Source organism: Arcticibacter sp. (genome assembly GCF_045629565.1).
GTDB lineage: Bacteria > Bacteroidota > Bacteroidia > Sphingobacteriales > Sphingobacteriaceae > Arcticibacter.
In genome coordinates, this window is record NZ_JAZQRL010000091.1 from 1 (window position 1) to 57,671 (window position 57,671).

The window sequence follows — 57,671 nt, forward strand, 5'->3', positions numbered from 1 at the left end:
ACTTAGGTATACATTTTATGCCTCTCCATCTCCGTAAAGGCGGATTTTTCAGCCTCGCAAAGCGGACAGCGGAACGTCTCCGGAAGGGCTTCGAAGAGTGTGCCAGGTGCTACCCCTCCCGGTTCGTCACCTGTCTTCTCATCGTAAACGCTTAAACAAAACGTGCACTGAAAAACCGTGTCCAGCGTATCGATGTCCGCCCCACTTACAGGCTCAATGTGGTTGTGGTGAATAGCTGAAACGATCTGATCCTGGTAGTAAAGGCAGAGTTCAGCTAAAACCTCGGCTAATGCAGCTGTAGTTACGTCTTTCCGGTAGCAGACGGTATTTTTGGAATTTGGATTAAAATCGGCCGTATGCAGAATATCAAAGCGTTCTTCTGTTCCATCCAACACGTGTGTCCTCTTTAAGATTACTGAACCGAAAAGACCGGCCTTCGGATTCATCTTAATGGCGAAGCAGAGATCCCCGGTAGACAAGTCTTCCTCATCGAATGCTTTAGCTAAGGCGAGCTTTAAATGCAAACCGGGCTCGCATAGATCTTCAATTTGCCAGTTAAGTTCACTAGTCGCATGTCGTGTGCGTATCCCGTGCTTCAAAATCAGAAATTTCCATTGTTCGTGGTCGGCCGCCGTAATTCCTTTAATCAATAAAGATCTCCATGGGGTAGTATATAGCTGGCCTATTCTGGTTTGGACGCACATAGCGCAGACATCTTTCAGAAAGCCGATAGAAAAATGTTCATTTCTGCGGTAAATGCCCAGCCAATATTTATCTCCATACCGGTTGAACCCTTCGTAGCAGGGAATTTGAAAAGAAGGCAGCTTGAGCGCAGAAGAAGGCAATTGCCTGATGGAACCACTAAGGGGAGACACATTCTCCTCCAGAAAATGATCATCTGCAGCGTTAACACCATGACGAAGGGCGGGGCTCTCCAGAATTGCGCTTTCGATTCGTTTACTCATTTCGGATATGTCTTCCGAATATATAAGGGAAGACCAACAGTATATCTGATTGGTTTTCGGGAAGCGAACATACATATACCAGTAATTACTTACCTCAGATGAGATGAAGTTAATATTGCCTGTAAAAAATGGAATAAACGTTTGACTGCTGTCTACCAGGTTAATTTTCAGAGTCGGTGTGAAAGAAAAAGAATCAAGTATGTCTTTATAGACACCCTCACGGAGCCAGCCAGTGCTGTCAAATATGTCCTCACTAACATAGGAGCTGATCATGTTCGGGTGGTTGTTAGCATTCACCTCGTAAACGGTATCTGAAACAAAAAAATGATGCTCAAGGTCTTCCAGCTGATCTTCGTCAATTTCAAAATAGAGCTGTTGCCTGTTTCCAAAGGAGATCGAAGAGGCACCCGCCGATTCTGCCCCACGAAGGATACTCTGAAGATCTCCAGTGGATACAATCCCACCAGGAAGATTGATCTTGATAGTTATTTTGCTCATATATTCGATTTAAGAAGTCATCGTTTCTTCCGCTCTTACCTGTTCAAACAGGCGTTTGACTTCAGGCCTGCAGGACCCGCAACCCGTTCCCGCGCCGGTAACAGAGCAAAGTTCCGCAAAGTCCAGACAGCCCGAATCCATTTGTTTAGTGATGTTCCCACTGCCGACATTGTTGCAGCTGCATACCAGTTTTCCAAGAACAGGTTCGGCCGTCTTGCCACTCCTCAATAGCGTAAGACGCTTTTCGCTGAGCTCCGTTTGATTAGCGATCAGTTCTCTGAACTCCTGAAATTCGCTTTTATCACCTATCAAAATCGTTCCGACCAGTCGGTCCTGATGCACAATGCATTTTTTATAATAGCGTTTAGCTTTATCGATAAACACGATCTCTTCATATTGCGGGTCGTCAGGACACTCCGGAATACCGATGCTGCAAAGGTCGAAACCATGGATTTTGATAATATTCATGAATATGCTGCCTCTATAATAGCTGCCAATGTCCCCATTGATATATCCCGACACTATTTCTGCCTGCTGTTCTGCTGCGGATGTTATGCCGTAAAGGATTCCCTTGAACTCCGCGATCTCGCCAACCGCAAAAATCGACGGATCGCTCGTCTGCAAGCGCTCATTTACCACTACACCACGTTTGCAGTCTAATCCGCAGCTCTTCGCCAGCTCCATGTTTGGTGTGGTCCCAATGGCAATAATCATCGCATCACAATTGATCTTCCTGCCACTTTTCAGTCCGATACCGCTTAGCTTGGACCGGCCATAATAGACCTGTACCTCGTCATTATAGAAAATATCGCAGCCCTGTTCAGAAATTTCCTCATGCAAAAGCTGGCTGCCCAAAGGATCGAGCTGACGGTTTAAGAAACGGGAGACACGCTGCACAATGGTGATGTTAACACCCGTCCCGCGCAAGGACGCTGCCATCTCCAAACCCAGAAGTCCGCCGCCCACGATAACCACATGAGCCTTTGCCGGGATGTATTTTTTGAAATTATCAGCGTCAGTTCGGTTTCTCATACTGAAAATACCGGATAGCGAAGGTACATGCTTCGGCATAGTCGCACGGCTCCCTGTAGCCATGATCAGCACATCATAGGCCGTCTTATTTCCCCTCGAATCGGTAACGTATTTCTCCTCCCGGTTGATGTTTTCGACGCTGACACCTCTTAACAAACGGATATTATACTCCGGCTCCTCTTCGTCTGTCATTTTTACGAGTTGTTCCCAACGCTGTTCGCCGCTTATATAATCTGGCAGCATTACGCGGTTATAAAAAGGAGAGTCCTCCTTGCTAAACACGGTTATGCAGTCTTCTTTGTTTATTTCACGATGTGATCGGACGAAGCCATAGGCACCCGCGCCAGCGCCGATAATAACGATGTTCTGAGGTGCTTTACTCAGCTTTTCGACACGTACTGCGCAATACTTGAAGTCCGGCTCCTTAGAAACAGGGTCCAGTAGCGTACTTGTAATATTATTCGTTCGGTTCAGGTCATTTCCGAGTATCTTACCCCAATGCATGGGCAGGAACACCACGCCCTGCTTAATCGTTGTTGTTATTCTTGCTTTAACCTGTACCTCTCCGCGGCGGGACCTGACCATGCTTACGTGCCCATCTTGAATGCCAAGCGCCATCGCATCAGCGGGGTGTATTTCCAGGTAAGCGTCTTTCGTATGCTGCTTCAACTTACTCACCTTGCCAGTTTTGGTCATGGTATGCCAGTGGTCACGAACCCTTCCTGTAGTCAGGATCAAGGGATACCCGGAGTCTGGCATTTCGCTGCTTAACTGATCTGAGGGACTATGGATCATCGCTTTCCGGGAAGGCGTATAAAACAGCTTATTGCTGAACAGGCGGGGGGTACCGGTATTGGTCTTTTTGTTGAAAGGCCATTGAACAGTTTTATGGTCATCTATAAGCGAATAGCTGAGCCCGTCGATATTCAGGTTGGTTTGTCTCGTAAGCCTGGTGTGTTCCTTGTAGATGTCCTCCATACACGAATAGCTGAATCCCTTGAAACCCATTTTATTCGCAAAGCGACAAATGATTTCCGCGTCAGGTAAGGCTTCGCCAGGAGGATCCACAATTTTTTGAAGATGACTGATACGTCTTTCTGAGTTCGTCATGGTGCCTTCTTTTTCAGTCCAGGCCGCCGCGGGGAGAATAACGTCCGCAAAAGCCAGGCTTTCCGCCTTGTCGCTGATGTCCTGAACAACGACATATTTCGCCTTCTTCAACGCTTTCTCGACGAAGCGCGAGTTCGGAAGACTGGTCAAGGGGTTGGTGCAGATAATCCAGATGGCTTTAAGTCGGCCGTCGTGCAGCGCTTCAAACATCTCCGTCGCGGTTAGTCCGGCCTTATCCGATATACATGTCCCTCCCCAAAATTTCTGTATTTCAGCACGATGGGCGGCGTTGTTAAGGTCCCGGTGCGCCGGCAGCAAGTTAGCCAGGCCGCCAACCTCCCGGCCGCCCATGGCGTTAGGTTGGCCTGTTAACGAAAATGGACCGGAGCCCGGCTTTCCGATATGTCCGGTGATAAGGTTTAGGTTAATGAGGCTGAGATTCTTGCTTACCCCGATAGAACTCTGGTTCAGGCCCATAGTCCACATGGTCAGGAAACCCTTCGCCGATGCGATATAAGTAGCAGCCAGAAGGATATCACTCTCGGCGACACCGCATATCGCGGCGGACTGAGCCAGTGTTTTTTCGCATACAAGCTCTTTATATTTGTCGAACCCCTCAGTATGCTGACTAATAAAATCTGTATCAATATGGCCGGTTTCAATAAGGACCCGTCCAATAGCATAGTTTAGCGTGATGTCGGTTCCGGGATTGATCTGAAGGTGCAGATCGGCGATGGAACAGCTGTCAGTGGCCCTGGGGTCAACAAGAATGATCCTGACATGAGGATTCGCTGCTTTGTGGGCTTCTACACGCCTCCATAATATCGGGTGGCACCAGGCCGGATTAGCACCGGTAACCAACAGGCAGTCTGAGAGCTCAATGTCATCGTAACATATCGGAACGGAGTCTTCGCCTAGCGCCATTTTGTAGGCCGTTACCGCACTGCTCATACAGAGCCTGGAATTGGTATCTATATTATTGCTGCCAATGAAACCCTTTATCAACTTATTAATAACGTAGTATTCTTCCGTGAGGCATTGTCCAGAAGCGTAAAAAGCTACCGAGTCAGGTCCGTATTTATCAATCAGGGTGCTAAAAACCGCTGCGGTGCGGGTCAAAGCAGTATCCCAGCTCACCCTTTGAACAGGCATATTTCGGTTATACCTCATTTGAGGATAAAGCAAGCGGTCGCTCTTGTCGTTAACCGTGTATTGAAGGTTCAATCCCTTGCTACAGAGCATGCCCCGGTTAACTGGATGTTCTTTGTCTCCTTCTACAGAAACGGTATTATTTCGCTCAACCGTTACTTTCACACCACAGCCCACACCGCAATAACAGCAGGTACTGGTAAAACTTTTGCCTCTTTCACTTTGCATTATTAGTTGTTTTAACGGTTAAACCTGCTGAAGCTCCGCTTGCGGCACATCGACCTCTGCTGTCTGAGGGCTTCTAAACCTGGTGACGAAGACCAGCAGGCCGATAATGGCCACGCCGATGCCGATATAATGAAAAGCATCTGCGTAAGTAAGATTTTCTGATTTAAAAAGAAATCCAACGAGCATCGCACCGAGGTTTCCACCTGCGCCGACAATCCCGCTAACTGTTCCGATAGCGTCCTTATTGATGAAAGGCACGATGCCGTATGTGCTGCCGTTGGCCATTTTGAGAAATAGCGCAAAAAGCAGCATGGCCAGAATGGCCATGCCGAGCGTTTGTGACTGAGCAAAGAGGCTTATTCCAATGCCTTCCAACAGCAGCAGGCCTCCAAGCAGCAAGCCTTTACCTCTCAGCCCGTAGCTCTCACCAACTTTGTCGCTCACATAGCCGCCAAGAGCGCGTGCAAAGATGTTCATGCCGCCGAATATGCTGGCCATGGCCCCAGCCATGATCATTGAGGCGCCAAACTTATCCGTAAAGTATGTCGCTGCTACGTTATCTACGGTTATCTCTATGCCGAAACACGCTGCGTAAGCTAGTGCGAGCACCCATGTACGATAATCTTTCAGTGCTGTTAAGAACGTTCCTTTTTTGCTGGCTCCGGCTGTCCGGCTGATATCCTTAAAGTTTCCGGCTGGCGTATCCTGTGTGTACTTATAGTAGATAATAGCCATGATCAGCAAGATTACCCCTGGAACCACCATTGCCAGGCGCCAGGAGTCGGCCTGACTCACAAAACCTAATCCGGCAAAGCCGGCAGCAACCAAGGGCATCACCAGATTCGTGACGCCGCCCCCGAGATTTCCCCACCCTCCGGTGACAGCATTTGCTGTCCCGACTATTTTAGGCGCAAACATCATGGATGTGTGGAATTGGGTGATGACAAATGATGCCCCGATGATGCCAATCACAAATCTGAAGATCAAGAAGCTTTCGTAACTGTTAGCCAGACCTATACACATTACGGGAATGGATCCAGCCGCGAGTAGTATGGTATAGGATAGACGGGGTCCAAGGGTGTCGCAGAGCTTGCCGATGATAAGTCTCGCCACAATCGTTGCCGAAACAGAGGCGATGATAATATTTCCGATCTGGTCTTTACTCAGATGCAGTTGCTCTCGTATCAAAGGCATTAGGGGCGCAACACCAAACCATCCGAAAAAACAAAAGAAGAAAGTCAGCCAGGTGATATGAAAAGTTCTCATTTGAACGCCCCGGGTCTTAAAGATGTTTAGGTGCTGTAGCGGTTTAAGATTATTTGTCATATCCAAAGTGTTATTTTTTTGATAGATTATTTGATTTTTTCTTCTTGTTAGCCTGGATGTGGTGTAAATATATCATTTATCACTAAAATAGTGGATAAAACTGACTGTTAATAGATATTTATATGATAAATATAATAATTGTCTGGTATTATAGTGTTAATAGAAGGTGTTAAATAAGTATATAGTGGTTGTGTGAGTGATTTTTTTAGATATATATCGTTTTTTTTGTCGGCTATATTGAATTTAGGGTCGACTTTTTATGGAAATATTTGATTTTTACGTGAATTTTTCTGTAATCCATGATTTATTGGAGTAAAATCGACCGGTTTCAACTATTTTGAAAATCCGGTTTAACTCGAATTGTGGACTAACCAAGCTCGTATCATCGTCAATACTGTGAGCAACCAACGCCGTACCAAGGTCGTATCTGCTTCGCTTCTGGTTCGCATTTTCTCGAAGCTGGTACGAAGCTGGTACGACGTTGGTACGACGCAGATCCGGAGTCGGTAGATTCGAAATACAAGGGTGGTATCAACATGATGTATCATCAGACCAGCCTGATGCTAAACCTTGTGCCTATATGGTATTTTTCACAGATTAGGCCGAAAACGACAGGAATCTATCGAAGTAAACAGAAATTTAGGGTATTAAAGGCTCTGAAAAGGATAAAATTCAATTAGATCTCCGTTGAGCAGAGATGGGCTATTATGTGGCTGTAAGGCGAGGCCGTCAGCGAAGACACCTGCGGTTATATCACCCGAACCGTTGAAAGGTAAAATCTGGAGACCCGCCATTTCAGAATGAAGGCGGACGGGGAAAAACTCAGTAAGGGGGTGTTTTTTAAGGCGATTATTGAGTATGGGAAGCTTATAGGAGGGCCTGCTTTCGAAACCAGTGCTTTTAAATAGAAAAGACTCCACAAAGATGGTGAAGGTAGTAAGGCAAGAGAGCGGGTTTCCCGGCAACGCAAAAACTAATTTGCCTTCCGAGGTTTGCCCTATCCATAAGGGCTTGCCGGGCCGGATGGCGACTTTATGAAAGATTTCCCTTACTCCCAGGTTCTTTAGTATGGCTGGGACATAGTCTGCATCTCCTGCGGATACACCGCCATTAATAATGGTAATGTCCGATGTGATGGCCTCGGAAAGAGCTTCTTCCAGGGCCTTCATCTCATCTGCGACGTGACGGGAGAACGTTGGTGTAATCTGCCACTTTTTTAGCAGAGATTTCAGCAGAAACTGATTGCTGTTGCGTATCTGAAATGCCGTGACTTCACCGGGAAGTGGAACCACCTCATCACCTGTGGTGACTATAGAAACTGATGGTAGGGTGTAAACCGGAACCTGGTGATTTCCGGTAGCAGCAAGTATGCTGATTACCTGGGCGTTGCAGCGCAAAGGAGCCTTTACGAGCAATTGGTCTTTTTTGGCATCTTCGCCTTCTCTCGATATGTTTTGATAATTCCTTATATCATCTGCAAGCAATTCAACTCCCTGGTCAAACTCATTTGTGTCTTCCCTCCGGATAATTGCATCGGCTACCGGAGGGGTCGCTGCTCCGGTCATGATCTTGTAACAGTAACCAGAAGTAATCTGGCTTTTGGAAGTCTGCCCGGCCAAAATGGTTTCTGCGATCCTGAATTTCCGAATCCCTTTCTGCCAGTCGCTATACATAATGGCATAACCATCCATTGCCGCCCGATTAAAAGGCGGGTAATTACGGTCGGCGATGATATCTCTGGACAGAATTCTGCCGTCAGCTTCTTCCAGGGCGACAAGTTCGTGGTCGAAGCCTGTTACCAGTGAGGAGATGAGGCTAAGGGCGTGGTCAAGACTTATCATGTTAGTGCCCTCCGCCTTTCATCATCTTTCGGGCATGAAAAATAGCAGGTAAGATTGCCTCCATAGATTCTTTTGCTCCCGAAGTGCTACCGGGTAGGGTAACGATCAGGGTTTGTGCGATGGAACCGGCAACGGCGCGACTCATCATTGCCAGGGGAGTACGCATCTGTCCGTAGTTTCTGATCGCTTCGGTGATACCGTCGGCATCTCGTTCCAGGATCTCACTAACGGCTTCAACAGTGTTATCACGCGGACCGAGTCCCGTTCCGCCCGTCGTGAAAATAAAATGTACGTCGTCGGCCACCCATTTCTTTATTTGTTTTTGAATCTGATCTTTTTGATCGGGGACAATCTGGTAGTCAACAACGCTTGCATTAATATCTTCGAGCATTCGCCGTATTAGCGTGCCGCTTTTATCCTCGCGCTTACCTTCAGAAGTTGAATCGGAACATACCAGCACGGCGCAGGTAGGAGAGCTGGAGAAATATTTTTTCCGGTCGCTTTTGCCACCGGTCTTCTTTAATAGCTTAATATGGCCTATCTCCAGTGCGGTGTCTACGGGCTTGAGCATGTCGTAAATCTCAAGAGCAGCAACGGAAACTGCTGTTAGCATCTCCATTTCGATGCCTGTTCTGCCTATAGACTTCGCTTCGCCAAGGATAACGATGCCACTTTTTTCAAATGTTGTCTTATCAAAGAATTCAGCGTGTTTCTCTTCCGAGAGGAAGCTGAATTGGATATCCATGCCGTCGATACCTACGGGATGGCAATGGGGCAGCAATTGAGGTGTTAGTTTGGCTCCGATAAATCCAGCTGCCCGGGCTACGTCAAAAAGGTTACCCTTGGGTAGCTGTTCATTTTGGATAAGACGGATCGTCCCGGCTGAGCAGAATATGACTGATATTGCCCTCGCGGACCGGAGTGTTATTTGCTTGCTGGTTATATCACGCATATGCAAATATTATGATTTTTATCATACAGTGTTTGATTAATATACGGCAGAAACGGTTTTGGGCGCTTTTTAGTAAAGTAGTTGTTCTTGTCGTCAATGTCTACTACCTCTGCATTTTCTTTTATCGGGTAGTTGCCCTGGATATATCTTATTATGCCTTTTTCGTCAAGAGTTGATGTTCTCATTGGATTACACAAGGTTTTACAACTAAGATAACTTATTCAACAGGCTTTTGAAAACCGGTTCAACATTATTTCCGGGATATGCTGTTAAGGTGTTGAGGCGATGGCTGCGTATCGTTTCGAGCTGGCTTGTGGGGGAAGAATGCACGTTGAATAAAACTTTCTTGCTTTTCCGGACTTTATTAGTTTATGGAAAACAACGAAGAAAAAGCGAAAGCGCAACATAGCACAGGCAAGCATCCGGAGCCATCTGAGAATGTGCAGGATGATATTGAAACGGTGACTCCGGATACGGAGAACGGTGGACTAGAGGATGTTAATAAGCATGAAAGTAAGGATAAAGCCGAGCAGGTACCGGAACAGGACGATAGGCCTTCAGGTGCTTCTGATAATGCGGATGAGCGGGACAGTGAGCAGCAGATTAGCGATGACCAGGATGGTGAAGAACAAGGAACAGAGCAGCACACTGATGTAGAGAATAAACGTGAGCAAGAGGTAACAGACGAACAGGATAGTGCTCAGCAGGGCAATGACCAGGCGGATAGCGATCAATCTGGTGACGGGGATGCGCGCGGCGGTGTGGAGACGGTTAGTCCATAACGCAAAGTTGTCATGATCTGTGTTATCCAAACGTATTAGGATAGATCAAATCAATATATTTGATCAAATAGTTTTACGATGGATGAAACGCCGAAACGTTTTGATCGGATTATTGCGATCCTTATTCAGCTGCAGTCACGCAGAATCATTAAAGCGCAGGACCTGGCAGAGCGCTTCGAGGTTAGCCTGCGCACGATTTATCGAGATATAAGAACGCTGGAAGCGTCGGGAGTGCCTATCTGCAGTGAGGCCGGTGTGGGTTATTCTCTGATGGAAGGTTACCGTCTTCCTCCCGTGATGTTTAGCAGAGAGGAAGCAACCAGCTTCATCGCGGCGGAGAAATTGATGCAGAAGTTTAGCGATAAAGAGATGGGCAAGCACTATGAGTCGGCGGCATTTAAGCTAAAGGCCGTACTCAGAAGTGCCGATAAAGATTGGGTTTCAAACATTGAGTCGAGCGTGATGATGCAGCCTGCTTCGACGCTTTTTAATGAGAACGCCCCTGATGCACTGGCGGTTCTTTTCCGAAGTATCGCCGGGAAAAAGCAGACGAGGCTAACTTACAAGGCATTTGAAGCTGAAGAGGCGACCGAGCGCAACATCGAGCCGGTGGGTATTTTTCATGATCACGACAATTGGTATGTATTAGCCTTCTGTCACCTGCGCAAAGATTACAGGCAGTTCAGAACGGACAGAATACAGCGTATACGCTGCACGGATGAGTGGTTTACGCGCGAGCATCAGCCCTTAGAGACCTACCTGAAGAATGACGCAGAAAAAGTTCCCACCACCAGAGTCAGGATACAGGTGGATGTCAAGATTAAAAGGTTCATGGACTTTGAAAAGAAGTACCACGGCTTTGTGGAAGAGCGAGTATCGGGTAGTCAGGTAGAGATGACCTTTCTCTCCAGGAATCTCGATGAGGGCTTTGCCCGCTGGTACCTGACCTTCGGAGATTATGCCACCATCATTGAGCCGGATTATCTGAGAGAAAAGGTTTTGGTTTTGATAGAGAGAATGCAGTCCAAACTATTGAAAGACCATCAGGGTTAGCTCCTGATGGCCTGTTAATATAATTATCTTTCCCAAAAAAACGGAGGTGCTATACCTAGCGCCCTCAGATACACGTAGCCCTGTCCACGATGATGAACTTCATTGTCGATGAAATAAAGGACGTTTTGAATGACAGGAAACTCATATTCTCCGAACAAATTAAACGTCTTGCTGAAATCTTCCACTTTTAGCTGGCTCCAGTATTCATTAATCTCCGAAGTTGCCTTATCCCATTTCTCCAGATATTCCGCTTTTGTAGTTGCCTTCGTGCTGTCTTCCTGGTAAGGCTGAACCTCCTGTTTAACTATTCCTTTTATGCCCGGTGCTCCAATGGCGAGCAGTTCAGCGGTAAGCTCTGCAAACGTCCTCATCCCGGCGATAGAGAATTCGAAAAACTCCTTTTCCGGAAATGCTTCGATCACACGGCGGGTTAAGTTACGATGTCCCTGCCAATGGTTCAGTAACTCTTCCTGGCTGATTACCTGCTTGTTCTCCTGAGTGATTTCTTGTGCTGTAGTGTTCATGACTTATCGTTTTTAAGTTTATGATGTAAAGGTAGAGCGGGGGTGTGACAACAGTTTGTCAGCAGCAGATACAACCGATTAAAAAAATTATGAATTCCCCAGAATCCGTTCGTTTTAGCGATTTAAACCGCTAAATATTACCTTTGATGAACTATGCCTGTAATCGGATTAGCTGAAGATGACTTAAAAATAGCCGGACTTGTAAAAAAAGGCCTGGAAGAAAGTGGCTACACAGTGGTCGCGGTTTCTAATGGGGAAGATGCATTAGCGATTTTCCGTACCGAGCAAACTGATCTTGTCATACTCGACATTATGATGCCCGGGTTAAATGGCATTGAAGTCTGCAAACGTCTGCGGGATAGTCAGCGCGAACTTCCAATATTGATGTTGACAGCCTTGGGTTCACTGGACGACAAGTTAACCGGGTTTAATAGTGGTGCAGATGATTACCTTTTGAAGCCCTTCCACTTCAAAGAGCTGCTTGTAAGGATCGAAGCGCTTCTAAGAAGGAGTCATGCTCCGGTGTTCGCTGATGAGTCAGCTCTGCAATTTGAGGATCTAACCCTGGATACGATCAGTAAAGAGGTGTACAGAGCCGGGACATTGATCAGCCTCACAGCGAAAGAGCTTTCGCTGTTGGAGCTATTTCTAAAACATCCTAACCGACTACTGTCACGGCAGTTTATTGCCGAGCACGCGTGGGATATTAATTTTGACACCGGAACCAACGTCATCGATGTTTATGTGAACTTTCTTCGAAATAAGATAGAGAAAGGGTTCAGTCGGAAGTTGATTCACACCAGGATTAATATGGGCTATATCCTGAAGTGAAACTATGAAAATCAAAGACCGTCTGGCACTCTATTTTACTCTTACCAGTACTTTGACACTTCTGGTAGTTCTGTTTGCGATTTATTTTACCTTCCTGAAGTTTATGGAGTCTGACTTCTTCGACAGGCTGACTGATCGGACGATGGTGACTGCAAAGCTTTATCTGGAAGCCGATGAGATATCAGCAGCAGCCCTGGCCAAGGCCAGAGGCCAGTACCTGGAGACGCTTAATGGTGAACGAATACGAATTTATAACTCAGAGAACAGACCTGTTTTTATTGACGATGGTGAAAGGTATTGGAGTGCCCAGGTCATCGAAAGAGTACGCAAGGCAAAAAAGCTTAAGTTTAAGGATGGAGAGAATCAGGTGGTGGGGATTTTCTACAAAGATAACCAGGGTGATTTCGTAATTATCGCTTCGGCAACGGACAGTAGCACGTTCTATCGACTTGGAAAGTTGAAGGATGTGATGATGTTCGTTTTTGTGATCATCTTTATCGGATTATTGCTGTCAGCCCGTTGGATGGCAGACCGAATTCTTAAACCTTTAGATCTGTTCATAGATGAGGTTAAACAAATCAAATCGAGCAATCTTCATTTCAGAGTGCAGGAAGGAGACAATAAGGATGAAATTAAACTGCTTGCATCGAATTTCAACAAGTTAATGGAGCACCTCGAACAGGCATTTGTACTACAGAAGACATTTATCGCCAATGCATCACACGAGCTGCGTACACCCGTCACAAGTATGATGATAGGAGCGGAGATTGTCCTTTCGAAGGAAAGGAACAATGAGGAATACAAGCATGCTCTTGCCTCCATTATGGAAGATGCCGAAAAAATGGATAGTATCATCAAAGAGTTGGTTAACCTTGCTCAGGCAGATGTCGAATATGGGTCGTCCAGACTGCAAGATGTCAATTTGAAAGAAATGCTTACCTCCATTGCTGAAGAATGGAAAAATGCTTCTTCAGCATCGGAACTGGAGCTTATATACCGCAATAGTCCAGATTCAGATGTAGTGTTGTCAGCGAATCCGACTTTGCTGAAGATAGCCATCAATAACATTATATCCAATGCGTTTAAGTTTTCTGATCAGGGCAAGGTTTCGTGTTTGTTAACTTCGGACAGCGACACTGTCACCATCGAAGTGGATGATAACGGGCCCGGAATAAGTGAGGTGGATCAAGCACTTATTTTCGAACCCTTCTATACCTCGGCAAAGAAGCCGGAACATACGGGAACCGGAATGGGATTGTTTATGGCTCGAAAAATAGTCCAATTGTTTAAAGGTACTATTACTTTTCGGTCTTCACATGACCACGGAAGCACCTTCATTATCCGGTTTCCTACATTTTAATCCGGTTTTAATTTCGCTTTAATTCCTGTTTAATGCGCTGAAGATAGCTTTGGCGTAAATGAAAATACGATCGTTAATCATCGGTATCCTCCTGATAAACGTTGCGGCCTCTTCTTTCGCACAGGATACATTGAGTTTAAGTTTGGCTCAGGCGGAGCAAATGTTTCTGGCGAAGAACGCCCGGCTCATTGCCCAGAAATATGAAACCGAAGAGGCTAAAGCGGCGATTATCACGGCCAGATTGTTCGACAATCCCGAATTGAGTTACGAAAACCTGTTCTATAATCATGAGACGGGAAGATTTCTGGAGACTTCCATGGCTACGGGACAGTATAATGCTTCCATAACTCAGATAATCAGGCTTGCCGGGAAACGCAATAAAAATATTCAGTTAGCGAAGACAGGTGCAGAGCTTGCTGAAAGTGCCTTTGCCGACCTCATGCGGACACTTCGGTATGAACTAAGAAGCACTTATTACAAAGCTTATTATACTCAATTATCCGTCGTCGTTTATGAACAGCAGGTAAGGTCGCTGCAAAAGCTTCTTAGCGCGTCTGAAAATCAATTGGAACGGGGGAATATAGCTCAAAAGGATATTATCCGGATCAAGTCGCGCCTATATAGCCTGATGGGCGAGTATGCATCTGTTCAGAACGAGCTTCAGCGTTCAAAGAGCGAACTGAAGCTGTTGGTCCGTTTGGAGCCGCGCCTGGAGCTTGTTTTAAATGGCGATAGAATCGATCCAGATGCTTTCAAACCCTGGGAGAAGTCTTATCCAGCTCTTTTGGATTCAGCAAAAGCGAACCGGGCAGACTTGCAACTGGCACGGACGGAGATGAAGCTCGCAGAAAATCTTTTATCCGTTCAAAAGTCAATGGCTGTTCCGGACATCGCGATATCATTAAGTTATGACCTCAAAGGCAATTATCCGGAGAAATATACAGGGCTGGGTATCAGTATGCCCATTCCGCTCTTCGACAGGAACCAGGGAGAGATAAGGAAGGCTAAGATAGGGATTGACGCATCAAAGTCTGGTTTGAACAGACGGGAAGAGATTGTTGCGAATGAACTCTATAACAGTTACCATACAGCACTGAAGACAGCAAAGCTGTACAGCAGTCTCGATACTACGTTCAGTCAAAGCTTCGAAAAACTAATGACCGGGGTAACCAATAGCTTTCAATCGAGAAACATCAGTTTAGTTGAATTTCTAGATTTCTACGATGCGTATAAGGAAACGGCAAGTCAGGTAAACAACCTGAAATACGAGCTGATGAACGCCAAAGAAACAATCAATTTCCACGCAGGCACAACAATTTTCAAATAGATCTCATGAACATACGAATAATAGTACTTAGCTCTTTGTGGTTCGCGGCGGTGGCTGTGACTGGTTGCAAAGAACCAGCTGATGCTCCTGTAGTCGAAAAGTTTGCCATCACAGACTCTTTGATCAGCCGGTTGCTTATAGACACGGTTCAACAGTCCAATAAAGTCAGCGATCTGATTTTCTCAGCGAGAATTACGGCGGAGGAGGAGCGCATGGCCGTGATCTTTCCGACAGTCAGCGGACGGGTAAACAATGTGTCCGTTAAGCTGGGTGATATCGTCTCGAAGGGTCAGGTACTCGCAACCATCACCAGTGCGGAAATGGCGGAATTCGATAAACAAGTTATTACAACTGCTGCCGAACTAAGGACCGCAGAACGAACTCTTCAGCAAGCAGAAGAGTTATTTAATAACGGCCTATCATCAGCAAGGGAATTGGAGGAAGTTAAAAATGATTTCCTGATCAAGCGGGCTGAAAACAAGAGTGCACAGGCAATACTGAAATTGTATGGGGGCGGCAGTACAGGTACATATTCCATTCATTCGCCCCTCAGGGGCTATGTTATTGAAAGGAATGTGAACTCGAATATGCAGCTTCGGGCCGATAATAACAATAGCCTGTTCACTGTCGCTGACTTGTCGCAAGTATCAGCTATCGTTAATATCTACGAATCTGATATTCCGCGGATCGGCGAGGGCGACGAAGTTAAAATTGCTATTCTATCCTATCCGGACAGGGAGTTTTCAGGGAAGATTGATAAGATCTATCATGTTCTCGACGGTGAAAGCAAGGTGATGAATGCCAGGGTTAGTATTGACAATCCGCAACTTCTCCTTAAGCCGGGTATGTTGGCAACGGTAAGTATCGCTGCTAAATCGGGAAATGACCTTCCTTTGGTTAATTCTCGAGGGATCATTTTTGATAACAATAGGAACTACGTTCTGGCTTTGAGCCCGTCCAATACGATCGAGATCAAAGAAGTGAAAGTAAACCGCAAGGCAAGAGGTAAAGCTTACATCAGCGAGGGTCTGATTGCAGGCGATCGGATTATCGCCTCCAAACAGGTGTTTCTCTTTGAGGCACTGAAAGACTAAGCTTTTTTCAATATCCAGATACGATGAATAAATTCATAAAAGCCATTATCGGCTTCGCGTTGAAAAACAAGTATTTTATATTTTTTGCCACATTCATGATGATACTGGCAGGTTACCTGAGTTTTAAACAAACCCCTATTGAAGCGTTCCCGGATGTGACTAATACCAACATCACCATTATTACGCAATGGCCCGGTAGAAGCGCTGAGGAGGTTGAGAAATTTGTCAGCAGACCCCTGGAAATAGCCATGAACCCCACTGAGAAGCGGACTAGTATCAGGTCGTCTTCCTTGTTTGGCTTGTCTATTGTGAAAGTGACGTTTGACGATGACGTAGATTATGCTTTTGCGCGGGTTCAGGTCAATAATCATCTGGATGAAGCGGATTTGCCTGAAAATATTCAGCCCGAGGTGCAGCCCCCGTACGGACCGACGGGAGAAATATTTCGTTATACGTTAAGTAGTGATCAGAAATCGGTAAGGGAGCTTAAGACATTACAGGACTGGGTTATCCAGAGGGAACTTTTATCCGTTCCGGGCATAGCGGATGTTGTCAGTTTTGGAGGTGAAGTGAAGACCTACCAAATAACGGTGGACCCGCAGAAAGCTATTCAGTATGGTGTAAGTGCGACAGAGCTCTTCGACGCTGTGTCGAAAAGCAATATTAACGTAGGAGGGGATGTCATTGTTCAGAGCGGACAGGCCTATGTAGTGAGAGGTATCGGCATCTTGAATGATATCGATGAGATCAGAAATGTTGTCGTAAATAACTTTAATGGAACACCTGTATATGTTAAGACAGTCGCTGATGTGGCGGAATCAGCTTTGCCCCGGCTTGGACAAGTGGGTCGCGATCATGATCCCGATGTTGTTGAGGGAATCGTGGTCATGCGTAAGGGCGGCAATCCCAGTGAGGTTATTGAACGTCTGAAGGATAAAATATCAGAAATCAATACAACGATACTACCCGGAGATGTACAGATAAATCCATTCTACGATCGGGAGGATCTGGTGAACTACGCGACCCATACGGTTATGGGCAATATGCTCGAGGGGATCGTCTTTGTGACACTCATTGTGTTTCTTTTTATGGCAGACTGGCGCACCACGCTAATCGTATCGATCATCATTCCGCTTGCCTTGCTATTCGCCTTTATTTGTTTGAAAATGAAGGGAATGTCGGCCAACCTCTTGTCCATGGGTGCCATCGATTTCGGGATTATTATTGATGGTGCGGTTGTCATGGTCGAAGGCATTTTCGTTGCGCTCGACCACAGGGCCAGGCAGGTTGGTATGCCCAAGTTCAATGCCATGAGCAAGCTGGGCATTATCAAGAAAGCATGTTTAGAGAATGGTAAAGGTATCTTCTTTGCCAAGCTTATCATCATAACCGGTTTGCTTCCTATTTTTACTTTTGAGAAGGTGGAAGGCAAGATGTTCTCACCACTTGCATGGACGTTAAGTTTCGCTTTGCTAGGTGCGTTATTGCTGACGTTTACGCTGGTTCCGGCCATGGCGAGTGTGCTCTTAAGGAAAAATGTCCGCGAAAAGCATAATGTATTTCTCGAATTCGTCATCCGGCATACCTTGAAAATCTATGATCGTTGTTTCAAACTGAGAAAGCTTGTTTTTGGGTTCTCAATTTTTTGCCTGCTGGCGGGAATTTTGAGCTTCAAGCTCCTTGGAACGGAGTTCCTGCCCACACTCGATGAAGGATCTATATATGTACGTGCTACAGGCCCACTGAGCATTTCACTGGATGAAACAAAGAAGCTCTCCAATGAAATGAGAAAAGTGTTTTTAGGCTTTGACGAGGTTAAGCAGGTGTTATCACAGACCGGACGGCCAAATGATGGTACAGACGCTACAGGCTTTTATAATATGGAATTTCATGTCGATATCCACCCAAGAAAGGAGTGGAAGCTTAAACAGACAAAGGAACAGCTGATCGGGCGTATGCAGGAAAGTTTAAAAGGATTTCCGGGGATAAGCCTTAATTTCTCCCAACCCATATCGGATAATGTTGAGGAAGCCGTTTCGGGAGTCAAGGGGTCGATAGTTGTTAAGCTGTTTGGGAATGATTTCCATGTAATTGAGCGCGAAGAGGAGAAGATTTACGATATCCTTAAAGATATTACGGGTATCGAAGATCTGGGTATATTGAGGAACCTTGGCCAGCCGGAGCTGCAGATCAACCTGAATCAAAAGAAGATGGCTCTTTATGGAATTACGACGGCGGATGCGAACGCAGTAATTGAAATGGCGATTGGGGGAAAAGCCGCTACGGAAATATTTGAGGGCGAGAGGAAATTCGATCTTATCATCCGTTATCCTGAAGAGTTCAGAAACGATGAAAATGCTATAGGCAAGCTCATGATTCCCACTATATCAGGTGGGAAAGTACCGCTGGGCGAGGTCTCAGAGATCATAAAGATAACCGGTCCCAGCATGATCTATAGAGATAAGCATGAGCGTTACGGTGCCATAAAATTCTCCATCCGAGGACGCGATATGGGAAGTGTTATTAGCGAAGCGCAGGCAAAAGTGAAAGAGCATATAAAATTGGATGATGGTTATAAGCTGGAGTGGGCCGGGGATTTCGAAAACCAGCAAAGGGCTTCAGCCAGATTGGTTCAGGCTGTCCCGGTAAGCCTCCTGCTGATCTTTCTCATCCTATTTGTTTTGTTTGGGAATATACGAGATTCATTGCTTGTACTTAACAACGTTCCGTTTGCAATGGTAGGCGGGATCCTCGCTCTGCTGGCAACGGGTATTAACTTTAATATCTCGGCGGGAATCGGTTTTATAGCGCTGTTTGGTATCTGCGTGCAGAATGGTGTGATACTGATCACCCGGTTCAAGACAAATATTGCAAACTTGAAATACCAGCCCGAATGGACTTTTATTGATGCCATCAGAGATGGATTGGAAACGAGGATACGCCCGGTAATTATGACTGCTCTTATGGCAGCTATAGGGTTGTTGCCTGCAGCACTGTCTACAGGGATCGGTTCTGAAGCATCTAAGCCTCTTGCGGTTGTTGTGATCGGGGGATTGATTACCAATACACTCTTTAATCTCTTCGTATATCCAACGATTGTATATTGGGTATACCGCCCGGGAAAACTGGAGGAGGCTAATTAACAAAAACAGCTTTCATCACGAGGTGAAAGCTGTTTTTTATTTGCATAGGGAAAGATCCAATTTGTCACTAGCTCTTTACAGAAACGCTTCACCGGTTTGTTCCAACGCGCAGATTTTTTCCTAAGTTAGTAATACACTTAATACACACTTAGATGAAAGTTTTATTAACCATCATTGCCGCGTACGCGGTGGGCAGCAGCTTTGCCTATGCCCAGCCGGACGAATCGAGAGAGTTTATCTACCTGTACTCCGATTCGATTATTTATGCGAAACGGATAGATCTCGAAAGGAACTATACAGGCTCTGTCTACCTGTGGGCGGACGCTAAACGCATCCACCCGGAACAGGTGAAGTTCTTTAACAACAATCGTGGCTTCTTTGCAAACGTGAAAGATTTGGACGTGATTGGGCGGACTCATTTCTCGGAACGTATCAGACAGGGGAAGATAAATTTGTTTGAGGCGGAAACGGTTAATTGGGATGCTTATGATGATAGGAGAGGTTATCACCGGCCTGCTGTAGTGGAAAGTAAAAACTATTATAACAAAGGATATGGATCTCTCAGAAAGGCTAATTACGTTAATCTGAGCATTGACCTGGCAGATAATCCCCGAAGTATGGCCTTTCTTAAAAAATACAGGTCTACACAGAGAACCCAGGTTGCTATGTACGTGGCCGCGGGGCTTTCTTTCCTATCAGGGGTTGCTATGACGATATCAAAAGGTGGCGAAGAACCCTGGGGGCCGAATAATCATGCGGATTTCCCATCGGGAAATTCCTCTTTTTCCCGTTTAGTTCCCGGATTGGCGCTGACAGGCGTCGGCCTTGGTCTTGCTACCGGCGGATATTTCATAGGCCCCTCGCGGACAAAGCAATTGAAACAAGCGGTGGATGCTTACAACGATTAACTGAAGCGTGAAATTCGCTTTTTAAAGATACCTGGCGACACTTGTATGATAATGGGAGTGACTAAAACAGTATAGGCTATTAAGTGTTCTTAGTGTAGAAACATCTGCAAAACAAACCGTTAATCTGAAAAACATGGATAGCATTAACAAGCAGCAACAGGAGAAAAATCATGAAGATCTCCATGGAGCCGAAGCGAAAGCCCGGATAAAGGACATGGCAAAAGACAGCTCATGTTTCTTTTGTACTGATTTAAAAAAAGGAGATGCTTTTGCTACCAGACCCATGTCCGTGCAGGACATAGATGAGGAGGGGAATTTATGGTTCCTTAGCGCGAGTGATAGTAATAAGAACCAGAAAATTTCTGTTGACCCCTCTGTTCAGTTGTTATTTCAGGGTTCGTCGTATTCTGAATTTCTGACGCTTTTCGGTTCTGCCCAAATCGTGCTGGATAAACAAAAGATAAAGGAACTCTGGAACCCCATATTGAAAACGTGGTTTACAGAGGGCGTTGATGACCCAAGAATCACTGCTCTCAAGATTGAGCCCCATAAAGGTTATTATTGGGACACCAAGCATGGTGCAGCTGTTTCGATGATTAAACAGGCTGCCGGAGCCATCATGGGGAAGACCCTTGATGATTCTATAGAAGGCAACATTAGGATTTAATAGTTCTCAGAATCTTATCCATCTTACGGCCTTTTGCTAATTCGTCTACTAACTTATCCAGGTATCTTACCTTTTGCGTTAGCGAATTTTCGATATCTTCGACACGATAACCGCAGATCAGGCCTGTTATCAGGTGGACATTGGGATTTAAGTTAGCTCGGTTGAAGAAGTCCTCGAAAGTGACATTTTTATCAATTAGATCGTTAACTGTCTGTTGGTCAAAGCCTGTTAGCCACTGTATGACTTGGAGCAGTTCATCCTTTGATCTTCCTTTTTTTTCCACTTTTGCCAGATACATAGGAAATACGGAAGAGAATTTCATTTTAGTCATCCTTTCATCATGATTGCTTGTGGTGTTCATACTAGGCGGTTTTATTGTTTTTCTACCTTTTACTATTGTACTAAGATCGATTCCATTAAATATAATCATAATAGGAAACTCTCCAGTGACTTAATGAAAGATTGCTGGGGAAGGCCTTCATATGTTTCCCAGCTGACCCATCGGGCCAGTGCATTCCTTCAGGAGGAGCCTTTGGTGCAGTGCAGTAGCTGGTGTTAAAATACCCGCTGAAATATAAGGCACCGGATGGTTCGGAAGCTATTTCAGGACCACATCGCTTGTATCCGTTACTGGTGCCGCTTATCCGCGTCCTTCTTTCTGACAATACGATGGATGGCATCATCGAGCTGCTCAGCGCTTTCAATGAGCATTTCGCAGATGTTTTTCAAGTTTTGGTCAATATCCATTTTGTTGAGAATGTTGACGAGTCCGATAACATTTGCGAGCGGACGACGAAGAACATGTGATTGTTCCCATACTATCTCATCCAACAGGTTGTTTTTCTCTTCAATCTCGGTCTTCGCAACTTCCAGCTCTTGGTTGGCAACTACAACCTCGGTAATGTCATGACCTATACAGAAAACGCCAGAAGGAGATCCGTCTTCGGTAATCATGGCGGTGTATTCCCACTGGGTTACGATATAGCCGCCTTTTCCGTCGTGCTTGCGGATGGTTGCGGGAAAGGATTGGTCAGGGTACCGGAAGCACATAGCAGATACCTCCTCACAAACTTTGCTGTCGTCCGGATGCATCGTTAGGAAATAGGGCTTGCCAACGATCTCCCCACTTATATGATCGAACGCACTTGCATAATTCTTGTTGACGTAATGGTATTTTCCATCTATTCCGGCTATAATGATGTAGAAGAAATGTGAGTTTTCCAGAAGTCGGATCGTGTCTTTGAAGTTATGCATATATAGGCATGGAGGTGTTTAATTGATTGAGGAGGCCGGCAAGCTGTTCAATATAACTAGGACAACAGCTTACAGCATTCTTTAATTTCTGCTGTTAATTTCAGCAGTGGAAGGACCCCGTCGCAGGTGTCAGCATGTTTTACTATAACAGGCGAAGATTCAAAGTGTTCCGCGGAAGCGTATTTGCTGCTCATATTGTATAAGCTTTTCTTGAGCGTGTCAAGGGCTGCCTGAATCTGTAATACATCTTTATTGGTGTTGTGAAACATGGCATCTTTCACTCTGACCGCTGAAAAAAGTGAGGTAATCATGGAGCTAAGCTTTAAACTGAGTACCTGGAAATGGTACACATCTTTTTCTTTTTCAATACTACGTTTTGGTTCGTTCTGCATGCCGGCAAAGGCACTTGAAAGACCTGCGAGGCTCGTGTAGACGCTTTTCCGGGAGAGCTTATAGTCAGTTACGTCCGTTGGTGCCCCTATGGCTTCGTCATAGAGTTTTTCCAGATATCTGATATTAGAATGAAGTACTTGTCTGATGTGTAGGCCCAGCTTTCCCCCTTCCCAAACGGGGAAAAGATAGGCGGCTCCAAATGCAATCATACAGCCTAACAGCGTGTCGTATATTCGCTCTAAGATGATAGAGCTGTCCTGACCAGAATAGACATTAAAAGACAGAACAACCATTGCGGTGATAAATGCTGCAGCCACCAGGTAGTTTATGCGTAAGAAAGCCAGAAACCCAACCAGGAATAGGACAGCGAACGAAATCTGAATTTCTGTCTGCTGAAAAAGTAAGAGAATTCCAAAGCCGGCCACAATACCTGTAAGACTTCCGATGAGGCGTTGCTTGTTCCGCTTTTGCGTAATATTGAATGACGGACGGATAACCATCAGGATAGTCAGCACTATCCAATAGTTGTAAGTACCCAGGTTAAGGACATAAGCCAAACCAAAACCGACCATACAGGCAATGGTAAGCCTCAGTGCAAACCTGAAGATGGGAGATTTGAGACTAAGATTGCTTTTAACAGGGGCAAAGCTGAAGTCCTGCACAGATACGAAATGTGCATATTGCACCTGGGCATCACCGTCCCCGATTCCTGTCCTTATGGCTTTGATATACTCATCTATTTGCCTGATGTTATGTTTAAGTCTGGTCAGCATACTGGCGTTGCTTTCGCTTTCTCTATCGATGATGTACTGAAGTCTGTCTTCAAGCAATCGTGTTTCCGCGAGATACTTATTGATGCGTGGACTCCTTCTCGTTTGCAAAGCATCACTGATCATTTGCAGTTCCTTTACCTGTAACTTAATGATTTTGTTGACGAGCTCTAAAACGCCGCTGACTTGAAAATGCTTACGCACGAAGGCATAGTCATAATGTATGGCGGTTATCTGATCGTAGAGATCTATAGCCCAGGAGGCGATTCTGATAAGTTTTTGGCCTTCGATGTTCTCAGGGCTCATAGCCTGCCTGTCACGTATCAGCAAACTACGAACAAGTTCCTGTTTTTCGTTAATGCGAATATGCAAGGATAACAACTTCTTATAGGAGAGTTCCAGCGGAGCATTAGTATCATAGAAAAGCGCTTTAGCACTCAGAAACTCGGACGTAGATGCAAGACATTCCGCAATGGCATGCTTTAATGACCGAAGAGGCCAGAGCCGGATATAGAGGTAGCTGACCAGGTAGTACCATACGCTTCCCCCAAGAACAAAAAGGCTGAATGCTAACGCATCAGCAGGCTTTAAGCCCCAACTGAAAATGGCTTGTCCGATCAGCGATATTCCCAGTATACTATACCTCGGCCCGTAAGATGTGAGCATAGAACAGCAGAAGACGACAGCAGAAAAGACTATTGCCAGCAGTAAGGGATAGGGCCAGGCTGTGGCTGCCATCAGTGAAATGGAGAACAAAAGTGGAACACTGATCAACAGACTTATTTTCTTGTCGGTAGCTGTACCGGCACTTTCCGTAACACCTATATTTAACGCACCTAAACCAGCTGTTATCGCCGCCTCAGGGTAGCCAAGGCTAAACAATACAAAAACCGGAGACAGTACACTCAGAGCTATCCTGAAGGCGTCGGTAAAATACTCGGAAAGGAAAAAGCGCTTCAAACGCAGAAAGAAGTAAGATGTAGTCATTTAAGCAGTTATCGGGGGCAAAGTTACGATTCCTGGTTCTTAATCATGCATGTGAGATTAAATAGCTGTAATACCCGTAATGGCAGTACTGAATGACATAACTGAAGAGATTCGGTCTAGGAGCCGAGCTTAAAAATAACTTAAGCCTTTTCAAGTTAGTAGTAAGTTTTTATATTTATGGATATTCAATAAGTGATACTTAAAGTTAAATAAATATCCATTGACGTTTCTTATACGAACAACTAACCCAAAATAACCAGATGAGGATGCTACGTAAGCTTTTGCTTTTAATGGTCATGACGATTGCCGTACCCGGTATGGTAGAGGCTCAAAAGAAGAGTTCGGCCACTGCCAAAAATAAGCGGCCAATGAATGTTTTGTTTCTCGTTTCAGACGATATGAGGGCTGAGTTAAATGTGTACGGTAGCCAGATAGCTAAGACCCCTAATCTCGACCGGTTGGCGAACGATGGGGTAAGATTTGAAAGGGCATACTGTCAATATCCTTTATGTGGACCATCACGCGCATCCATATTATCAGGTCGCCGTCCAACAACCAGTGGTTTGTATGGTAACCGCGAATGGTTGGGGGCTTCTTACCCTGACTGGGTAAGTTTACCGAAATATTTTCAGCAGCAAGGCTATGTTACCTTGCGCAGCGGCAAAATTTTCCATGGCGGGATTGATGACACCGAAGCCTGGGATCAGGGCGGCGAAGAGCGTTTATGGAGTAATCCGATCGATACGACTCCTCCTTCCGCGGTGTCAGCATCCGAATTTTGGGCAAAGTATATAGAAGGTCCACCCAAGGTTACTCCTGGGACGGAGGGGTATTCTCAATCTGACCGCTGGGCTGCTGTAGAGGGGGACTCCGCGATGAACCTGGGAGACACGAAAGTGGCCGATCGTGCCATAGAATATATTCAGGAGAGCAAGAAAGGCGGGAAGCCGTTTTTTATTGCTTGCGGGTTTTCCAAACCCCACTCACCCTTGGTTGCTCCCAAGGAGTTTTTTGATCTTTATCCGGCTGATAAGATTGTTCTTCCTCCCGACTTTGCGTCGCTTCCTTCTGTTCCTGTCGGCTTCCCCGAAGGAGCTATAAGAAAAAGGAATGCGGATTTGTTCGTCGGCCGTTCCGCATCGCCCGAGGAGGCTAAGGATATGACCCGGGCCTATCTGGCTTGCGTAAGCTATGCGGATTGGAATATAGGACGTGTTCTGGCCGAGTTGGATCGACAGGGGCTTCGTGAAAATACGATAATTGTTTTCTGGTCTGACCATGGATATCAGCTGGGAGAGAAGGGCAAGTGGTCGAAGGCAGGGTCGCTGTGGGAACAGGGGGCCAGGGTCCCTTTTATTATCCTGGATCCAAGGGCTAAGGGAAATGGAAAATCCTCACCACGTATTGTCGAACTCCTTGATATTTATCCCACTCTGGCCGACCTGTGCGGACTGCCTGAACCGGAAGGTATGGAAGGTGTCAGCCTTTCGCCATTGTTGAACGATCCTGTCAAGCCCAGCGACCGGCCCGCTTATACCGTATGGAACGAACATGGAAAAGGGATAACCGGCGTATGTGTACGCACGGAACGGTGGCGTTATGCTGAATTTTTTGGTATTGGAGCAGGCGCCTATCTCACCGATCCAATTAACGACCCTCACGAGTTGGTGAACCTGATCCATGATCCACAATATAAGGAAGTAGTGGAAAAAATGCATTCGTTGGCCACATCTCACGTGGCAGGGAAGACTGAACTGACCAGGCCTGTCTCGGGCAAGTAAGATCAAATGCAACAGGTTTAAAGTTGGAACGCTTATCCCTTGTCTGTAACCCAGGCGGGATAATGTCGTTCCAATAACTCGGCGGCCCATTTTCCAAACCAGGCATAGCCCACGCGACGCTCATATCCGATCTCTGCGATGGAGTACTTCTTAATGCCGTCTCTGTCGCAAAAGAAAGGCTTGTTGGTACCAATCTCGTAATACCTGGCCCACATACCCGGCGCGGATGGGTCGGCAACCACTTTCCTGTCGATACCTCCTGGAGTGCCGGGTGCGGAAACAGTGACGACCTTGTAGTCGGTAATTTTAACCTTCTTCAGCCAGTTCACTGCACCATGTATGGCATCTTTCATTTCTCTGGTAGGAGAGGGCTGGCTCATCAGAATTTTAACGATAGACACGCTTTCAGACCCGCTGATAGAAGGTAGCTCATAAGCCCGCGCCTTCGTCGGCTGCAACGTGACCCGGTCATATTGCTGACACCAGCCAGTCAGTTGTCCCTCTACCCGGATTTGAGTTTTTAGAATACAGTCAAGGCCACGTTGGACTGCGTCAGCAGTCGGCGCCACCAAAGCGGAATTTACAGCTTCCATTCCATTTCTGCGCAGAGCGACATCTTGCAACAGAACAAGTACGTTTACCATTGCATTATCGTTGAACGTAATCTGGCCCCTGTAGCCGCTATGATCAGGGTAATACTGGGGCCATCCTCCGTTTTTGTACTGCGCCTTCAGCAGGAAGCGAATACCGTTTTCTGCGGCTGCAAGATATTTGGGGTTATTAAATTTATGGTATGACTTTACCAGATAAGCGATTTCTTTCGTTGTGGAATTGTTATCAATGTTCGCATCGTCATGGCTAGCTTCGACCGCTATATCCGCTTTTAACGAATCAGAAAACTGAACGTTGTAACTAAAAGCCTTACCATGATATTGCTTGGACCAACCGCCGGATTTCCGCTGGAAGAGTAACATATTGTCTGCCTGGAGATCTTGTGCATTTGCCTGGAAGATGAACAGGCAAAGAACTCCCGAGAAGGTGATACCTGATACATGTTTAAAAAGTTTCATATAATTGATTTAGCTATCTAATACTATTTTTTGAGCCAGCTCCAGCGTTCAGCCCAATCTGACAATATATTTTGCGTCCACATGGATACGGTTTTTCCGCCCTGGATTTTCCCGTCGTAAAGATCTGGTGCTCCTTTATCTGTATACCAGTTTTTACCCAACTTATAATCTGTGGAATTTGCTTTTCCAGGCCAAACGTTAATGACAACTATTTTTCCTTCCCCAAAGTTAAAATCCGGATAACTGGAAGTAAACCGATAACTCAATATTTCCGCTTGCTTAGGAACATATTTAATACCATACAGGCCATTACCCAGGTAATATCCCGGCCACTTCTGCACTGCATTCCCGTAAGCAGTCTCCATCCAGAAACAAATACTGTCTTTGGGTATATTTAACTCAGGCCCTTTCAAGTTAAATTCGATCAGCGTGCAAAAAGAAACGGTGTCTGTCATAGTAGTTACTCTACTAAGCAATACCCGGGAGCTTCGACTGAAATTTTCAAAGCTGCCGCCCCAGCTTTCACGGCCGGGATTTTCGGGATTTCCATCCATCAGGTATAAGAGTGATGGTGTATCTCCCATCTTCACCTCTCCGTTGTAATAATTTTTAAAGTCCTTGCCTAAATGGCCGGCACCCAGAATGTGTTTGTTATAATAATCAGTCGGTTTAATACTATCCAGTGCTTCATTTTTCGAAAAGAATCCATAATAGGAAGAATTTACTTCTATAAACCAGAGGTCCGGAAAATTTTCGGCTATATATGCGTAACTATTGGCACTCCACTTCTTATTGGGCCCTCCAATCCAGTAAACGCGGATTTTGTCTTGAATTTCCGGCGCATCATGTAGTGCCTGTGCCACATCTTCAAGGCCACCCCAGCCTAATATCCAAAGGGGCTGGTCAGTTGATTCCTTCGCGCATTTGATGATCCAGTTTGATCCTTCCGTTGCCGTGCGGTAACCCCTGTAAGGGGCATTGCCGCGAACGCCTTGTTTGGTCACCGACCTTAAAAAGTCAGGCGACAGCAAATCTTTTTGACGCTTTTTCAATTTAGGTAGGTCTTTCTCGTAAAGATCAATCATGCGGAAGATTTCTTCCTTACTTCCGTTTCCGTAAGAAGGCGACGATACAAGACCTTCTATGTCAAATTTGTCGCTGTACATCAGCAGATGTGTCATTGACTGATTATCATCAGGATCGGTTCCCCCGATATCTGTGCTGATCAAAACCCGGGGTTTAACTGGTACTCTTTGCTGTGCCACGAGTTCGGTAATAGGCATGCACAAAAGCAGAATCAGGATATGTTTATACATGGTTAGTTTAAAAGTAAAGGGAGGTTTGTTATTGGCGCTTCAGGATCGAAACGTAAAAAGCACCTAAAGAAAAGAGGTGCTTTTACGTATGAACCCTGTAGTTAAAGTGATTGCGTATTGGCGAACCAGCAATTATTTAACTGCTTTTTTGACCTTTGTCGCGGTTGGGCCTTTGGGACCTTGCTCCACCTCAAAGGTAACTTTATCGTTTTCCTGGATATGTTCAGTAACAGCACTCATATGAACGAAAATACTTTCCTGCGTCTGAGAGTCCTTTATGAAACCAAATCCCTTTGATTCATTAAAAAAAGCGACGGTACCGGTTCTGACGATATCCATTTCAATCTCTTCCTGTTTAGGAATATTGATTTGTATGTTTTCTGCCAGCACCTCTTTTCTCATGCGCGGATCCTGTGGCGTGGATGTGATATTGCCGTTAGCGTCAACATAGGCCATCATGTCATCTAAACTCTGGCCTTTAACAGCGTTCGACTTCCGGTCATCGGACTTTTCTCTCTTTTCCTGCTGCTTCTTGAGTTTTTTCTTCTCTCGTTCTTTTTTACTAAATGTTTCTGTTGATCTACCCATATTCTAATTAAAGTGTGACATCGAGCTTTATATATTAATAAAGTTCAGATGGTAAAAATGTTTTGCAAAAAATGTTTTTAGGTCTGAACGGTGAAAAAGGTCGTCGGACATTATTCTGCAAAAGTATCACTATATTATTTAATAAATCTGTTACAACCGTATTTAATAGAAACAGACTGCCGTTTTGAGATATTAAAAGCGAAAAGACAATAATCAAAATGTTGATTTCTGAAGCGTTATGCCTGGCTCGAATGGCCTGATTAAGCGTTAGCCTGAGGATTCTCCCTAAAGTCTTAACCGCGTGATTGACTGAATTTTACAGTGCCATGGCAATGGTGTCAGGCACTGTAAAGTTTGTTACTGTGCACGGGTCAGTTTGAGGTGTGTTTTCTGACCGTTAAACTCGGAAGTAATAATCGTTGAATCACCATAGAATTTGCCTGTTTGAGGCATTACATTTCCGCCGATGTCTAATGAAAAGGTGAAATCGCTCCCTTTTATTTTTCCGTCGGAGATGGGTAGATCACCCTGGTCGCTAGTCACGACACCGGTTAGACTTTCACCGTCAACCTGAAATGTGTAAGTTAAGGGAAGTTCCATGTCGCCGAATTTCAGAATACCTTTCCACTTTCCGTTAAGGTCAGCAGATGCAGCGAGACAAATGGTTAAGCAGCTTACGAGCAGCGTAATGATCGAGATTTTTCTTTTCATATATCGGTTTATTTGGGTTAACTAAATGTAAATATTTTTTTACAGAATCAAATCATCCGTTATCACATCTTGTTGTAGAGAACCCATGTTCCCCGGAAAGCAGTCATCCTTTGGACATTACGATCGACTGGCTTAGTCGGCCTCCGCTAATGTAAATGGTGTCCCCACGCCTGTATTTATGAATTTGTTGAAGCTGTATAGAAAGCTTTTCCATCCGCTCGAACATAATTCGTAACACTCAGCCTCTGGAGTCAGGCCAATATGCGTCACTCTCAATGCAGTGCCATTTGAGTGGGTAGATAACTCCCAGATGATCCTGGTGTTTACCCATTCCTTTTTATTACCCAGCTCAGGAAGGTCTATGAGTGCATCCACAACCCGCCACGCCACTTTTTTGTTCTTGATCAGTTCCTCAACCCGTATGGTTTTGAAAACCTGAGGTCCGAAACGAATAGTGAAAGTTTGACCTTCCATATTCGCAGAGCCCTCGAACATATCGGTCCACCACGCACTGATATAAGTAGTTAGCCCATCATAAATTTTGTCCTCTTTCTCTTGAAAGATAAGACTTGTTGAAAAGTTATCCATAGGTGTAAATTGATTTCAACTCTTGGCGCCATCTGTATGACATACCAAAGATCATTAAAACCTATCGCTTGGAGCTTGCCCTATGGCAAGTTATCACGATAGAATCAGGCGGTGCCACCGATTACGAGCTTGCGATGGCAGTTCTTTTGGACTTACCTATAACTGATTTTGGGGAAACCCCATATTTCTTTTTGAAGGTGAAAGAGAAATGTGAAAGGTCTTCGAATCCAGCTTCCAGGTATATTTCTGTGGGTTTTTTTCCGTTTTCGGACAAATGGTAATAAGCGAGTTCAAGTCTTTTATCCGTTAACCATTTTTGAGGTGTTGTATGGAACAGCTTTTTAAAGTCCCGGTTGAACGTGGACAAGCTTCGTCCGGTTAAGTAGCCTAGTTTCTCCAATGACATGTTAAACATGAAATTTCGTTGCATAAAACTGACCAGGTCAATTTTGCCTGGCCTATCGAAATTTGCCAGCACACGATCGACCGCCGGATCGATCATACGCAGGATACTTATTGCTTCTGTTATTTTCAAAGATGCCAGTTGATCAGGAAAATGACCTTCCACGTCGAAGTAGGGTATCAACGAAGCCATGCAACTTTCTAATAACGGGTGATTGCTGAAGCTGAATATCTTTTGATCGTGTCCCGGAGATTTCTCCATATTTATCTTTTCGTAGAACTCTCTCAGGCGCTCAACGGATAGATGCATGACCACTGATTTATGTGGAAGCCCATCTTTGGGATAGTTGATCACCGTTGCCAGCTGGTTTCTTGGAATAAGAAAAATATCTCCTGCCTTGAAATGGAAGGATTTGTTCCATTGATTGATTTTCGTCTCGCCTGAGATAAACCAAACGAGCATGTGGTCTTGGAACATCAGGTCTGATTTAAAAAGCTTATCCTCATAGGAGGAGAGCTTGATTTCTTTTGTCAAGTACCTGCTTATATGCTTCATAGGTATAAAAATATTGATTTTAAACGGTATCTGTTGAAGTCTGCTGAAAAGCGGGATTCAGCGTTGTCGGCTTTGATTCCATCGCTTCAGGAGCGGAAAATGAGACGATTATTTAAACAACGTCGAAGGCAATGCCGGTCAACTCTTCGCTGAAATCCCAAAGTCTTCGGGCGTCGCTTTCGTTTAACGAGTATGCCTGCACACCTCTTGTTTCCAGACCATTACTCTGACCGGTATTTCCGCAGGCCAGTTTTGATACCTCAGCATCCTCACAATATACTCCTCCAATATGATTAAGCAGCGGGCTGGTTGCACACCAAACCGTGGTTGCGGCACCCTGTGGGATGGTCTTTAAGTTTGCCAGGATTTCCGGGCGAATATTTCCGCGCTCATCCACGAATCCTAACTGTTTAAAGAATTCAATATCAGCATATCTTGCCAACTCCGTACCGGCTATTTCACCAGGATGCAAGGAGTACGCCCTTACATTGAAGTCTTTGGCGCGATTATCAAGTTCAACAGTGAATAGATTACTGGCAGTTTTTGAACGGCCATAGCCAACTAAAGTCTGGTATTCCGTATGTTCGAAATGAGGGTCATCAAAGCTGAAAGCCGCCATATGATGACCTGCAGAAGACACATTAACAACCCTTGCGCCATCAGCTTTTTTAAGCGCTGGCCACAGCCTGGCTACCAGCTGATATTGACCCAGATAATTGGTTGCCAGTTGCGATTCGATCCCGCGGCTATCTCTTTTTAGCGGGACCCACATAATACCTGCGTTGTTGACCAGCAGATGCAGAGGCCTGTCTGAACTAAGGAATTTTATAGCAAACGCATCAATGCTACCCGGGCTGGCCAAATCCATTGCCTCTATTTCCACCCGTGGAGTACCTTCGAGATTTTTTCTCGCTTTTTCAATATCCCTTGCCGGTACAATAACAGTTGCTCCTGCAGCTGCCAGTACCCGGGAAGTTTCCAGACCGATCCCTGTATTGCCCCCTGTTACGATGGCAATTTTTCCGCTTAAGTCTATTCCACTGATGACTTCGGTTGCTGTTGATTTGGCGTTAAATGTCGATCCTACCGGATGTTGCAGTGCGCCCTGATAATTGTTCTTTTTCATTTGTGACGTAATTTAAATGATATAGAACAAATCTAGGTCGATCTGAAAGGGTGCGTTTTGTTTGGAATGTCAATTTATTTTGTTCAGCATGTCAATGGCGGTAATGGGTTTGCTTATCAGTTAGTCCAAAGCTTTCGCGGGGGGAAGAGTGTATTAACCACCGGAATCAGATGCTGTAGATAGGAATAAAACAAACGATTGATCATCAGATGGAATTGAATGCCCCGGCCGGAAAAATAAATATCTTCCATTATTTAGGAAATTCCTTTCCTTACAGGATCGGGGATACAGCTGTGGCGTTGAAGGACAACAGATTGGTTATGCCCGATCCTGTTTTTCTTCCAGGTGAAGCGGCTTAAAAATAATGAGGTCTGATCTAAAAGGCTCTAAACCTTTTTTGGAGGAAGATCAAATGCTATGGCTTCATGTTCGAAATGACCATTGTGAGCACCGTCGCAAAATGGTTTGTTTTTAGACATGCCGCATCTGCAAATACTTAAAACGGTACGTCCCTGAAGACCATACTCATTGCCATTTCTATCGACAATTTCAAAATCGCCTTCTATTTTCACTGATCCGTTATTGTTGATGGTAAGTCTTGTTTTTGCCATTTGAGGTTTTTTTAAGCCCAAAAGTAGGACATTGATGGTATCCTGTGCAATCTGATTCTTATTTAGAACCGTTCTGTAGGCCTTTTAAGCCGCGGCTCATGTTTCGATCTTTATGGTATGTCGAAATCTCTGTAAATGCTCCGGGTATAGTAGCCAGAGACGACGAGGTAAATCAAAGAAACCCTGGTACAAAAAGAGCACAGGCGACTAGGTGTGAGACGCATCTGTCACGATTTACCGTAACTGCACTGCTTCGAGGTATCATTATAAAGTCGTGAACAAGTAAGAAAGCTGTTGAAATACAGTATAGGCGAAACATGGAACAAGTTGAGCAAGACTGCCGGAAAAGGGAGCAGACGTAACGTCACCAGATGCATTAAGGATGGTTGTAAGTTTAATTAAATTGGTATATATTGCTGACTGCAAGACTAGCCAAATCATATGAAGCATTTTTACATCAATCTTATTTTCTTTTTTGTAATCGTTATCAGTGGCTGCAAGGCGACGAAACCGGAGGCAATAAGGAAAGAACCATGGATATCGTTGTTTAACGGTAAAGATCTGAACGATTGGTTCGTCAAAATTCACCATCATGAACCGGGTGAGAATTTCGGCAATACTTTCCGCGCCGAAGACGGGGTAATTAAAGTCCGGTATGATCAATACGGAGATTTCAATAATCAGTTTGGGCATTTGTACTACAAGGTGCCATTTTCATATTATCATTTGGTACTGGAGTATCGGTTTACTGGGGAACTGCATAAAGGCGCTCCGGATTATACGCTCCGCAACAGCGGTGTTATGTTCCATTCACAAGATCCCCGTACCATGCCCAAAGAGCAGGACTGGCCGATTTCAATAGAAATGCAATTTCTTGGTGGTTTAGGTGACGGAAAGCCCCGCCCCACCGGTAATATGTGTTCACCCGGCACGAAGGTCGTGTATAAGGGTGAACTGGCCGAAGATCATTGTATCAATTCGACATCTGATACCTATGATGGTGATCAATGGGTAAAGGCGGAACTTATCGTACTGGGCGACTCTTTGGTTACTCATCTCATCAACGGAGATACAGTCCTGCAGTATTCAAAGCCGCAAATAGGAGGGGGAGTTGTCAACAGGTTCGATCCCTTAGTGAAGCAGGACGGGAAGTTACTTAAAGAGGGCTTTATTGCCTTGCAAAGTGAAGGGCAGCCAGTAGAATTCCGTAACATCAAGCTGATGGACCTCAGAGGAAAAATTAAATAGACTAACCATTTAGGGATTTGCCTTTATTTCGCTTTTTCTTTCCAATTACCCATTTACGGATAACCGCCCGGCGAAGGTTGCGGGCTTAAAACTGGCCAACCAAGGTTAAGAACGTATGCCAGGAAAAAACAGTTTTTCTACCTTTTTTACCAAATATTAGACCTTACTCACGATTACTGTACCTAGTTTTATAAACCATTATTAACCTTTTAACTAAACATTTATGACTAAAACTTTACGAGAATCCTTATCAATTCATCACCCGGCCTTCATCATGGTGCTTCCGACGATTAGCAGATCTTAATCGTTCTCCGCCGCTTTTTTCCGGAACAATACGTTTGCCTATATCAAAAATGGGTTGAACGGGTCATGCCTAACCTTAGGGGTCTATAGTTAGGGGCCAGTTCCGTCTTGCCGGTATTAAGCTGCCATGTTATCAAGCGTAACAACCAGGCTAAGAGTTAAGAAACAACTAACAATTACAAACTTTAATTACTTAAATTATGAAAAGACTGCTACTTCTCCCAATCTTGCTGTGGGCTTCTCTCAGCTTGCTTGCTCAGGAACGGCACATTACCGGGACGGTAATCGAAAAAAGCACGCAAGAGGCATTGCCAGGTGCGTCCGTCCTGGTCCGGGGATCCAGTGGGGGAACCAAAACAGACAACAATGGAAAGTTCTCCATCCGCACCACATCGACTGGAAACGTCGAGCTGGAGATCAGAATGATAGGATTTATTCATCAGATCGTTTCGGTAAAAGGAAACGGGCCGGTAACTATCTCGCTGGCAGAAGACGCTAAGGCGCTGGATGAAGTTACCGTTGTGGCTGCTGGTTATGGCTCACCTATTAAAAGGAGTGAACTTACCGGCTCTGTCTCCACCGTATCCGGAGCTACCCTGGCACGTGTTCCGGTTTCTTCAGCAGCCGAAGCCCTGCAGGGTAAAGCAGCTGGTGTACAGGTGACCAGCTCCGATGGTGCGCCTGGTTCGGAGGTGAACATCCGTATCCGCGGAGGTACTTCAGTAACACAAAGTAACGCTCCTTTATTTATCGTTGACGGGTTTCCGGTTGATAACATCAATGATATTCCGCCAACAGATATTCTGAGCATTGATATTCTTAAAGATGCATCCATGACTGCGATTTATGGTGCGCGCGGTGGAAATGGCGTTGTAGTGGTAACTACTAAACGCGCCAGCTCCGGTAAGTTAAGCCTTAATTTTAACCACAATAGCCAGGTTAGAACCCTTGCCCGAAAAATCGATTTGATGAGCCCCTATGAATTTGTGAAAATTCAATATGAGTCGGCTGTAAGCGATAATACGAGACGTCAGAGGTTCCGGGGAAACTTTGGTAATCCCCTGGATTTCGACTTGTATAAGCGTTTTGAAGGTAATGACTGGCAGGATGAGATTTTAGGAGGATCGCCCATGAGTCATATGTATAACCTAACCCTGAACGGAGGATCGCAGACCCTGCGGTTTAATACCAGTATTACTCACCACGACGAGCAGGGGGTACTGATCGGGTCGGGGGTTAAGCGAACCAACGTGAATACGAAGTTCAGTGCGGACCTCTCCAAGAATGTGAAGTTGCTGATTAATCCCCGTTTTACATACCGTCAGAACAGCGGTGCGGGTGCCGGCAACGTCGGAAGCGGCGGGATTATCGGGGTGCTGCGTTACCGCCCCACGAATGGCATCCGTGAATTTTCACATGTGCCGGCGGAGGATATTGATCCCGATGAAGAACGTTTGTTTGAATACAATAATCCCAAAGGAGATATTGATCAGAATTACCTGAAAGCAAATAACTATGAGTTCACCAATCAGGCTTCGATCGACTGGAACATTCTGAAGGGCCTTACTTTCCGTACGCTGGGCTCACAGTATATGGCCTTTCATTATAGAGATCGTTTTTGGGGCGATTTAACTTCAGATGCCATTAATAATAACCGTTTACCTATAGCCGAACTGCAAAGTCAAAGGCGAAACAGGTACGGATGGACCAATACCCTGGAGTACAGCACATCAAAGGATGACCACAATTACAGGTTCCTGTTAGGGCAGGAGATTCAAAGTTCAGCGCAGTTTACCAACACAAACAGCTCGCGTTATTTTCCGAAGGCAGTAGAGCCTGAAAGAGCTATACGGAATCTGAACCTGGGAACACCCTGGAAAGCTTCGTCGTTTATAACCTCGCCTGAAAGATTATCCTCGGTCTTTGCTCAGGTCAACTACAATTATGGCCTGAAGTATCTTCTTTCGCTTACTTACCGCGCCGACGGATCTACCAAATTTGCTCCGGGCAAGCAGTGGGGACATTTCCCTGCGATCGCAGGCGCCTGGGTGCTATCGAAGGAAGAATTTATGGCTGATCAGGAGCTGTTTTCAGAACTAAAGGTGCGCGCTTCGATAGGCAAATCTGGAAATAACCGGATTGAGGACGATATGTGGCGGTACCAGTACCAAATTAATGGAACAGGAGGACCAGGATGGGGAGAAAGCAGTGAAACCGGATACGAATATTACGGCAATACCGGTGGTGGAACGATGCCTAATCCTGATATCAGATGGGAAACGACACTTACCCGCAACCTGGCTTTCGATATTGGGATGTTTAATGAGCGCGTGACCATTACACCTGAGGCATATTGGAACACCACCACTGACTTACTCTATTTGAGCAACATCCCTACTACGACAGGATATACGCAGCAAATGCAGAATATCGGTCAGGTGACTAACGGGGGATTCGACCTGACTGTTAATACGCAGCTGATCAGAAAGCAGGGCGCCTACTTAAATGCAACACTCACCTTTGGAGCAGGCAAGACCCGTATCGACAGGCTTAATGGCAGGGAAGATGTTCTTTGGATGACGCCTTCCAGTGGATGGAAGTCATCTGAAGCTGACTATATGTTGAAAGTGGGCGATCAGCTCGGCCTGATTTATGGCTTTGTGTATGATGGGATTTACGGATTTGATGAGTTCGATCAGCAAGGCTTCAACTTCGTAGCTAAACCGGGAACAGTGAATAACGATGCGCTTTTTGGCACGCAGCCAGGAAGGCCAAAGTTTAAAAATTTCGTGGATGGTGAAGGGGAGACCAATGTGGTAAACGACCTGGACAAAGTAGTTATCGGAAATACCAATCCTAAGTTCAGCGGTGGGTTTAACCTGGCAGGCGGATGGCGTAATTTCGATATCTCCGCGAACTTCTTCGGGATGTACGGATTCGATGTAAACAACGCTACGCGTTATACACTGTCCTCTTTCGAGAATAATGCCAATAATTATTTTAATATACTTCCGGAATTTAACGCAAGCAACCGTTGGCGTTACGCAGATGATGTCTACGGTGACCGGATGCTGAGCAACGCGCTCTACGTGGATCAATATCGCGAAGTCAATGGGAAAGCTACCATTTTTAATCCGGTAGATATCAGTAAGAAAGTAACGCACTCGTATTTTATTGAAGATGGTTCGTTCCTGCGGTTACAAGACCTGACTGTGGGTTATACCTTACCTCAGAGTGCTTTAAAACGCCTCAAGGTAGGAAGTCTGCGCGTATTTGTCAGCGGTTACAACCTGTTTATATGGACAAAATACTCGGGATACGATCCGGAGGTTGATGTTCAGACCGGACTCACGCCAGGCATCGACTATAATCGTTATCCACGAAGCCGCAATTTTCTGGCAGGTTTAAATATTACTTTATAATCTAACTATTACAGTATAGAAAAATTTATAGATATGAGAAAATACATAATGATTCTCAGTACCATACTGATAGGCCTTGCCTCCTGTAAAAAAGATTTTCTGCAGGTAAACTCTGATTCCAAATATGAGGGGGATTATGTTTTCGGAAACAAGGAGGAGATTAACAGGGTATTAACAGCCGTCTATGCTTCCTTAATGAGTAATGACAGTTACGGTAATGCCTACTTCAATACTTTCGCTTTAAATAACGATGTGGAATTTACGCCTTTCGCAGGTGAATTACCGAATGTAAGCGGGGAAGACTTCAAGGCTTTTGACGGCGCTCCACATGCTCCCACCATCTTAAGATTCTGGAATAAGCAATATGAAGGCATTGAACGTGCAAATATTTTCATCAATGGAATTCAGGGTAGCCCGGTGTTCAGCGAGAGCGATAGGGACCTTACGCAGCAGCTTGGTGAAGCAAAAGTCTTAAGAGCTATGTTCTATCATGATCTGGTAGTGATGTTTGGTGATGTCCCTTTCAACACCGAGCCTAGTATGAATCTTAAATCGGCGTTTGTGATTCCTGTAACGGACCGGAATGAAATTCTCAGCTTCCTCATTAATGACTTGAAAGAGGCAGCTTCCGGAATGAAATTCGCTGCTGAATTAACAGAAGGCGTGGAGCGGGCTTCTAAAGAGTTTTGTTACGGTATGATCGCGCGGATGGCTTTAACCCGCGGCGGCTACGCCTTGTATCCGGATGGTGCTAAAGGATCCATGAAACGCATGCCTGACTACAAAGATTACTATCGTATCGCGATGCAGTATGCCGATTCGGCTATATCATCCGAGAAACATACTCTCAATAAGTCATTCCGGGACGTATTTATTGATCAAACCAACAACATTGTGACCAATAATGACGATCCGATATTTGAAATTCCTTTTTTAAGAAACTCAAGCGGCAATGTGGGCTTTGTTACCGGAGCTGCTGTTGGTTCGCTTAATGATCTGACAAACCACGTATGGGGAGCGGCAAATGGTGGTATGAGGCTAAACGCTTTTTACCATTACTCTTTCGATCGCAGTGATGTCAGACAAAAATATACCGTTGGTAAGTGGAATTACGATGCTTCCGCTCAACCACAGGTACTTGTTGACTATACCATGTACAATAACAAATGGTCTAAACTATGGGCCGACCAATCAAAAGCTTTAGGAAATCAAAGTACCGGTAGCACAGGGATTAATTTGCCTTATATGCGGTATGCCGATATTCTACTCATGTATGCGGAGGCCGTGAATGAGGTGGAGGAAGGTGTAAGCGGGGCAAATGGAGCAAAGGCAATCGAGGCGTTTAAGCAGGTACGAAAACGGGCATTTACTGCTGCAGACCAAGCGGATAAGGTTACAGCCTACACCAACACCGTTGCCGCCACTAAAGAGTCTTTTTTTAAAGCCATAACGGAAGAAAGGAAATGGGAATTCGGCGGCGAAAACATCCGCTGGAAGGATTTAGTTCGCTGGAACCTTTATTCGAAAGTAGTATACGATAGCTTTAAGGAATACCTGATTGTGGCTTTGATGGCCGGAGGGGACTTTATTGAAGGTGCTGAAAAATATCAGAACCTGCCTGTTAATAAGTTTTATATGCGTATTCCAAATCCAGGTGATAAAAATATCTATCCGAATACAACCCTTCCCATTATCGAATTTTATAACGAATGGGAAGCAGTACTAAATCCGGGTTCCGGCTGGCTGACCGCAACTTATTATGATTGGTACGATGTTAATACTTCAATGCCGAAAAGCCAAATATCTTATTCGTTCCGAGGCTTTGTTAAGGGTGGACCTTCGGCAAACTGGGAAAGCTTAGATCCTAATAATCTGCCGCCCGTGCGTTATATCCTGCCTTTCCCTAACCAAGCCATTCAGATGAGCAATGGAACTTATAAGAACCACTATGGCTACAATTAATGTCGTATTAAAGAAAATTGATATGAAACTTAAGATATTAATACAGAATATTCTCCTGGCAAGCATGCTGGTTTTTGTTCTCAATGGTTGCAAGAAACCGGAACTTCAACTCACCGACGAGGAAGAAAACAGATCGTTTATGGCTGTATTCCGCATACAGGCGAATACCGGTAAAAGCGGCGATCCGCTAGCCAGCCAGGTTGTCAATACAAACGATATTTTCCTGACATGGAACGGCATTGATGGGGCTGCGGGCTACCACATCAAGATGAAAACTCAAGCCGGCTCCTGGGATATTCCCGGTGATATTCTTTGGGATACCATCGTAGGACCTGAAGTCCTCAAAATCACGAAGGAAGATTTGCAGTATTCAACCAGGCATAATTTTATCATCCAAACCCTGTCTCCGCTGGGAGAGGCTTATCATTCGAAATGGTACGGGATGGGAGACGGCGCTCATAATGACGATCGCGCTGAATTTGATACAGGGGAACGACTCGGTATTCCCGATGTGGTATCCGTTGCCGGGGTGACTGAAAATAGCATGCGTGTTTATTTTGATCTGAAAGTGTACAGTTCTGAGCCTGCCGTGCTAAACCCTAGCTTTCAACATGAAAATATGCAATTTCTCATGGACGAAATACTGGTGCAGCCCGCATCAGTAAATCGGGATTTGCCTACTCAGAGGATCAAGCTGAGCGCCACCGATATAACAAATGGCTATGTTGATGTTACAGGTTTAGTTTCAAATGCCTTATATGTTGTCAATGGGCTTAACAATAAGGTAGTTCGCTACTGGGACCGGCTTTATAACACCAGTATGGTTCGTATGAAAGGCCAGGTAGGCGAGCCGATTCTGATCCCCCATATCGTAGACCAGGCCAATACCTGGGCTCAGCAGAATAACGCCTCACGCCTCGATACGATATTAAACAACTATTTATTTGATAATACGCTTGCCGAGGGCACGATATTCATGCTGGAAGCCGGCAAGAAATATTATCTAGGCAATAATGTCGTTTTAGCCAAAGGCCTGATTTTAAAATCAAATGCTCCGGGTACAAAGGCTACTCTTTATATGGGACTTGGGTATAATGATCTTAATAATGCGTCACTTGCTTTTAACTTCCAACTTGGACGTAATGCGCAAGCTGGTGAAATTGGAAGTATCACCGTGGGGGATGTCATATTTGATGATCTTAGCGTTGAGTTGCCACTTGCGGTTAATTTCTTCAACCAATCTCTATATCCGGGTAAATCCATTAACGGAAACTATTTTATTAATCAGAGCTCCGCATCTATGCCGTTCACCTGCTCGAGGCTGGAAGCCCGTAACTGTAATTTCCAGGGAATGGTGCGCTCCTGGTTCAGAACACAGGGTACAAATCGTCAGGTCATCGAAAACATCACGGTGGAAAATTGTCTGTTCCATGATGCGGGTATGTATGATACTAATGGACGTGGATATCCATTGATCACCGGAGCAGCAGTTTCTGAAAAAACCAATATTTTCAATAACGTTGTTATTAAAAACAACTCATTCGTCGGCGTGTCGTATGACCAGCTCATTCGTGAAACCGCGAATCTTGCCTGGGCCCCAAGTGTGGTCTGGAATGTAACGATTGAAAATAATACCTTCCTAAACGCGTTTTCTGTCTCGAATGGTCGCTTCCTGATACAACATCAGAATCCGCCGGCTAACAGTAAATACGTTGTCAGGAAAAACCTATTCATTTCTGTCAAAGCAGCTGGTGACGACCGGGCATTCTCCCAGAGCGGAATGGATTTCAGAACCTACCGTTCAGGAGTAAGTTTCGACGTCGCTGATAACTACTCCACTTCAGCAAAATCGGCAAACAATGCGGTTACCTACTTTACGTCCGCAGAGATATTTAACAATCAGCCGTTTAGCCATACTGGCAGGGGAGCCGGATTTAACGGAGGTGCCCTCAATAAGGGAGGTTTAGAGGCCACTAAAGTGATAACGGGCCCAACGCCAATTGCTCCGGAGAACCTGATGGTCGATCCTTATCCGAAAGGTAAAAAGGTTGAAGCCAACTGGGCAACGGACGCGCACATTTATAACCTGGACGGTTTGCGTTACAAGAATACCCCAGAGGTGCTAAATCATCCTATTTATACAAAAGGAATTGGAGACCCTCGCTGGAGGTAAGTTCCCAGAGATATCTCCCTGTGAAAGATGAATGGGGGAATTAACTTTTAAACATTTCCAACCTGAAGTCAGCTCCCCAAGCGGAGAGGGCTTCGGGTTTTTTTATACCATCATAAGCTTGCCTTATGGTGGTTACTCCATAACCGGGTTTCCCTTGATCTCCAACTTGGCAAATCTCATCACCTCCAGTCCCGCATACCCAAAATCTTCCACAATTTTACCTTCAATCAAGTAGCAACCAGCTCCACGAAACGGATAGGATGGCGTTGAACCGGGGAAATGTACGGTATCAAAGAAATCACCCTTCACATCCAAAAAGGTGCCGAACCACATTTTTTTGTTGGTCTTCGTATACACCGTCTTTTCGCAAACATACAGGCCCACCATCCGCACAACAGTGCCGACAAGTGCAATCATCTGTCTGGCCATTACATTTCCCCGGAAAGACGTTTTGAGCAAGTCGAACATCGACAGAGATAGGGGATAACCGAGAAGTTCAAGTTCGTGATAGGCATCTTCGAGCTGAGTAGTGGAAAGTCCAGGAAGCTGATAATGCTTCACGTCCACTTGAAAAAGCTCAGTGCCATTTATAGGTTTAACCTTCGTGGAGAGCAAGGCATGAACGTCCCAAAGCAGTTCCTTCTTGTTTTTTCTTGTGAAACGAAACGCACCAACCCTTATCAGAATAATGGCCTGATCTAGTTTAATACCTGTGCGCTTTAGAAAGTCTTCCAAGCCAAGAAAAGGGCCGTTGCGCTTTCTTTCTTCGGGAATAAGATCGACAAGCCCATTCTCCAGACCCTGTATGCCGAAAAGTCCCAGCCAGCACTCAGAACCTTTCACGTTCACGACATCGTCGCTTTCGTTCACGCAGGGCAAATGCACCTTTGCACCCGTCTTTTGAAGCTCATGGACATACAGCCAGCGGGTGTAAAACCCTCCATAATTGTTTAGCACCGCCACCATAAACTCCAAAGGATAATAAGTTTTGAGAAAGAGGCTTTGGTAGCTCTCCACAGCGAAGCTTGCCGAATGTGCCTTGCTGAAGCTGTAACCGGCAAAACTGCTCACCTGTCGCCACACCTCTTTGATGGTCTCCTCCGCTCTTCCCAGTTTTCGCGAACCCTCGAAAAAGCGGTCTATCAACCGATCAAACTCCACCCGCGAGCGGTATTTCCCGCTCATGCCACGACGGAGAACATCCGCATCGGAACCATCCATTCCTGCGAAGTGGATGCAAACCTTAATTACATCTTCCTGATACACCATCACCCCATAAGTTTCCCCAAGCTTCTCCGCCAGGACCGGATGAAGGTAAGTGACTTCTTCCGGACGGCTATGATACCGGATATACGTCGACATCATGCCCGATGATGCTACTCCCGGACGGATAATGGAGCTGGCGGCGACCAGTACGGGGTAGCTGTCACAACGAAGCTTGTTCAGTAGCTGCCTCATGGCTGGTGACTCGATATAAAAACAGCCTATTGTATCTCCTCGTTTCAGCCTTTCGTTCAGCAGGGGATCACTCATGAAATCTTTAACCTTATGGATGTCGATCTTCCGCTTTTGGTTCTCCTCGATCAGGTTCACCGCCTGCTTGATATGGCCGATACCGCGCTGACTAAGGATATCATATTTATCATAACCGATCTCCTCTGCCTCGTACATGTCCCATTGTACCACGGGCATTCCCTTCGGCGGAAGATCCAGAGCGGTATAGTAGGAGATGGGCTCTTCCGAAATCAAAACACCTCCTGCGTGAATACTCCGCTGATTGGGCATATCGCTCATCAGGCTATGGATCGCTACAATTTTCCGGAACGTTTCGTTGTCACGGTTCAGAGATTCTTTTGAACGGTCGGTGAAGCCGTCAATCTCCGTCTTCGGCAGACCCATCACCTTTCCGATCTCACGAATGACTGAGCGGTCGCGGAATGTCGTCATGGTTCCCAGCAGAGCGGTATGCGCACTGCCGTACCGCTTGAAGATATAATCCTGCACATCCTCCCGCTCATCCCATGAAAAATCAAGATCGAAGTCGGGAGCCGAAGAGCACTGTTCGTTTAGAAAACGCTCGAAGTAAAGGTCCAGTTCAATAGGGTCGACATCCGTAATACGCAGGCAATAGGCAACGACACTATTAGCGCCCGAGCCCCGGCCTACATGATAGTATCCTCTCGACATCGAATAGCGAATGATGTCCCAGGTAATCAAAAAGTAAGAACAAAAATTCATGTCATTGATTACCTTCAGTTCATGCTTCAGTCTCCGCTGAGCTTCCTTGTTGTTTTTTCCATAGCGGTAGAGCATTCCTTCCATGGCAAGCTTTTGCAGCAAAGCCCGGTCGTCACTTTGGTTGCCTGTAAAAGTCTTTCTGTTGCGCTTTATTTTTCCTTCCGGATAATCCATATGACACTGGTCCAGAAGCCTTCGCGTATTATCCAGGATGAACGGGTATTTAGAAAACTTAGCCTCCAGTTCACCGGGCATTAGGAACATGTCCGTGTCTCTGCATTTATCTTCCGGCCGCACTTTACTGAGAACCGTATTCAGATCAATGGCCCTCAGATATTCGTGCAGACGGAATTCAATGCGGTCTGATACAAAGACTGGTTGCAGAACCAGTAGGCTGTCTTTGATATCATTAATGTCTCTATTGTAAAGAAGATGCAGTTCGTCTGCACGGATTCCCAAAAACTCATTTGTTCTTAACGTATGTTCATAACCCAAAGGATATACGACAAATGCATGTCTGAAGAGAGGAGGATGGTCTGGCAATACTTTCTTTTCCAGGTTATGTTCCGTCAGAAAATCATTCAGCTCCCTCATTCCTTCTCTGTTACGTGCGATGCCGATATAGAGCAGCTTCTTGTCCCTCCTGAACTCAATGCCACAAACAGGCGTGATCGTTTCAAACTTTCTGCACTTCCGGATGAATTCCATCACACCCGTTGAGTTATTAATGTCAGTCAATACCATACGCGTGACCCCGCGAGAAGAGGCCTCTGCGATGAGTTTATCCATTGACATAGTGCCATAGCGGAGGCTATACCAGGAGTGAACGTTTAAATACACCGGATTAAAGTTTGATGTCTATGGTAGATGCAAGGGCAATAGACTTTTCTCCGAACCGCCGGCGGATCTTATCCATGGCCTGGCACAGGCTGTACTGTTCCTGAGAATCCGTGTAAAGACCAATCTGTTCATAGCCGCTCACGAGGTTGGAGAGTCTGACTCCTACCAGACGGATCAGCATCCGCTTCTGGTAGACTTGCCTGAAGAGCTCCCTGGCCTTGCGGATCAGTACGCTGTCGAGTGATGTATAAGGAATAGAAGCCTGCTTAGTTACGTCCTCGAAGTTCGAATAACGTACAGTCACCGTAATACAGGCAGCCAGCTTTTTTTTCTGCCTCAATTCATAGGCGATGCCCATCACCATCGCAGTCAGGAGATTGTTGATTGATTCAATATCAATGGAGTCAGCTTTAAATGTACTTTGCGTTCCGATGCTCTTTTGCTCATGAAAAGGGATTACCGGCGATAAATCAATTCCCCTCGCTTTTTGAAGCAGGACAAGTCCGCTTTTGCCCAGCACGGTATTCATTTGATCCGGATGCATCTGAGCAAGCGTATATATTTTTTTCACCCCCATGTCGCTAAGCTTCAGGAAAGTCTTCTCGCCGAGTCCCGGAATTTTCCTGATAGACAGCGGGTCTAGGAAATTTCGTACCTCCGGCTGCTGAATATTGAGCTCACCATTCGGCTTGCACTCGTTGGTACACATCTTAGAGACGGTCTTATTGACCGACAGGCCGAAGGAAATAGGCAGTCCCGTTTCTTTGATCACCTTTTGTCGAAGCTCATGCGCGTAGACCAGGGTATTGTGAAAGCGGTCCATCCCGGTCATGTCGATATAATGCTCGTCAATGGAAGCCTTTTCTATGAGAGGAACCCGTTCTTTGAGAAGCTCCGTTATCTCATGCGACGCTTTAGAATACTCATCCATATTCCCACGAATGAATTCCGCATGAGGGCAAAGCATCTTCGCCATTCTGGATGACATAGCAGAGTGAACACCAAACTTGCGGGCTTCGTAGCTGCAGGAAGATACGACACCTCGGTCCGAGGTTCCCCCGATAATCACAGGTTTTCCTGCCAGCCGTGGATCCTTCCTTACCTCCACAGATACAAAGAATGCATCCTGGTCCATATGAATGATTTGTCGTTCCGCTTGCATAATATCAGGATTTTAAGATGCAAAGATATGCTAATAATTTTAGCATATTGGGTAACTTATTTTAAAATTAAGGCGAATGGATTTAATGATCCTTGCGGGGATACCGCAACAATCATATTATGATAATGATTGGTTCTTTCCTGGCGTTTTCAGATACTGAATATGATCTCAATAGGGCTACGATGTAGCTGGCTTTAGTGCATCGTCTTTTATATCAGGAGTTACAGATCTTCGCCTGCTTATCATATTGCTCACCCGATACATCAGCGCTATACTGACCACCGACACGGCCACAATGACGTAGCCTACAACGTTATAGTGCTGCAGTGGGCTGGCTGGGGTTTCCTGATATACGATCATCCCCGCAATTACTGCTGCAACCCCGCCCGCTATTTGCTGTAATGATGCATTGATACTCATAAACGCACCCCTGTCTGCCGTGTCCGGTATTGCACTCGTTAACGCTATTGAGGGAACCATCCGGCCCATGATACCCATCATCATAACAACGTTGAACAGTATAACCAAGCCAAACGGAATCATCGATTGATTGGTGTACAACACGCATACGATCATCATCCACCCGGAGGCGAAGGCAAACAGTTTAAACTTGCTCATGCGATCACTTAGCTTACCAATTATCGGCATGATGATTAATGAACAAATCCCTGATACCATGAAGAGCACCGGCAACTGTGTGTGTGACACGCCCAGGTTATTAACGGCAAATGCACTACTAAAAGGCATCATCATAAAGCCGCCAATAGACAATAGAGCAGTTGCAGTGAAGCCGATTCTATAGTCACGCTTAGCGACAGTGGCAACAAGATGAGCCAGCACAGAACGTTCGTGCTGCAAAGCCAGATGATCTGCCACGGGCATCATTTTAAGTTTGATAATTATCGCGATAAAGGCAGCCAGCGCAGCCGTCGACAAGAATGGTGCTTCCCAACCCCAATGGTTGGCTAACCAAATACTAATGGGTATACCTAAAACCTGACTGGCTCCAAAACCCATTTGCAAAAATCCCATTACCCGGCCACGTTGCTGTAAGGAAAAAAGATCTGTAACTATGGCCATAGATATAGAGCCGATGACGCCGCCAAACAAGCCTGTAACAATACGCGCAGCCAGCAAAAAAGTGTAGCTATTCGCTAATCCGCAGGCAACGGTACCTACGATAAATCCGGTGTAAAAGAAAAGCAACAATTTTTTGCGATCATACTTATCAGCAAAGCCGGCTGTCAGAAGTCCCGATATGCCTGCGCTAAAGGCATAAGCTGATACCGACACGCCGAACTTCGTGGGAGTTAAGCTTAGTGATTTCATCAGCATATCACCTAGTGGCGACATAATCATAAAGTCAAGTATGACTGTGAACTGCGTCATAGCCAATAAGAAAATCACGAGTTTCTGATAATTGGTAAAGGGTGTGGGGGTAATGTGTTTCATAGATAGGTGTTTAAATTCCAAGTGGTTTTAACCTGATCGCCAACAGACCTGATGTTATACGATCTGTTTGCGTTTCCTGTAGTACCGTTTTGCTTTTTCACTGGATCCGCAGATCTGCATATTACACCACTTACGCCGGTGGTTTTTAGTTTCATCCAGAAACAACCATGCACAACCGTTGCACTGTTTTATAAACATGTGTTTGGATGCCGTAATTACTTCATAGGCAGACAGGATGTAAAAACGCAGGATCTGGCGTAAATCCCCTTCTTGATTTTTCCAATCACGCACCGGGATGTGTTCCTTAACTGAAAGTTTTCTGTAAGAGAGAGCGTCTGACAAAAAGTTGTTGAACGTATCGAGTGCATCCTGATTCATGCTTCCTGCTTCGCCCTTTGCCAATGTAGAGAAGATAATATACAATGCTGCTCGTGCCGCTTTTACTTCCCCCAAGGCATTCTCTGCGGCTGTCGGGTTCTTACGGGCTTTCTCGGTCAGCGTTGTCCATGTTTCCTGGGCTACGATGCCGTGCCGACCAGCCAGCGTCACCAGATCCAGATAGCTGTGAAGCCGCTCGACAGGTTCTCCGGGCACAGCCCCATAACCCGAATTAACTAGGTCAATGGATGGATTGCCCACGTCTAACGTCATTGTTCCGACGCTTGAGATTTTTGTCATTGAGCAAATATATGATAATCATACCCATGTAGGTTGTTTAGATGGTATAAATGGGTATATTTATACACATGTTGCTAGCCGAAGAGTGGAATTGAATAGTTCATAAAAAATGAATACAAAAGAATTTGCACAACATTGGTTGAAGTCATGGAACGATCATAATATTGAGGCGGTTTTGTCACACTTTTCGGACGACGTTCAGGTCACCACACCAATGATCAAGATTGCAACGGGAAGACGGGAAAATACCTTACATGGAAAGGAGTCGTTAAGGGAATATTGGAGTACAGCACTCAATAAGTTTCCCGATTTGCATTTTGAGTTAATTTGTATTACCGAAGGAGTGAACTCGGTAGCTCTGTTTTATAAATCCGTTTTAGGTAAAAAGGCGATTGAAGTGTTGTATTTTAATCAGGCTGGTTTGGTTGACGAATTGAGCGCTTTCTATAGTATCGAAAGCGACTGATCATTTCAGCTGCATCAGAAATCATTCCACACTTCGGTAGCTTTGTCAAGCTAAAAACTATTAAAAGGCTTGATCCTTCTATTAGTAGTTCAAGACAAAAGATTTAAGCGTCAGTGCTATGAAAAAACAAACCATTAACAAAAGTATTGAAATTCAGGCGTCTGCTGAAAAAGTTTGGCAGATACTATGGAACAACGACAGTTATAAGAAGTGGGCAACGGCTTTTATGCCAGGCTCACATTATGCCGGAGATCTCAAGCCAGGTGGTAGAATACAATTCCTGGATCCCGAAAATAACGGGATGGAAAGTGATGTTGAATCGGTGACGAAGAACCGCGAAATAATTTTCCGCCATCTATTTGAATTGGAGGGTGGGAAAGAGGGGCGCAGCCTCGGGAACATGCGTGAGCAATATTTACTGAATGAGGAAGATGGCGTTACTACCTTATCAGTTAGCTCAGAAATGCCGGAAGAATACTTCGGAGAAATGGATGCCGCGACTGCCTCTGCCTTGCAGTTGATTAAAGAGCTGGCGGAGGAGTGATGCTCCTGTTCCTAGAAATAGGGGCGTGCCTGTTCATCCGCCTGGGCAAGGTTGGCAGCCCGCTCACTGAGCTCTGCTTTCTGCAAAGCTGAGGCCAATGCTTCCTTGCCAAGGTCCTGACAATATGCAGGGGTACCCGGTTGTTGTCTCCATGACTCAGATAGTGGTCCGCCGTCGATGGCGTCAAAGCCTATCTGATCAATGAGCTCCATGACCATCTGTTTGTCGTGATCGTCGTCACCGGCGACAGATAAAGCGATACGGTTAGGGCTATCAGCAGGAGCAGCCTTAGATGCCAGACTAGCTGCATAAATGTTGTTAAAAGCTTTGACTACAGGGTGACCAATTACCTGAGCTACCCATTCGCTATCCCTTACTCCATCATCAATGTCAGCGATTCTACCGTCGCGTGAAGGATAATAATTACCCGTATCGACAATGACCGCCTTAGATGAAGAAAACAAACCTTTTGGAAGGTCCATAATTGCCTTCTCCGGAATAGAGATGATGACAAGATCTTTGGCACCTGCGGCTTCTTCAGCTGTTGCCGGGGTAGCGCCCGTTTCTGACGCAATTGCGCCCAAGGTTTCAGGTCCCCTTGAGTTTGCAATCATCACCTCATGACCCAGATTGACGAGATATCGCGCCAATGCTTTTCCAATGTTCCCTGATCCAATTATTCCTATCCTCATGTTGTTGACTTTTAGTTGATAAGGAATTAATCATGACTTTGTTTTCCATATTCCGTTCCCCCTGACAACAATCAGTCAACCATCTGATTTCTATCAGCGTGATCTGAGCAGAAAAGACTGGAAATTTGTGGTACAATAAAAAATTAAGGTTATGGAAAAATTAATCAAATCAACACGAATTCCTTCTTTGAGAAGACTATTCGAAAATTTTGGAGCTAGTGACAGCTTTTTTGACGGACCTTTGTTTAACCGAGAAATACAAGTTCCGGCTGTTAATATCAAAGAAAATAAAAAAAGCTTTGAGATTGAAGTAGCGGCACCTGGTTTTGAAAAGGAAGACTTTAAATTGTATGTTGCCAACAACATCATAACCATTACCGCTGAACACAAAAAAGAAGAGCAGGATGAAAAGGACGGTTACATCCGCAAAGAATTTTCATCAGAAGCCTTCACCCGTTCGTTCAGTCTGCCCGACAATGTTAGTGAAGAAAAAATAAAGGCCAAATACGATAAGGGCATGCTTCGTCTGAAGCTAGAAAAATCATATACGACAGAGCCCGAAAGAAAATCTATTGCTGTCCACTAATATGATGATATAGGAGTCGCTTCGGCACCTTGGTGTTTAAAGTTACATGCCCTCACAAGTGTATTCCGAATTTCCCCCGGATGGCCGGGCGATTCCTTTTTAAAAAAATTGATTGACTTTGACAATAAAGAACATGGAAAGTAAAAATGGTGCAAGAAGCATAGAAGAAGCAGTCAAGTTATTTGAAGAAGGGCTTCCTGATCCTGGCAGAACAAATATACCAGCGGTATTCAACCACTTCACAGTAGACGAGAAAGATGTGGTTTTAGTTGCTCAAAGAGCCAAAAGTAGCGCAGGATACACCTGGAGAATCGAATATCCAAACTGATCCCGCTTCTTTAATAACTGTCTACTTCTGATTTAAGCGACTCAACCCACAAGTGGTGGGCAAAGAGCCGCTTTTTTTATCTTAAACCCAGCATTCCCGATCCAACTATCTATTATCAAATCGTTGCCCCGGAAAACCCTATTGGCTCGTATTTGTTATGAGTAAGGTTGAAGCAAATGTTTGAGTTACCGTTAAGATCTGCTCTAACCCATTTGCAAATCTAGTAGCTCATGAGAAAAATCCTGTTGATCGAAGATGATGATGAATTAAGTGAGAATCTCTCGGAGATTCTGCAGCTTTCAGGTTATCAGGTAATCAGAGCCTCAAATGGTAAGGAAGGTGTAGAGAAGGCCCTTAAGGAAAGGCCTGACCTTATTTTGTGCGATGTGGTGATGCCCAACCTTGACGGTTATAGTGTTTTACATATTCTTAGTCGCCATCCCGAAACTTTTTCCACCCCCTTCATTTTTCTTACAGGCAGGCTTGATGAAGCGGATGTACGCAAAGGTATGGGTATGGGAGCTGACGATTATCTTTTAAAACCATTTGATGAAAAGGATCTCCTAAATACCATCGAAGTAAGGCTGAGGAAGTCTGATTTTCTGAAAGGACGGACGGCTTCAGACCAAACGCCGTTTGTGGACTTCCTTGAGAACATTAATCAGGCCGAAAATATTGACCTGATTACCAGCCGGGATGTTCATCACTTCAAGAAGCGTCATATACTTTATAACGAGGGGGAGACTCCCATGTTTGTCTATTTTGTAGTTGAGGGAAAACTAAAAAAGTTCCTGATCAATGAGGATGGAAAGGAGCTGATTACGAACATGTATACCAGCGGCGATATCTTTGGCTATAAGGCCATCTTTGATGACGTTCCTTATGTAGAAAGTGTCGAGGTGCTTGAGGACGCCGACCTGATACTTATTCCTAAGGCAGACTTTATCCGATTAATCAATACCGACAGGCAAATAGCCCGCCGCTTTATAAAACTCCTTGCTCATAATGTAATAGAGAAAGAAGAGCAGCTTCTAAATCTTGCTTATAGCTCGCTCAGGAAGAAAGTGGCAAAGGGGATAATCGATATTATAGACAAATTTCAAGACGAAAAGAATGGAAAACCTGCTGTGCACCTATCCCGTGAAGATCTCTCCAATATGATAGGATCTGCACCTGAATCTACCATACGAACATTAAAAGAATTCCGTATGGAAAACCTGATAGATATTGCAGAAGACGGTAGCATCCGCGTTTTGAACGAGAAAAAGCTGCGTCATCTGCAATATTAAAACAGATCAGGAAACCAAGGGAACAGGACGCTTTATTTCGCCGCCTGTAACTAAAGTTGGTGTACTGGCATGCCTTCTTATAGCTGAAGGCGGAACAAAAAGTACAGGACAAGAGGTCTTGCCCATTCTGGAACTTCCGTGTAAATTAAAAGATAAGCTGTTGATCAATTCTTCGCAATCGGAACTGATTAGAATCATCAGGATGTCTTCCTCTCGAATCAATTCTCGTACATTCTGCGCAAAGTCGTTTTGATCCTCCCGGCAGGTAACCGTTATAGGAGGTTTGAATTCAGTGTCACGAGTGTGTTCTCTAAGTTGCTCTGCTAATGCCATCAATTTTGATTTTCTATCTTTTTCTACATCCAAGTATTCTTCTAGTTTCCACGGGTACTTTAACGATTTCTCTCGTTTTAAAGTAAAGGGATGATAGAGGTGTAATTTGGCTTCTACTTTGGTAGCGATGTTCATCGCATAATGGGCGGCGTACCCTGCTTCTTTCGATAGATCGGTTAATACTAATATTGTTTTCATGGCTGTTGTTTTGTTGTGAAAAGCAGCTAATCAGGCCTCCTCAAGCAGATTTTGCATCTTCTCGGTCTGAAGAAGATGTTCCATGATTGCAAAAAAGGCCTTTTTAAACCTTTTAAATGAGTTCATGAGTTCATTTTTCTTTTCGAGTAGATGCAGGTAGATCTTTTCATCCTGCCTGTCGAGCTGCGGTTGAGATTCAAGAGCTTTATCTTTGACCTTCAGAAGAAAAGCCACTGTTTCTTCGGAAAACAGGTTTTTTTCTTCTTCAAACTTGCTCAGTTGTCTGGCGATCTCCTGAACTTTACCTATACTTTCTTTATCGATGAGCGGAAGTAGGTATCTGTCAAGCAAAGTTCTGAAAAATCTGATCTCATCGTTGTAAAATCCTATTTCTGATCTCAGTTGTTCAACATCGGAATAGACGTAGGATAAGATAGGGGACAGATTATTTTTAGCTGATGTTTCCATAGTTCTATTATTTAGTTTGTTTAGCGATTCCTCTGATACAAATATGGAAAGGTGTCATAAATTAGCGGCTGATTTTCGTCAGCCGTGGAGGCGATTTTAATCAGTAAAAATCGGCTAGTGACCATCTGACTGTTTCGCTCGCCTTCGCAGCCATGTAGCTGTCATTTTCTACCCGGCGATTGCTTCAAATATAACGCGGAGCAATATCGTGGTGTATAAGGTGTTGGAGGACCAAGCACCGTGCAGCACCAATTTTGAAGTTCAGCAAGTATGTGCCACCTGTTATATTCACGGACTTGAAGGTTTCAGACATGCCGGTAACGACTGGTGAGAGTGCTCTTATCAGACGGGCTAATATCTTTCTGTAAAGAGACGAGCCTAAAAGCGTTTTACCAGAACATCAGGCCTCCAACAGAAAGGAGAGCCGCGCCGCATATTTGCTTAAAGCAGAAAAAAGGCTTATGTTGGGCTGCATGGGAACTAAAACACTTGCTATTGTAGGCTGTGGTAAACTCGCCGCAATTATTACCGATGCGTTGATTGAAGGTTTTCTGCCCGACTATAGGCTCATTGGAGCCTATTCTCGTACGGCAGAAAAAGCCAGAAATATCTCCGACAAAGTTCAAAGCGCAGAACCGGGCTATACCTGTACCACCTGTTATACCATTGATGAACTGCTGGCACTTAAACCAGACTATATTATCGAAACCGCTTCGCCGGATTCAATGAAAGCGCTCGCCCTGCCCGCTCTGAAAAACGGCTCATCAATAATAGCCTTGTCTATCGGAGCGTTCGCCGATACGGTATTTTACGAGGAGGTAAAGAAGACAGCGAGCGAAAATAATACACGGGTGCATCTTGTATCTGGTGCAATCGGAGGGTTCGACATATTGCGCACCGTCTCTCTGATGGGCGACTGTAAAGCGACGTTTCACACAGAAAAAGGCCCGAATTCACTTAAGAATACCGCCATATACGATGATTCCCTGCAGACTGAGAAGCGAAAAGTTTTTGAGGGAAATGCGCGGGAAGCAATCGCCCTGTTTCCAACCCGGGTAAATGTTGCGGTAGCGGCTTCACTCGCATCTGTAGGGCCGGAAAATATGAAAGTCTCCATGACCTCTACACCCGGTTTTACGGGTGATGAACACCGCATAGAAGTTAAAAGTGACCAGATCCATGCGGTGATCGATGTTTACAGTGCTACGGCGCAGATAGCAGCTTGGAGCGTGGTGAACGCACTCCGCAATATTACATCGCCTATTGTGTTTTGATGTATGACGTAATATTGGCCAGAACCTTTTCGCTCAGGCGGTTAAATGCCTGGCGGGTACGGCCTACAGAAACGTCCATACAGCGTACGTTAGGATGATGCAGAAAACGGTCGGAGCCTAGTGCAAGTGTAGTGTCACAGAAACATACATTATCGCCTTCTATCCATTTTGCAAAAGGGGCTTCGTCCCATGCCGGAGAAAGCCCGGTATTGAATAGTATTTTCCGATTTCCCAAATGCTCGAATTCTTTCTCGTGCAGGAGTACGGTATTTCTGTTGAGACAAGTGATGACCACCTCACTTTGTGAAAGTAGCTCTTCCAAAGGTAAAAAGCGATATCCTTTTTCTTTGGCTTCCAGCTTTTCGCTTCGTGAAAAATAAGCAATGTCGGCGCCAAAAAACTTAAGCGCGTCGGCTACCATGCCTCCTGATTTTCCAAGCCCTACAATTCCTGCTTTAATTCCGGTAATTTCCCGAACCTCGCCGTCCCATGGTTGCGCCTTAGTACCATCCGCATTTTCGCCGAAACCGTGCAGGCAACGAACCAGTTCGCTAATAACATATTCTACCACCCCTTCGTCGCCATAATCTCGCACTCCGGTAACAGTAATCCCCCGGGAGTTGGCATAGAGGATATCGACATTCGCGCTTTCGGCCGAATACAATGAACAGCACATGCCGATATATTTGATATCAGGGCATTTTTCAAGTGCGTCTTTACGCAGTTGCGATGTGTAGCTGAGCAACACGGCATCTGCGTCGCCAATTCTCAAAGCCATCTCTTCCGAATCAGAAGGGATATCCTGATACATGATTACTTCTTTTGCAAAAGTGTGCAGCTTTTCCTCCGCTGACGGAATTAAATTCAATGGTTCTATGGCCACTAATTTTTTAAACATTCTTCTTTCTTAAATATGAGCCTTTATTATAATAAAATTTAAGCACATCTGCAACGGAACAGGGGAAAGTTAGCGGGATGTCTGTGCGATGTCAGTCATCTACCTGGTATTTGTGTTATGAAATTCTTTATACAGATATTGCTCGTCGGTTACATGCTCCAACCAGTTTACAACTTTACCATCCAGATTTTCCTGAATGGCAATATGACTCATGGCATTTGTTGCTGAGGCACCGTGCCAATGTTTTTCATCCGGCTCAAACCAAACTACATCGCCAGGACGAACTTCTTCCACCAGACCACCTTCGCGCTGTACCCAACCAATCCCGAAGGTGATAACGATGGTCTGTCCAAGAGGATGGGTATGCCATGCAGTTCTTGCGCCTGGCTCGAAGGTAACGGTGGCTGAAGCGCCGCGACGCGTGTCGTTTGCATCGAACAGCGGATCGATGCGTACATCTCCTGTAAACCAGTCTAATGACCCTTTGCTTGATGGCCTGCTGCCTGCTTTTGTAATTTCCATAATGGTTTGTTTAACGTTAAGAATTCGCCTCAGTCGTGCGGAATCATAATAATCATCGCTTCATCATTTAATAAACTGGTGCTGCACCTGTTTGTTTAGTCGCGGTTTGCTTAAACGTATCGCGCCCTTGGAATATATCCTGTTAATGACACGTACTATTAAAATAAATTTTCCTGATAAACTAAGTTCGTTAGAACGACAGAAAAAGTTAAGGTAATTTTCGATTACATTCAGGACAACCATTCAACAGTAATGCATCAGGCGGCTTATAACGCATTCCAAAAGCTATATCTTACAATAACCGCCTATTTCTCTTTACTAAAGTTAAAATGAAATTCTTGCCATATGATAATTTTAAATAAGATATTCTTTAATAAACTTGAATACTTTGATTTTTTGCGTAGAGCTGGTTTAGGAGAAGGTTTTCTATTTTGATACAGGTCTTAGAATAAACATGGTTTAATATATGGTATGAGAAAAGTAATCGGGGCTATTAACACGACACTTGACGGGATTTGCGACCACACAGCAGGAGTTCCCGACGAAGAATTACATCAACACTACACGAATCTGCTAATTAGCACAGACGCCATTCTATACGGAAGGATAACCTATCAACTTATGGAATATTGGCGGACACTGCTGGAAAATCCTTCCAATACAAAATCAATGAATGATTTTGCTATCGCTATAGACAAAATCCCCAAAGTTGTTTTTTCGCAGACGCTGGAAAATGTCGATTGGAATACTGCAACTTTGGCTAAGCGAAGCCTTAAGGATGAGGTAATAGCACTTAAGAGGCAACCGGGGAAAGATATTTTAGTTGGAAGTCGTAGCTTAATCATACAGCTAATGAAAATGAGATTAATTGACGAATTGCAGCTTTGTGTTCACCCTGTTATCGCAGGTAGCGGTTCGCTGTTATTTGACAATATCAACGACCGGACTGTTTTCAAGCTCACAAACCATAAGGTATTTGATAGCGGTGCGGTGACGCTTTGGTATGAGCCGATAACCGAGGACATGTGAACCGCTGATAAGCCGTCTATGTCGAAATAATCACTTCATAGATCATAGTAGAAAGCAAGACGCATGAACAGTATCAACAACACCATCCGGGAACTGGAACTTGCCCAAATTGGTTGGGTAGTGCCTGATATTGACGCCGCGGTGATTTTGATGAAAGATGCCTTGTGATACATATCAAACTATAGGCGTCGCTACCGAGATAATGGGCATTACACCCGAGGGATGGCAAGCGATCGAACGGATGCAGAAAATGAAGTGATTGCGGTTATCCGCAGGTTTTCTGAGCTGGGAGAACGATACCTAAACTTTAGTGATCTTTTCCGTGATCAAATTAACCGTTCTTCCCATCTTTTTTTGGATGATTTCAAAGTGATGTAACTCACTTATGCTCACTAACGAAATGGCGTCGCCAACTGCTTCTGCACGGCCGGTTCTTCCAATTCGATGGATGTAATCTTTCGGAGATCTGGGTAAATCATAGTTAATTACGAAAGGAAGAAAGTGAATATCAATTCCCCTTGCCATTAGATCTGTGGACACTAATACTCTCAACTTCCCCGATTTGAAGTGCGCTAAAGTATCAGTTCTCGCTCCCTGACTTTTCTTACTGTGGATCGCTTTTG

The 57,671-nt window shown here is 45.1% G+C and carries 48 protein-coding genes (1 of these 48 running past the window's edge); 21 read left to right on the forward strand and 27 right to left on the reverse strand.

The features are described 5' to 3' along the window. Positions 1–2: 2 nt before the first annotated feature. The 5 genes from ACKI5J_RS10860 to moaCB form a co-directional block, all read right to left on the reverse strand. A complete protein-coding gene (locus ACKI5J_RS10860) occupies positions 3–1,463 on the reverse strand; it encodes a rubredoxin (protein WP_407429376.1) in 1,461 nt (486 codons plus the stop codon). 9 nt (positions 1,464–1,472) lie between these two features. Next, the gene (locus ACKI5J_RS10865; protein ID WP_407429378.1) at positions 1,473–4,982 is read right to left on the reverse strand and encodes a molybdopterin-dependent oxidoreductase; all 3,510 of its coding nucleotides are present in this window, start codon (positions 4,980–4,982) and stop codon (positions 1,473–1,475) included. Positions 4,983–5,000: 18 nt separating this feature from the next. After that, positions 5,001–6,308: a NarK family nitrate/nitrite MFS transporter gene (locus ACKI5J_RS10870; protein WP_407429380.1), complete on the reverse strand. Its 1,308-nt coding sequence runs from the start codon at positions 6,306–6,308 to the stop codon at positions 5,001–5,003. 647 nt (positions 6,309–6,955) lie between these two features. Further along, positions 6,956–8,149: a molybdopterin molybdotransferase MoeA gene (locus ACKI5J_RS10875; RefSeq protein WP_407429382.1), complete on the reverse strand. Its 1,194-nt coding sequence runs from the start codon at positions 8,147–8,149 to the stop codon at positions 6,956–6,958. 1 nt (position 8,150) lies between these two features. Then, positions 8,151–9,101: a bifunctional molybdenum cofactor biosynthesis protein MoaC/MoaB gene (gene moaCB, locus ACKI5J_RS10880; RefSeq protein WP_407429384.1), complete on the reverse strand. Its 951-nt coding sequence runs from the start codon at positions 9,099–9,101 to the stop codon at positions 8,151–8,153. Positions 9,102–9,472: 371 nt separating this feature from the next. On the opposite strand from moaCB, the gene ACKI5J_RS10885 reads away from it, so the two are divergent. Both ACKI5J_RS10885 and ACKI5J_RS10890 read left to right on the forward strand, forming a co-directional pair. Next, positions 9,473–9,883 (forward strand): hypothetical protein, encoded by a 411-nt coding sequence (locus ACKI5J_RS10885; protein WP_407429386.1) that lies wholly within the window; start codon positions 9,473–9,475, stop codon positions 9,881–9,883. A 78-nt stretch (positions 9,884–9,961) separates the two neighbouring features. Next, the gene (locus tag ACKI5J_RS10890; protein WP_407429388.1) at positions 9,962–10,936 is read left to right on the forward strand and encodes a helix-turn-helix transcriptional regulator; all 975 of its coding nucleotides are present in this window, start codon (positions 9,962–9,964) and stop codon (positions 10,934–10,936) included. A gap of 23 nt (positions 10,937–10,959) precedes the next feature. Here ACKI5J_RS10890 and ACKI5J_RS10895 read toward each other — a convergent pair whose 3' ends face one another. After that, positions 10,960–11,460 (reverse strand): DinB family protein, encoded by a 501-nt coding sequence (locus ACKI5J_RS10895; protein ID WP_407429390.1) that lies wholly within the window; start codon positions 11,458–11,460, stop codon positions 10,960–10,962. 153 nt (positions 11,461–11,613) lie between these two features. Between ACKI5J_RS10895 and ACKI5J_RS10900 the strand changes: the two genes are divergently transcribed. The 7 genes from ACKI5J_RS10900 to ACKI5J_RS10930 all read left to right on the forward strand — a co-directional run bounded on the left by ACKI5J_RS10900 (position 11,614) and on the right by ACKI5J_RS10930 (position 20,790). Then, complete coding sequence (locus ACKI5J_RS10900) at positions 11,614–12,291, forward strand: response regulator transcription factor (RefSeq protein WP_407429392.1); 678 nt, start codon at positions 11,614–11,616, stop codon at positions 12,289–12,291. 4 nt (positions 12,292–12,295) lie between these two features. After that, positions 12,296–13,651: a sensor histidine kinase gene (locus tag ACKI5J_RS10905; protein ID WP_407429394.1), complete on the forward strand. Its 1,356-nt coding sequence runs from the start codon at positions 12,296–12,298 to the stop codon at positions 13,649–13,651. A 58-nt stretch (positions 13,652–13,709) separates the two neighbouring features. Then, on the forward strand, positions 13,710–14,978 hold the full coding sequence (locus ACKI5J_RS10910) for a TolC family protein (RefSeq protein ID WP_407429396.1): 1,269 nt from the start codon (positions 13,710–13,712) through the stop codon (positions 14,976–14,978). A 5-nt stretch (positions 14,979–14,983) separates the two neighbouring features. Then, positions 14,984–16,072 (forward strand): efflux RND transporter periplasmic adaptor subunit, encoded by a 1,089-nt coding sequence (locus ACKI5J_RS10915; RefSeq protein ID WP_407429398.1) that lies wholly within the window; start codon positions 14,984–14,986, stop codon positions 16,070–16,072. 23 nt (positions 16,073–16,095) lie between these two features. Further along, positions 16,096–19,215: an efflux RND transporter permease subunit gene (locus tag ACKI5J_RS10920; protein ID WP_407429400.1), complete on the forward strand. Its 3,120-nt coding sequence runs from the start codon at positions 16,096–16,098 to the stop codon at positions 19,213–19,215. Positions 19,216–19,367: 152 nt separating this feature from the next. Then, positions 19,368–20,123, forward strand: a complete 756-nt coding sequence (locus ACKI5J_RS10925) for a hypothetical protein (RefSeq protein WP_407429402.1) — start codon at positions 19,368–19,370, stop codon at positions 20,121–20,123. Positions 20,124–20,256: 133 nt separating this feature from the next. After that, on the forward strand, positions 20,257–20,790 hold the full coding sequence (locus ACKI5J_RS10930) for a pyridoxamine 5'-phosphate oxidase family protein (RefSeq protein WP_407429404.1): 534 nt from the start codon (positions 20,257–20,259) through the stop codon (positions 20,788–20,790). Here the strand turns inward: ACKI5J_RS10930 and ACKI5J_RS10935 are convergent. The 3 genes from ACKI5J_RS10935 to ACKI5J_RS10945 all read right to left on the reverse strand — a co-directional run bounded on the left by ACKI5J_RS10935 (position 20,780) and on the right by ACKI5J_RS10945 (position 24,194). Further along, positions 20,780–21,151 carry a DUF2200 domain-containing protein gene (locus ACKI5J_RS10935; protein ID WP_407429406.1) on the reverse strand — a complete coding sequence of 124 codons (372 nt, stop codon included), beginning with the start codon at positions 21,149–21,151 and terminating at the stop codon, positions 20,780–20,782. The genes ACKI5J_RS10930 and ACKI5J_RS10935 overlap by 11 nt on opposite strands. Positions 21,152–21,417: 266 nt before the next feature. Next, entirely contained in the window at positions 21,418–22,044 is a 627-nt protein-coding gene (locus ACKI5J_RS10940; protein WP_407429408.1) for a PAS domain-containing protein, read from the reverse strand. Between the two features lie 56 nt (positions 22,045–22,100). Continuing rightward, positions 22,101–24,194, reverse strand: coding sequence for an FUSC family membrane protein (locus tag ACKI5J_RS10945; RefSeq protein ID WP_407429410.1), 2,094 nt, complete (start codon positions 24,192–24,194; stop codon positions 22,101–22,103). Between the two features lie 266 nt (positions 24,195–24,460). Here ACKI5J_RS10945 and ACKI5J_RS10950 point away from each other — a divergent pair, with 266 nt between their 5' ends. Further along, positions 24,461–25,975: a sulfatase gene (locus tag ACKI5J_RS10950; protein WP_407429412.1), complete on the forward strand. Its 1,515-nt coding sequence runs from the start codon at positions 24,461–24,463 to the stop codon at positions 25,973–25,975. A 32-nt stretch (positions 25,976–26,007) separates the two neighbouring features. On the opposite strand, the gene pelA is transcribed toward ACKI5J_RS10950, so the two are convergent. The 8 genes from pelA to ACKI5J_RS10990 form a co-directional block, all read right to left on the reverse strand. Next, entirely contained in the window at positions 26,008–27,045 is a 1,038-nt protein-coding gene (gene pelA / locus ACKI5J_RS10955) for a pectate lyase (protein WP_407429414.1), read from the reverse strand. A 23-nt stretch (positions 27,046–27,068) separates the two neighbouring features. After that, a complete protein-coding gene (locus tag ACKI5J_RS10960) occupies positions 27,069–28,361 on the reverse strand; it encodes a nucleoside hydrolase-like domain-containing protein (RefSeq protein ID WP_407429416.1) in 1,293 nt (430 codons plus the stop codon). A 132-nt stretch (positions 28,362–28,493) separates the two neighbouring features. Further along, positions 28,494–28,949 carry a cold-shock protein gene (locus ACKI5J_RS10965; RefSeq protein ID WP_407429418.1) on the reverse strand — a complete coding sequence of 152 codons (456 nt, stop codon included), beginning with the start codon at positions 28,947–28,949 and terminating at the stop codon, positions 28,494–28,496. A gap of 357 nt (positions 28,950–29,306) precedes the next feature. Next, entirely contained in the window at positions 29,307–29,660 is a 354-nt protein-coding gene (locus ACKI5J_RS10970; RefSeq protein ID WP_407429420.1) for a hypothetical protein, read from the reverse strand. A 132-nt stretch (positions 29,661–29,792) separates the two neighbouring features. Continuing rightward, positions 29,793–30,248, reverse strand: a complete 456-nt coding sequence (locus ACKI5J_RS10975) for an SRPBCC family protein (RefSeq protein WP_407429422.1) — start codon at positions 30,246–30,248, stop codon at positions 29,793–29,795. Positions 30,249–30,369: 121 nt separating this feature from the next. After that, a complete protein-coding gene (locus ACKI5J_RS10980) occupies positions 30,370–31,206 on the reverse strand; it encodes a helix-turn-helix domain-containing protein (protein ID WP_407429424.1) in 837 nt (278 codons plus the stop codon). Between the two features lie 112 nt (positions 31,207–31,318). Next, on the reverse strand, positions 31,319–32,332 hold the full coding sequence (locus ACKI5J_RS10985) for an SDR family NAD(P)-dependent oxidoreductase (protein WP_407429426.1): 1,014 nt from the start codon (positions 32,330–32,332) through the stop codon (positions 31,319–31,321). A gap of 386 nt (positions 32,333–32,718) precedes the next feature. Next, positions 32,719–32,943: a CDGSH iron-sulfur domain-containing protein gene (locus tag ACKI5J_RS10990; RefSeq protein ID WP_407429428.1), complete on the reverse strand. Its 225-nt coding sequence runs from the start codon at positions 32,941–32,943 to the stop codon at positions 32,719–32,721. A gap of 441 nt (positions 32,944–33,384) precedes the next feature. Between ACKI5J_RS10990 and ACKI5J_RS10995 the strand changes: the two genes are divergently transcribed. From ACKI5J_RS10995 to ACKI5J_RS11010, 4 genes are all read left to right on the forward strand, one after another. Continuing rightward, the gene (locus ACKI5J_RS10995; RefSeq protein ID WP_407429430.1) at positions 33,385–34,191 is read left to right on the forward strand and encodes a DUF1080 domain-containing protein; all 807 of its coding nucleotides are present in this window, start codon (positions 33,385–33,387) and stop codon (positions 34,189–34,191) included. A 503-nt stretch (positions 34,192–34,694) separates the two neighbouring features. Further along, complete coding sequence (locus ACKI5J_RS11000; RefSeq protein ID WP_407429432.1) at positions 34,695–37,916, forward strand: SusC/RagA family TonB-linked outer membrane protein; 3,222 nt, start codon at positions 34,695–34,697, stop codon at positions 37,914–37,916. A 33-nt stretch (positions 37,917–37,949) separates the two neighbouring features. Further along, a complete protein-coding gene (locus ACKI5J_RS11005; protein ID WP_407429433.1) occupies positions 37,950–39,878 on the forward strand; it encodes a RagB/SusD family nutrient uptake outer membrane protein in 1,929 nt (642 codons plus the stop codon). Between the two features lie 22 nt (positions 39,879–39,900). After that, entirely contained in the window at positions 39,901–42,051 is a 2,151-nt protein-coding gene (locus tag ACKI5J_RS11010; RefSeq protein WP_407429435.1) for a hypothetical protein, read from the forward strand. A 132-nt stretch (positions 42,052–42,183) separates the two neighbouring features. On the opposite strand, the gene ACKI5J_RS11015 is transcribed toward ACKI5J_RS11010, so the two are convergent. From ACKI5J_RS11015 to ACKI5J_RS11030, 4 genes are all read right to left on the reverse strand, one after another. Next, positions 42,184–45,129 (reverse strand): DNA polymerase III subunit alpha, encoded by a 2,946-nt coding sequence (locus ACKI5J_RS11015; RefSeq protein ID WP_407429437.1) that lies wholly within the window; start codon positions 45,127–45,129, stop codon positions 42,184–42,186. 4 nt (positions 45,130–45,133) lie between these two features. After that, positions 45,134–46,291: a DNA polymerase IV gene (gene dinB / locus ACKI5J_RS11020; protein ID WP_407429439.1), complete on the reverse strand. Its 1,158-nt coding sequence runs from the start codon at positions 46,289–46,291 to the stop codon at positions 45,134–45,136. Between the two features lie 177 nt (positions 46,292–46,468). Next, the gene (locus ACKI5J_RS11025; RefSeq protein WP_407429441.1) at positions 46,469–47,743 is read right to left on the reverse strand and encodes an MFS transporter; all 1,275 of its coding nucleotides are present in this window, start codon (positions 47,741–47,743) and stop codon (positions 46,469–46,471) included. A 54-nt stretch (positions 47,744–47,797) separates the two neighbouring features. Next, complete coding sequence (locus ACKI5J_RS11030) at positions 47,798–48,394, reverse strand: CGNR zinc finger domain-containing protein (RefSeq protein ID WP_407429443.1); 597 nt, start codon at positions 48,392–48,394, stop codon at positions 47,798–47,800. Between the two features lie 136 nt (positions 48,395–48,530). Here ACKI5J_RS11030 and ACKI5J_RS11035 point away from each other — a divergent pair, with 136 nt between their 5' ends. Together ACKI5J_RS11035 and ACKI5J_RS11040 are read left to right on the forward strand one after the other, a co-directional pair. After that, on the forward strand, positions 48,531–48,887 hold the full coding sequence (locus ACKI5J_RS11035; protein WP_407429445.1) for a nuclear transport factor 2 family protein: 357 nt from the start codon (positions 48,531–48,533) through the stop codon (positions 48,885–48,887). Between the two features lie 118 nt (positions 48,888–49,005). Beyond that, complete coding sequence (locus tag ACKI5J_RS11040) at positions 49,006–49,431, forward strand: SRPBCC family protein (RefSeq protein WP_407429447.1); 426 nt, start codon at positions 49,006–49,008, stop codon at positions 49,429–49,431. Between the two features lie 11 nt (positions 49,432–49,442). Here ACKI5J_RS11040 and ACKI5J_RS11045 read toward each other — a convergent pair whose 3' ends face one another. After that, a complete protein-coding gene (locus ACKI5J_RS11045) occupies positions 49,443–50,123 on the reverse strand; it encodes an NADPH-dependent F420 reductase (protein WP_407429449.1) in 681 nt (226 codons plus the stop codon). A 151-nt stretch (positions 50,124–50,274) separates the two neighbouring features. On the opposite strand from ACKI5J_RS11045, the gene ACKI5J_RS11050 reads away from it, so the two are divergent. The 3 genes from ACKI5J_RS11050 to ACKI5J_RS11060 all read left to right on the forward strand — a co-directional run bounded on the left by ACKI5J_RS11050 (position 50,275) and on the right by ACKI5J_RS11060 (position 52,326). Continuing rightward, on the forward strand, positions 50,275–50,709 hold the full coding sequence (locus tag ACKI5J_RS11050) for an Hsp20/alpha crystallin family protein (RefSeq protein WP_407429451.1): 435 nt from the start codon (positions 50,275–50,277) through the stop codon (positions 50,707–50,709). A gap of 112 nt (positions 50,710–50,821) precedes the next feature. Then, the gene (locus tag ACKI5J_RS11055) at positions 50,822–51,037 is read left to right on the forward strand and encodes a hypothetical protein (RefSeq protein ID WP_407429453.1); all 216 of its coding nucleotides are present in this window, start codon (positions 50,822–50,824) and stop codon (positions 51,035–51,037) included. A gap of 230 nt (positions 51,038–51,267) precedes the next feature. Continuing rightward, a complete protein-coding gene (locus ACKI5J_RS11060; protein WP_407429454.1) occupies positions 51,268–52,326 on the forward strand; it encodes a response regulator in 1,059 nt (352 codons plus the stop codon). A gap of 6 nt (positions 52,327–52,332) precedes the next feature. Here the strand turns inward: ACKI5J_RS11060 and ACKI5J_RS11065 are convergent, their stop codons facing one another. Together ACKI5J_RS11065 and ACKI5J_RS11070 are read right to left on the reverse strand one after the other, a co-directional pair. Next, the gene (locus tag ACKI5J_RS11065) at positions 52,333–52,857 is read right to left on the reverse strand and encodes a universal stress protein (RefSeq protein ID WP_407429456.1); all 525 of its coding nucleotides are present in this window, start codon (positions 52,855–52,857) and stop codon (positions 52,333–52,335) included. Between the two features lie 30 nt (positions 52,858–52,887). Continuing rightward, positions 52,888–53,325, reverse strand: coding sequence for a hypothetical protein (locus ACKI5J_RS11070; RefSeq protein WP_407429458.1), 438 nt, complete (start codon positions 53,323–53,325; stop codon positions 52,888–52,890). A gap of 473 nt (positions 53,326–53,798) precedes the next feature. Here ACKI5J_RS11070 and ACKI5J_RS11075 point away from each other — a divergent pair, with 473 nt between their 5' ends. Next, positions 53,799–54,599 carry an aspartate dehydrogenase domain-containing protein gene (locus tag ACKI5J_RS11075; protein WP_407429460.1) on the forward strand — a complete coding sequence of 267 codons (801 nt, stop codon included), beginning with the start codon at positions 53,799–53,801 and terminating at the stop codon, positions 54,597–54,599. Here the strand turns inward: ACKI5J_RS11075 and ACKI5J_RS11080 are convergent. Both ACKI5J_RS11080 and ACKI5J_RS11085 read right to left on the reverse strand, forming a co-directional pair. Next, on the reverse strand, positions 54,586–55,497 hold the full coding sequence (locus ACKI5J_RS11080; RefSeq protein ID WP_407429462.1) for an NAD(P)-dependent oxidoreductase: 912 nt from the start codon (positions 55,495–55,497) through the stop codon (positions 54,586–54,588). The two genes, ACKI5J_RS11075 and ACKI5J_RS11080, sit on opposite strands and share 14 nt — an antisense overlap. 99 nt (positions 55,498–55,596) lie before the next feature. Continuing rightward, positions 55,597–56,019, reverse strand: coding sequence for a cupin domain-containing protein (locus ACKI5J_RS11085; RefSeq protein WP_407429464.1), 423 nt, complete (start codon positions 56,017–56,019; stop codon positions 55,597–55,599). A gap of 471 nt (positions 56,020–56,490) precedes the next feature. On the opposite strand from ACKI5J_RS11085, the gene ACKI5J_RS11090 reads away from it, so the two are divergent. After that, positions 56,491–57,048, forward strand: a complete 558-nt coding sequence (locus ACKI5J_RS11090; RefSeq protein WP_407429466.1) for a dihydrofolate reductase family protein — start codon at positions 56,491–56,493, stop codon at positions 57,046–57,048. Between the two features lie 300 nt (positions 57,049–57,348). Here ACKI5J_RS11090 and ACKI5J_RS11095 read toward each other — a convergent pair whose 3' ends face one another. Continuing rightward, positions 57,349–57,671, reverse strand: the end of a protein-coding gene (locus tag ACKI5J_RS11095; protein ID WP_407429468.1) for a DEAD/DEAH box helicase. It continues 811 nt past the right edge of the window; the window shows 323 of its 1,134 coding nt (coding positions 812–1,134); its start codon lies beyond the right edge, outside the window; the stop codon is at positions 57,349–57,351.

Bases quoted from the DNA above. Each gene is read 5' to 3' on its own strand.
- ACKI5J_RS10890 (WP_407429388.1), top strand. From the start codon at position 9,962: ATGGATGAAACGCCGAAACGTTTTGATCGGATTATTGCGATCCTTATT.
- ACKI5J_RS10935 (WP_407429406.1), bottom strand. From the start codon at position 21,151: ATGAACACCACAAGCAATCATGATGAAAGGATGACTAAAATGAAATTC.
- ACKI5J_RS10945 (WP_407429410.1), bottom strand. From the start codon at position 24,194: ATGACTACATCTTACTTCTTTCTGCGTTTGAAGCGCTTTTTCCTTTCC.
- ACKI5J_RS11000 (WP_407429432.1), top strand. From the start codon at position 34,695: ATGAAAAGACTGCTACTTCTCCCAATCTTGCTGTGGGCTTCTCTCAGC.
- ACKI5J_RS11065 (WP_407429456.1), bottom strand. From the start codon at position 52,857: ATGAAAACAATATTAGTATTAACCGATCTATCGAAAGAAGCAGGGTAC.
- ACKI5J_RS10975 (WP_407429422.1), bottom strand. From the start codon at position 30,248: ATGGATAACTTTTCAACAAGTCTTATCTTTCAAGAGAAAGAGGACAAA.
- ACKI5J_RS11045 (WP_407429449.1), bottom strand. From the start codon at position 50,123: ATGAGGATAGGAATAATTGGATCAGGGAACATTGGAAAAGCATTGGCG.
- ACKI5J_RS10870 (WP_407429380.1), bottom strand. From the start codon at position 6,308: ATGACAAATAATCTTAAACCGCTACAGCACCTAAACATCTTTAAGACC.
- ACKI5J_RS10885 (WP_407429386.1), top strand. From the start codon at position 9,473: ATGGAAAACAACGAAGAAAAAGCGAAAGCGCAACATAGCACAGGCAAG.
- ACKI5J_RS11075 (WP_407429460.1), top strand. From the start codon at position 53,799: ATGGGAACTAAAACACTTGCTATTGTAGGCTGTGGTAAACTCGCCGCA.
- ACKI5J_RS10980 (WP_407429424.1), bottom strand. From the start codon at position 31,206: ATGAAGCATATAAGCAGGTACTTGACAAAAGAAATCAAGCTCTCCTCC.
- ACKI5J_RS10905 (WP_407429394.1), top strand. From the start codon at position 12,296: ATGAAAATCAAAGACCGTCTGGCACTCTATTTTACTCTTACCAGTACT.
- ACKI5J_RS11070 (WP_407429458.1), bottom strand. From the start codon at position 53,325: ATGGAAACATCAGCTAAAAATAATCTGTCCCCTATCTTATCCTACGTC.
- ACKI5J_RS10995 (WP_407429430.1), top strand. From the start codon at position 33,385: ATGAAGCATTTTTACATCAATCTTATTTTCTTTTTTGTAATCGTTATC.
- ACKI5J_RS10920 (WP_407429400.1), top strand. From the start codon at position 16,096: ATGAATAAATTCATAAAAGCCATTATCGGCTTCGCGTTGAAAAACAAG.
- ACKI5J_RS10900 (WP_407429392.1), top strand. From the start codon at position 11,614: ATGCCTGTAATCGGATTAGCTGAAGATGACTTAAAAATAGCCGGACTT.
- ACKI5J_RS10940 (WP_407429408.1), bottom strand. From the start codon at position 22,044: ATGCATAACTTCAAAGACACGATCCGACTTCTGGAAAACTCACATTTC.
- ACKI5J_RS10865 (WP_407429378.1), bottom strand. From the start codon at position 4,982: ATGCAAAGTGAAAGAGGCAAAAGTTTTACCAGTACCTGCTGTTATTGC.
- ACKI5J_RS10915 (WP_407429398.1), top strand. From the start codon at position 14,984: ATGAACATACGAATAATAGTACTTAGCTCTTTGTGGTTCGCGGCGGTG.
- ACKI5J_RS10965 (WP_407429418.1), bottom strand. From the start codon at position 28,949: ATGGGTAGATCAACAGAAACATTTAGTAAAAAAGAACGAGAGAAGAAA.
- ACKI5J_RS11025 (WP_407429441.1), bottom strand. From the start codon at position 47,743: ATGAAACACATTACCCCCACACCCTTTACCAATTATCAGAAACTCGTG.
- ACKI5J_RS10960 (WP_407429416.1), bottom strand. From the start codon at position 28,361: ATGTATAAACATATCCTGATTCTGCTTTTGTGCATGCCTATTACCGAA.
- ACKI5J_RS10925 (WP_407429402.1), top strand. From the start codon at position 19,368: ATGAAAGTTTTATTAACCATCATTGCCGCGTACGCGGTGGGCAGCAGC.
- ACKI5J_RS10930 (WP_407429404.1), top strand. From the start codon at position 20,257: ATGGATAGCATTAACAAGCAGCAACAGGAGAAAAATCATGAAGATCTC.
- ACKI5J_RS10910 (WP_407429396.1), top strand. From the start codon at position 13,710: ATGAAAATACGATCGTTAATCATCGGTATCCTCCTGATAAACGTTGCG.
- ACKI5J_RS11010 (WP_407429435.1), top strand. From the start codon at position 39,901: ATGAAACTTAAGATATTAATACAGAATATTCTCCTGGCAAGCATGCTG.
- ACKI5J_RS10950 (WP_407429412.1), top strand. From the start codon at position 24,461: ATGCTACGTAAGCTTTTGCTTTTAATGGTCATGACGATTGCCGTACCC.
- ACKI5J_RS10970 (WP_407429420.1), bottom strand. From the start codon at position 29,660: ATGAAAAGAAAAATCTCGATCATTACGCTGCTCGTAAGCTGCTTAACC.
- ACKI5J_RS11030 (WP_407429443.1), bottom strand. From the start codon at position 48,394: ATGACGTTAGACGTGGGCAATCCATCCATTGACCTAGTTAATTCGGGT.
- ACKI5J_RS11090 (WP_407429466.1), top strand. From the start codon at position 56,491: ATGAGAAAAGTAATCGGGGCTATTAACACGACACTTGACGGGATTTGC.
- ACKI5J_RS11060 (WP_407429454.1), top strand. From the start codon at position 51,268: ATGAGAAAAATCCTGTTGATCGAAGATGATGATGAATTAAGTGAGAAT.
- ACKI5J_RS10985 (WP_407429426.1), bottom strand. From the start codon at position 32,332: ATGAAAAAGAACAATTATCAGGGCGCACTGCAACATCCGGTAGGATCG.
- pelA (WP_407429414.1), bottom strand. From the start codon at position 27,045: ATGAAACTTTTTAAACATGTATCAGGTATCACCTTCTCGGGAGTTCTT.
- dinB (WP_407429439.1), bottom strand. From the start codon at position 46,291: ATGCAAGCGGAACGACAAATCATTCATATGGACCAGGATGCATTCTTT.
- moaCB (WP_407429384.1), bottom strand. From the start codon at position 9,101: ATGCGTGATATAACCAGCAAGCAAATAACACTCCGGTCCGCGAGGGCA.
- ACKI5J_RS10875 (WP_407429382.1), bottom strand. From the start codon at position 8,149: ATGATAAGTCTTGACCACGCCCTTAGCCTCATCTCCTCACTGGTAACA.
- ACKI5J_RS10860 (WP_407429376.1), bottom strand. From the start codon at position 1,463: ATGAGCAAAATAACTATCAAGATCAATCTTCCTGGTGGGATTGTATCC.
- ACKI5J_RS11085 (WP_407429464.1), bottom strand. From the start codon at position 56,019: ATGGAAATTACAAAAGCAGGCAGCAGGCCATCAAGCAAAGGGTCATTA.
- ACKI5J_RS11005 (WP_407429433.1), top strand. From the start codon at position 37,950: ATGAGAAAATACATAATGATTCTCAGTACCATACTGATAGGCCTTGCC.
- ACKI5J_RS11040 (WP_407429447.1), top strand. From the start codon at position 49,006: ATGAAAAAACAAACCATTAACAAAAGTATTGAAATTCAGGCGTCTGCT.
- ACKI5J_RS11080 (WP_407429462.1), bottom strand. From the start codon at position 55,497: ATGTTTAAAAAATTAGTGGCCATAGAACCATTGAATTTAATTCCGTCA.
- ACKI5J_RS11050 (WP_407429451.1), top strand. From the start codon at position 50,275: ATGGAAAAATTAATCAAATCAACACGAATTCCTTCTTTGAGAAGACTA.
- ACKI5J_RS10895 (WP_407429390.1), bottom strand. From the start codon at position 11,460: ATGAACACTACAGCACAAGAAATCACTCAGGAGAACAAGCAGGTAATC.
- ACKI5J_RS10990 (WP_407429428.1), bottom strand. From the start codon at position 32,943: ATGGCAAAAACAAGACTTACCATCAACAATAACGGATCAGTGAAAATA.
- ACKI5J_RS11035 (WP_407429445.1), top strand. From the start codon at position 48,531: ATGAATACAAAAGAATTTGCACAACATTGGTTGAAGTCATGGAACGAT.